Raw genomic sequence first — 57,671 nt, 5'->3', positions numbered from 1 at the left:
GTTCTAGGGCGCTGCGCTGCGAGTTAAAAGCCTTAAGAAAAGAGAAATGTCTACGGAACGCGTTGCTCACGGAATAGCCTGCGGCTACAGGAACGCGTTGCTTACAGTAAAAGCAAAACTGAGCATTTGTCATTGCTGTCATCCCGAGCTTGTTCCGGGATCCACTGATTAAACATGAGAACTTTAACTGTGGTTTCCTTACCTAATTATTATGTTATGGATTTATTTTTATGGGGTGGATAGATAGCAAGTTGCACCCAGTCAATTTTGCAAGTGAAGTTAGTTAGGAGGAATTTGGATCATGAAGAAAGAGCAAGATTTTACCGAGGCTGAACTTATCGAGATGGCTGAAATTCTGGAACGATATCAGGGGCAGATGTTGAAGGAAATTGAGTCAGTGATAGGGAAGCATGTTCAAGCCGCCAGCTCCGAGTTGGTGAGCACTGACCCAGAACTGGCTAATTACGACTATTTTTCGGCAGTAGTTTTGGGAGAGCTATTCTCTAAACTGCACGGAGGGAACAAAGATACAGCTGGAATAATCATATACAACCTTCAAGGGCAGGCTGGCTTAAACAGTTGATAAAGACAGGACAGCCTATTTTTTTGACCTTCCGAGGCCAAACGAAGGCGAACGCACAATGGCAGATGTACTGCTGAGTACACAATATAGAGAAACTACAAAGCTGGTTGTATTAAGGCTGATAGCCTTTTTACCATCAGAATCAGCCGCGATAACCATGTAACAGGCATATAAAAGTCATTCAGGCTTACCTAAACTGAAATCTCCGCTAAAAACTCTTCAAAGAATAAACCCAAGTGAAAAAATTGAATAGCCATATGAACTTCGGTACTGTCATTGTGTGGGTTAAAAATTAATCAAAAGTGAGTCGTTCTACAGGCTCGTTATCTGCCAATTTAAATGCTGTTAGTTAATAACCACTATTAATAACTTTATAAATATTTAACAAGGAAAAGTTAATGAAAAAATTGATCGTATTATTCATATTCTCTATTGGGTTTTGTATGTCGTTATCAGCCAGTGAGAAAGAGGGGGATAGAGGTATAACTAAAGAACGCCTCGTCGGTTCGAAAGCCATATCTGCTGATGGACTAGTTGCATCTTATGACTTTGAAACCTATACCAGTGATGGACTATTACATGATTTTAGTCCTCTTGAGAATCACGGTAAGCTGATAGGAAAGCCAAGCATTGGAAAAACATTAACTTTTTCCAAAAAAGAAGATGTCGTTATTCTTCCTGATAATTCAAACTTAAATTTGACCGGCCCGATAACGGTTGCAGCCCGACTTAAGATCACGACACCAAATTTACACCAACATGTCTTTGCTTGTAATGACTTGTTTGTTCTTTGGCTAACAAACAGTAATAAATATCGATTTGCCGATACGCTAGGGCAAGGCTTTACAACAGAAAAAGGTGTTGATGTTGTGAGTGAAGGCAAATGGCATACAGTTGTCGCTGTACTATCCGCGAATAAGGGAGATTCGCTCAACAAAGAAAACATTAAAATTTTTATTGATGGTGTTCAAATGGACGGAAATCATGAAAAAACATGGGCACCAACAGAATTAGCAGCTACTAATGCATGTGTTATCGGTGGAACTCGCAATGGAGTGCAAGGCCATCAAGACCTTCCATTTAAAGGCTCTATTGATGAACTTCAGATTTATTCCAGAGCTTTTACGGATGAAGAAGTAAAAATTTATGCAAATTATGGCCTGTAAAAGTGCAGGTTCTATTTGCTAACCAAAGAAAAGACAGGACAGTCATATCTTTCTTGAGTACAGAACGCGCTGCTCACGGAATAGCCTGAGCCTACAGGAATCACAGTAAAAGCAAAACTGAGAATTTGGCACTGCCGTCATCCCGGGCTTGTTCCGGGATCCATTATCTCTTGTAAAAACAAAGATATTCTCTTTTGATCCTCTCCGTGGCTCTCCGTGTTCTCTGTGGTGAATCGCTTTTATCTTGGAAAGCTGAGAAGGGCGGGCTTCGCCCTGCTAGGACGGCACTGCGTGCCTACGAGGTCGTTCGCAGGCTCACTGCTAGATCGCTACGCTTCGAGCAAAAGACTCAAGGCAAGAGCAAAAGATATTCTCACCACGGAGGCTTCGCTACACGGAGTTCACGGAGGAAAAGATGGAGGTAAAACAAAGACAGTTCATGGTGTAAAAAGAAAATGAAAAAGATACTGATGCCCTGTCTTTTAGCTAGAAAGCTGCGTTGGGATAAGTTCAAAAGAAAAAAGTTTAAGACTCAGGCTGTTGCACTTCTCCGTGGTCCTCCGTGTTCTCTGTGGTGAATCGCTTTTATCTTGGAAAGCTGAGAAGGGCGGGCTTCGCCCTGCTAGGACGGCACTGCGTGCCTACGAGGTCGTTCGCAGGCTCACTGCTAGATCGCTGCGCTTCGAGTGTCGATCAAGGCAAGAGCAAAAGATATTCTCACCACGGTGAATATGGCGAAGCCATAAGCTTATGAACGAGATACAGGGACTGTAGAACTGGCTGTTAAACAGGGACGTTATTGTGCTTCGCTTCACGGAGATCACGAAGGAAGAGATGGAGGCAAGGAAAAGTGAGGAGGTAGTAAATTCTACCTTTTGGCTATAAATGGCGGTTAACGACTCTGCTTAACTCTCTTTTAAGGTGGCTAACACCGCTAGCCCTTCCTAAGTTGAAGTTAATAGCTAGTTTAGGTGGTTCTTAACTACATGGTTTTAATCATAAAAATAGACCGTCTCGTTCGACATCTTGTATACGGAACTGTATATTACTTTTCAACATAACAAGGATGAACCCTAATGTGGCTAGTGGTTAATATCACACAAACAAACTGTTAGTTTTTACAAGGAGTATTGGCATTGTCAGCAGAGAACTTTTTAAATGCAGAAACGGACACTTTTGGTGGAATAATTAAGGGTGATAATAAGTTTAAAGTTCCATTGTACCAAAGGGATTATTCATGGAACAAAACACATTGGAATGATCTGTGGTTAGATATTGAAACTAATAGAAAAAATGACTCTAAACATTACATGGGATCAGTAGTTTTAGTATCTAAAAATAAAAAACAATACGATATTATTGATGGTCAACAACGATTAACAACTCTTACTATATTAGTATTAGCTGTCGTTGACGCATTGAAAAACTTAGTTAAACGTGAAATTGATGTTGATAATAATGAAAAGAGAATAGAACTGTTAATTACAGATTTTATTGGAAAGAAATCATTATCATCCTTAAATTATGAAAATAAAATTGAATTAAATGAAAGTAATAATCCTTTCTTTTCTACTTACCTCACTAATTTTAGAAAACCAATAAACATTAAATCAACAATAAAAAGTAACAAATTACTTTTTGACTGTTTTAACTATTACAAAGAATTAATCAAAGAAGAAATATTTAAGGATGAAGATGTTTCGTCATTAATTTCGTTTGTGGAGTATATTTCTGATAGCTTGTTGTTTATTCAAATTACTGCAACAGATGATTTAAGTGCTTATCTTATTTTTGAAACATTAAATGATAGAGGGTTAGATTTATCAGTTACGGATCTACTGAAAAACTATTTATTTTCAATTGTGGATGATTCGGATAAAAGTCATGTTAAAAATATCTGGGATGTAACTATTAATCATGTTTCATACTCGGGTTTTCCCAAGTTCCTACGTCATTACTGGATGATGCAAAATGGTTTGATTCAAGAGAAAGAACTATTTAAAACTGTAAAAAGGCATATCAACACACCTAAAACAGCGTTTAACTTGCTAAATAGTATGAGTGAAGTTTCAGAGGTTTATGCCGCTCTGAGTGAATCAAATCACCAATTATGGGAAGGTGATGAAAAAGTTAAAAAGCATATTAGGGAATTAAGCTTGTTTAACGTTACCCAATGTTACCCTCTCTTGATTAATTCATATTTATACTTAGAACATGATGACTGGGTTGCTACATTAAGAATATGTTCAGTAATATCATTTAGATATATGGTTGTGTCCGGTTTGAATCCAAATGCTTTAGAGTCAAAATATAATGATGCTTGTAAAGCAATAAATGCAGGGACTGCAAAATCTGCAAGAGATATATTTTTAATATTGCAGCCACTTTATGTTAGCGATGAAGATTTTGAGCGTAATTTTGAATCAAAGTCTATTAGAACGAAAAGATCTGCTAAATTGGCCAGATATATAGTTTATAGCATCGAAAATCACCTGTCAGAACACGTATTTGATTTTGAGTTTGATAATGGTTCTCTTGAACACGTCCTGCCAGAAAACCCATCTGCGGAGTGGAATGACAATTTCCCTAAAGATATCGAGGAAAGCTTTATTTATAGGCTTGGTAATTTCACATTATTAGAACCTGACAAAAATCGTGTTATTGGTAACAAAAACTTTGAAAATAAATCAGATGTTTATAAAACAAGTAGATATGAACTAACAAAAAGATTTGGTTTTCAAAAATGGAATCAAGATAACATTAAAGCTAGACAAAAGTATTTAGCAAAACAAGCTAAAGCTATTTGGCATCTACCTTACGCGTAAAAAAACAATAGAGAGGGCATATATGGACGCTCGCGGTGTGTCAAGACAACACTCTCATAGCTAAGGCTATTTGGTCTTAGCTTTTCTACATTTTGCGTCTCTTCGCATACTGCTAATTGATAGACTCTTTTCGCTTTAAGCGATAGTGCTGACCTTTTTGTTAATGGGAGAGACGGGCTTAACGAGCTTTAGCTTGCGCCTCTGATGAATTCCGCGAGAAAAGTAGGATAGGCATAACTCTTATCTATTCCAAAAATAAAAGACAGGGCAGTCATACCTTTTGTTTTTGAGCTATTTCTTACTAGGTTTTAACTTATCTGACTTGGGCCTTTATTATGAAGAATGATACGGGGTAGCTTGCTTGTCAGAATCCAGTGTAGATACAGCTGTAGACGTTGGTGGCATGGATGCCACCGTCGAGCTTACAGGGATTGTACTTGTAGCGTTCTACTGAAGTGTCTGCACATTCCTCGCCGGGGAGGCGTTAGATAACAATGTAGCTTTGGTATCTAGCAAACTCAATAAATACCAAACCAGTCAAATTAAGCTGCAAAAGCTTTAATTGCCTTAGCTAAGGCAAACAACCCATTAGTGCGTGAGGGGCTTAACTGTCCCGTTAGCCCTAACATATCGAAATAACCCTCAATATCAAATCCGGCAATCTCTGCTGAGGTCTTGCCGTGACAAGCGGTCAATAACAGGCCGATGAGCCCTTTCACGATGCGTGCATCGCTGTCGGCAATAAAATAGTGTTTACCTTCGATTGCACTATGATAAAGCCAAGCATTGCTTTCACAGCCTCTAACCTGAGCTGATTCAACGCGATAGGCTTCATCAAGTTTTGGCAGGGTTTTGCCCAATAACATGATTTGACGATAGCGCTCTTGCCAATTGTTGGCATTTTCAAATAGAGGCAATATGTCAGAGCTGTTAAGCTCAAGCGCTAAAAAACTCTCTGTAGTGGGTTGTGGTACTTGACTCATATTCGACCTAATTTGAATGTTTACTATATTAAAATAAAACCGCGTTTGGCTTCTTATATTGATTGGTATTAGCTTTGCCGTCTTAGCCTTTCCTAGCACCTAGAACCTAGAACCTTCTCTTCCTCGAACCTTCTTTTACAACAACATATCTTTTACTGATTTCAGCGCGTCGATAAAACGGTCGATATCCTCTTTACTGCTATATATTCCCAGTGATGCGCGGCAACAGCCCTTGATCCCTAAGCTTTGCATTAACGGCATAGCGCAGTGATGACCACATCGTACTGCAATACCTTGTTGATCGAGAAGAATGCCGACATCTTGATGATGTTCATCGGCAAGGTTAAATGCCACGGCGCCGATATTGTTGTCATTGGCGCCATAAAGGGTGATGTCACCTAACTGTTTGAGCTGGGTTTGCAAGTAGTGAAGAAGTTCAGCTTCTTGCTTGGCAATGTCGGCTCTTGGGAGGGCGTTGATAAAATCAATCGCCGCACCTAATCCGATAACCTCTGCAATTGGCGGCGTACCGGCTTCGAGTCGATTGGGAAGCAGATTAAATTGAGTTGCCTCAAAGCTCACTGTTTTAATCATCTCTCCGCCAGTGATAAGCGGTGCGAGGGTGTCCAATATGTCAAAGCGTCCGTAGAGAACCCCAACACCAGTGGGGCCATACATTTTGTGGGCGGAGAAGACATAAAAATCACAATCCAACGCTTGTACATTTACCTCGAGATGCGCGATAGCCTGTGCGCCGTCGACTAAGGTCAGTGCGCCAGCGCGTTTAGCGCGAGCGACCAGATCGCTGACAGGATTGAGTGTACCTAGCGCGTTGGAAACATGACTGAGTGCCACAATCGCTGGCTTTTCTAGTAAAAGGGCATCGAAAGCGGCTTCATCAAGTCGACATTCCTCGGTTAGCGGGATGGGCTTGATGATGGCTCCCGTGCGTTTGGCGAGTTCTTGCCAAGGCACGATATTGGCATGATGGGCTGCGGTGTCGATCAATATGAGATCACCGGCTTTAATCTGCCCGGTTAAGCCGTGCGCGACCATGTTGATTGATTCTGTGGTGCCGTGGGTAAAGATGATCTCTTCACGCTGCTTAGCATGGATAAAATAGGTCAGGCTGTCACGCACTGCTTCATATTGGCTGGTGGCTCTTGATGAAAGCTGGTGTGCAGCTCGATGAACATTGGCATTATCTGTTTCATAATATCGGGTCATGGCTGCGATGACTTGCTTAGGCTTTTGGCTGGTGGCCGCAGTGTCTAAGTAGCACAGTGGGTAGCCTGCTAAAGTCTGCTCTAGTGTGGGGAATTGAGCGCGCAGCTGGGAAAAGTCCATGATTAGGGTCCGATTGTTTATGACAAAAAAATAAGGCGATAAGATCTTGGGAGATCTTATCGCCTATTGCAAGCGGCTTTTACTGCTAAAGCACGTTTATGCGCTTATGAGTCTATTAGCTTATGGGCAAGGCAGGCGGTAAATCAGTGCCAGCTCGTCGAGACGCTTTATCAACTCTGGTGAGATAGTGACGTTAATGCTGTCAATATTCTCTTTGAGTTGCTCAAGGTTGGTTGCCCCTATGATATTTGAAACCACGAACTTACGTGAATTGACGAAAGCGAGTGACATCTGCGTTGGGCTAAGTTTGAACTCACGGGCTAAGTCAACATAAGCCTTAGTGGCATCAAGGGCGAGTTGAGTCCCGGTATAACGGGCAAAACGTTTAAAAAGTGTGAGACGCGCGCCTTCAGGCCATTGGTCGTCTAAGTACTTGCCTGTGAGTGCACCAAAGGCCAATGGAGAGTACGCAAGTAGCGGCGTTTCTTCACGGTGGCTTATCTCTGCCATGCCGACTTCAAAACTGCGATTAAGCAGGTTATAGGGATTTTGAACGCTAATGACTCGAGGCAGGCCATGTTTTTCGGCAAGCTGCAGGTATTTCATCAATCCCCAAGGGGTTTCATTGGAGACGCCGATGTAGCGGATTTTGCCCTCTTTTTGCAGTGAAGCAAGGGCTTCAAGGGTATCGATAATCGGGGTGAGTGTTTCGTTGTCATCGATCTGCTGATAGGAGAGTTCACCGAAGAAGTTGGTGTTTCTGTCAGGCCAATGAAGCTGGTAAAGATCGATGGTTTCTATCTGTAATCGTTCCAGTGAGGCATCGACAGCTTCATGTATATTGCACCAGTCCAAGGCCATATTGGGGCGGATGTAATCGCCTTTACCGCCAGGCGCTGAAACCTTAGTGGCGATGACCAAGTTGTCACGATGACCAGTCTTCTTTAAATAATTACCTAAAATGCGTTCTGTGGCGCCCTGAGTTTCAGCTTTGGGAGGCACAGGGTACATCTCGGCAGTGTCAATAAAATTGACGCCTTGATCGATGGCGTAATCAAGTTGGGCAAAGGCTTCTGACTGCGTATTCTGTTCACCCCAAGTCATGGTGCCTAAACAGAGTTCACTTACTTCAAGGTTGGAATGTGGTATTCGGCGATATTCCATAAAATCTCCACTGTAATGTCATTGCTTTGAGGCTAGCAAGCTTTTAGAAAAAAGACTAGGGGGAAATGATCTATATAAAACAAGGCACTGTGATCGAGAGGATTATAGGGTAACTATTTCAGTTTTAACAACATAGGTAACTCACAGGCGTCGTGGCCTGTATCACCTAAGTGCTTTGAAATATGTTCGAAACCGATAGCTTCATATAAGCTAATCGCCTCTTTCAGGCAGGCCGTGGTTTCAAGGTAACAGGCTTGGTATTCCTGCTCTCGTGCATAGTTGAGGGCGAGGTACGCCATGCGCTTTGCAAATCCTTTACCTCTTAACTGTTTACTGAAGTACATTTTTTGAAGTTCACAGACACCTTGTTCACTGCCTAATGGGGCGATTCCAGCCCCGCCGAGTATTATCCCATCGAGCTCTATGATCCAATAACATGAGCCTGAGGCGTTATATTGTTTGCTGGTGGTCTCAAGACTGGGATCGGCAACACTGTAGCCTTTATCCGCAGTCAACCCATATTCAGCTGAGACCTCTCTTATGAGCTCTGCGATTGCAACATCATCTGCAGCGGTTATCTCTCTGATGGTACAGCCTTGTTGAGCTTGGGTACGACAGATGGCTTTATTGTAAGCTGAAATAGCAGATTCAATATTGGTGGCTTCTTCTGGTGAGAGTTGACATAGGATTTCATCAAACATGACGTTTTGCTGATGATGGAGTTTTTGCAGTAGCTTTTTCCCTTGGGGAGTTAAGTGGGCAAGTAAGCTTCTGGTATCTTTTGGGTTGCTTTGGGTGTACGCAAAGCCTTTTTCGACAAGATGAGTGACCGCACGGCTGGCATTTGATTTATCGATATTCAGGCTCAGTGAAAGTTGCTTTATTGAAACCGCTTCATTGCCTAGTTCGATTAGTGTATGAGCTTGAGCTGGAGATAAGGGGAGGTCGCCAAAGGCTGAGTTGAGCATGCCTAATTGTCTGACAATGTGTCGAGATACTTTTCTGAGACCATCTCTAGCGTTGGTTTTACAACAGCGTTCGCCCTGTTCACTTGTTTCAATATCATTGTTACGACCAATAAATGCCAATCTAACGCCCTCGATTATGATTGATTCTTAAAGATAAGAATTAGGTGCGACTAACATCTAAAGAGTCAGGTATAACCTAGAGCGGATTAAACTAAATTGCAAGTCACTTGGGTATATACCTAACGTCGGTATAACTCATCATTGAGTAGTGGCGCCATGGCTAAGATAAGTGCTTGCGTATAAGTACTTTCTCGGGTTGCCGCCCCTCGCGTCAAGAGTCCAATGGCTCCGCCTTGCTGTTTGATATTTTTGGTGTTGAAAAGCCTGTCCATCACATCACCTAACTCCTCACCTTCATTTAAGGCGCTATAAATAATGGGAGGAAGCGGGAGGAGTGCGCTACGGCCGACTAAACGTTGACTCTGATGCGCTATCACGACATAAGCAAAGGTGGCTGGACCATAGGCGAAGTTATCGACTCCGCCCTCAATCGCAATATAAAGGTCAGCTTTTTCAATTTCGGGCGCTGATTGACAGTACTCAACCCTGTTTATTGCACCTTGAAGTGTTTCTGGTGCTGTCATCGGTTGATCAGCGACGCCCGAGGGCGCATGACAGCCATGACAATGAATGTCAGAGTGTGGAAAAAGTTGTTCTAAAGCTGACTTTGCAGCCTGAACTTTGACTGGATTGGTTGAACCAACCACTACGTGAATTTCTTTTAGTTTAGTTAACATTGGCATAGGGGATTTTTTATTGGATTTACGATTTTATTTTAAGCAGTGTCTCCCGCTTATCTGCAATTTGCAACCTGATGCGATTAGAAGATAAACGATATTCGTTATCTTTTTGATCCCCCTAATTTTTACATGAGTAAATAGGTCATTTATGTTAACCAACCTCTAAAGATTGGTCGGCTATTGAGCTTAATAAGCGATCTTAGTTTTATTGATGACAGTTTGAATTACTAAAGATCTGAGTTCATTTAGTGGATTCGATTGTGATCTAGTTCAAATTTTTTGTTTGCTTTGTGGGTTAATGTCTCGTTACTGAGTATTTTTGTGACATTGCGCGAGTGTGCGTTTTTTGTTGTGTGATTTTGAATATCACCTTTAGGTAATTTATGTAATGGTAATGTTTGTTTTAGGTTCAATCTGGTTACTTTGATTGAGTCCTTATGAAAATTTACCACACAACAACTGTGAGCAAGATCACGTTGCTCACTTGTTCTGAAATTCAATTTCAAAACCACGCGCTAGATCAACTTTTTGATGTTCTAAATCTATATTCTGACCGCGAATTCTGCTCTTACTGTGGGGCTAACCCGTAACTACACAGTCTATGTTTGTACCATCAAAACCAAAGGTGCCATTAGCACCTCAAAGGTAAATTTATGCAAGAAGAAGTGATGAAAACCCAAGTAGAAACATCTGGCCGTCAGGGTTGGACACGTCAAGATACAACTTGGATGTTAAGTTTATTTGGTACCGCTGTTGGTGCAGGTATTCTTTTCCTACCTATCAATGCTGGTATGGGCGGATTCTGGCCACTAGTGATGATGGCGATAATTATTGGTCCTATGACCTATTTAGCGCATCGTGGTCTATCTCGTTTTGTCTGTTCTTCACAGAAGCCAGGCAGCGACATTACTCACGTAGTTGAAGAGTATTTTGGTGTTGGCGCAGGTAAAGCGATCACATTGTTGTATTTCTTTGCTATCTACCCAATCGTATTGATCTATGGTGTGGGTATTACTAACACTATCGACAGTTTCATCGTTAACCAACTTGGTATGGCATCGCCACCACGTTGGATTCTATCTGGCTTGCTAATTTTAGGCATGATGTCAGTGATGGTTTCTGGCGAAAAGATCATGTTGAAAGTGACTCAGTTCCTAGTTTACCCACTAGTGGCTATTCTTGCTTTTATGTCTTTGTACCTTATTCCAAGCTGGAAAATGGACGCCTTGTCTCAGGTGCCATCAGCAGGTGAATTCTTAGGCACTGTTTGGTTAACTATTCCAGTATTGGTCTTCGCATTTAACCATTCTCCAGCAATCTCACAGTTCTCTGTTGCATTGAAACGTGAGCATGGCGTTAATGCGTCTAAGAAAGCCGATGTGATACTACGTAACACGAGTATGATGTTAGTTGGTTTTGTTATGCTGTTTGTATTCTCTTGTGTGCTTTCATTAAGCCCAGCACAACTTGCAGAATCTAAAGCGCAAAACTTACCAATTCTGTCTTACCTTGCTAACGTGCATGCAAGTGGTTTTGTAAGCTACTTTGGTCCTATCATTGCTGTGATTGCAATCGTATCTTCTTTCTTCGGTCACTACTTAGGTGCGACAGAAGGTCTGAAGGGCATTATTACTAAGCAGTTGCGTAGCAGTAAGAAAGAAGTATCTGACAAGAAAGTAAATAGATTCATTCTTGGCTTTATGTTCTTCACCATCTGGGGTGTCGCAATTATAAACCCAAGCATCTTAGGTATGATTGAAGCACTCGGTGGTCCAATCATCGCTGCGATTCTTTACCTAATGCCTATGTATGCTGTTTACAAAGTACCAGCACTTAAAGCCTACCGTGGCCGTATCAGCAACGTTTTCGTTGTGATTGCAGGTCTATTAGCAATGACAGCCATTCTGTTTGGAATGATGTCTTAAGTAAAACTGTTTTAAGATTTACCTAGGGTCAGCACTCATTCAGTGCTGACCCTTTTCTATTGAGGTAATTAGTTATGTTTAGCGCATTTGATATTTTTAAGATAGGTGTTGGTCCATCCAGCTCACACACTGTCGGGCCGATGAAGGCCGCAAAAGAGTTTGTTGATGAATTACGTCAACGTGGAGATATGGCTAAAGTGACACGCGTCAGTGTCGATATTTATGGTTCATTGTCACTTACCGGTAAAGGTCACCATACTGATACGGCTATCCTTACGGGATTGGGTGGTAACTTACCTGCGACAGTAGATATTGAGGCCATTCCTGAGTTTATTCGTCAAATTGAGACGACAGAAACTTTACCATTAGGAAAAGAGGCGAAGATTGTTGCCTTCCCTAAAGGCTCTGTGACCTTCCATTCTTATGCGCTTCCTCTGCATGAAAATGGTATGTCTATTCATGCTTGGAATGGTGATGTAAGCGTATTCTCTAAGACTTACTACTCTACTGGTGGTGGTTTTATTGTTGATGAAGAGCATTTTGGTTTAGAAGCAGCCAATGAAGTGATGGTGCCTTATCCATTTGCTTACGCAGACGATCTATTAGCTATCTGTAAAGAAACTGGCATGAGCATCAGTGCGATAATGATGGCGAATGAGAAGGCTTTCCACAGCGAAGCGTTTATCAATGAAACCTTCGAGGCCATCTGGAATACCATGAAGGCCGGTATCGAACGTGGTTGCCAAACTGAGGGCGTACTTGCAGGACCATTACGTGTTCCTCGCCGTGCACCAGCACTCTATCGTCAGTTAGTGACCGGTGAGCGTCATACGACCGATCCTATGGCTATCCTTGATTGGGTCAATATGTTCGCATTAGCCGTCAGTGAAGAAAATGCTGCTGGTGGTCGTGTCGTGACTTCACCGACTAACGGTGCCGCGGGTATTATTCCTGCTGTTATGGCTTACTATGACAAATTTGTTCAGCCTATGACTCAGTCTGAATACACGCGTTTTTACTTAGCAGCTTCTGCTATCGGTAACCTGTATAAGCGTAATGCTTCTATTTCTGGTGCTGAAGTGGGTTGTCAGGGGGAAGTGGGTGTTGCGTGTTCTATGGCGGCTGCGGGTTTAGCTGAAATCATGGGTGCTACTGCTGTTCAGGTGTGTATTGCAGCAGAAATTGGCATGGAGCATAACTTGGGCTTAACGTGTGATCCTGTTGCTGGCCAAGTGCAAGTGCCTTGTATCGAACGTAATGCGATTGCTTCTGTTAAGGCTATCAACTCATCACGTATGGCGATGCGTCGTAGCAGCGAGCCTACAGTTAGCTTAGATAAAGTGATTGAGACCATGTACGAGACAGGCAAAGATATGAATGTTAAGTACCGTGAAACCAGCCAAGGCGGTTTAGCGATAAAGGTCACGACTATCTGCGCGTAAAGATAGTTTGGAGGGCGACCTTCGGTCTTTGAGAGCGCCTTCGAGAGCGTGATTTTGTCACTGCGAGGGCGGCCAGCGGCCTTCGAGAAAAAGATAAGTCAAAAGCGATAAGTTGTTGCTTGCTTCTTAGCTTTTTCTCGCTTTCTCGCAGCGAAGCGATCTAGTAGGGAACTTGTTCCCGTACTCGTAGTGAGCCCGCGAACGCCCTCAAAGCGTTCGCTCTCGCTACTTCTCTTCATACATCTGGTAGTAGCTTTTTTCCATTCCCAGCGCCGAGTACGTACTTTGCGCTTTAGTGTTGTCTTGCTCAACATAGAGTCTAAAGCTGGCTGCTCCACCATTTTCTTCGGCTATCTGTTTGACGGCTTGATAGAGCTTAGCGTAGATCCCTTGGCGGCGATTTTGCGGGCGAATATAAACACTTTGGATCCAGTAGTAATCCTTAGCACGCCAATCACTCCATTCGAATGTCACCATCAGTGAACCAGCGATTTCACCATCGACTTCAGCGACGAGGTAGAAGCCTTTTTCCTCATGAGACAATAGTGTTTTCACGCCTGTAGTTAACACATCTTCATCTAATGCAAGATCTTCAGTCTCTTTAGCCATCGCTAAATTAAATTGAACCAATGCGCTAAGGTCTGATATATCGCCTTTTCTAATTTTCATTATCTCTCCCACTTTTGTTGATACTTTAGCATGCTCCTCTTGGCTCAGTGGGAAATATTTATCGAATTTATCATTCGACTAAAGTCTAACCCTGCTAAGCTTTTTATTACTGAATATAAGAGTGAGAGGTGTCTATGGCGAGGGTTAACCATACATTCCGCGTACACAGAAATGTTGCTGGAAAAAGCATAAATAAAGAAGGGGTGGAGCGCTATAAATGCCTGCATTTCATGTTAACCATACTGACTTTTGGTGCTTGGGGCCTAGTGTGGTGGTGGCTTATTTTGAAATCAGAGGGTAAGACAGAGCAGTTATTTAGAGGATTCGATGACGCCTACTGGAGTTATTTAATTGAGCGTGAACAACCCCCTGCAGCCCTGCATAAAATGAAGATAGGGGAGCGTGATTGTAAGGGGCACTTTGATGCTTAGCTTTAAGATATATGTGCTTAAACAAAAAAACCGCCAACAGGCGGTTTTTTATTATCTAGCAAAAGCAGTGTTCTTAAATATTAGAGCCTGCTCAACACCAGTTGAGTATTTCCCTTTGCATCTTTTAAAAGCAGCTTGCCTTTGGCAAGACTGGCATTTGTCACTTCAGGCATGGCAGCCATGACTCTTTGCTCTTGATCCATTAATGCATCAACACAGGCCTTCATTGTATTACCAGCAGGAATAAGGCGAACATTGTCACCGTCAATGGTGTAACTGCCGAAGAAATTATTGCAGCTGTTGTTACCTGAAAGATTTCCTTCTTCAGCAAAAATCAATTGTGCCGGACTGTAATCGATAACAGGTTTATCGGCGACAACCTCGATGTTCCATGTTCCTTGAAGCTCAATATCTTGCACTTGAGCGACATCTGAACTTTGACAAGCTGTTAGGCCGATTAAGGCAGCGGAGATAACGAAAGATTTGATAGACATGACAGAGCCCTAAATTAATGTACTTGTCATATTGTGACAATTATAGTGCAAGATAAACAGCATTAAATCTGCCAAATAGAGGGAAAAGGCGATGAAAGCGTTAAAAGTAATGCATTGGATGGGCCTAGTGCTATTAATTACCGGAGTTGCTACATACCTGTTTACAGATATGAGTCAAGTCGTTAGCGGTATGGTAACAGTGTCAACGTTAATTGGGCTTGGGGCCGTGATGATGTCTCCTTTTCCCGTAGTGCTTTTTATTCAATGGGCGAGGAGGCAGGAGTAAAATTGGATTGGAGTTGTACGCAATATTGCTTGAGTTCTATATTAAAGGGCTGCTTGCTTCAATCTTGTTCTCTATTTCTTTTTCCTGCACTTGCTTGTCCAATTTTTTCTGCTCAGATCTGAGACCATTTTTTGTTTTCTCTAACATAGGGCTCAATTTCATTGATGATTCAGGGCTGAAATAGCTGCAACTGAAATCGATTTTGAGGTGCTCATTTTGTCGATGGAGCAGTTTTTCAATACGTTGAGTGATATGTTGTAAATCACGCTCCGAATCGACAAAAACCAGTACCGTAAATTGCCTCTCGCCGTAATGAGCTGCAATATCAGCCGTGCGTATTGTGTCTTGAATGATATTACCCAGTAATCGATTGTGTTTCTCCACGAGTTCTCGATTTGTAGATTCAGGTAATAACTCAATAAATATAATGCCAGCATGGGCGCCAAAACGTCTGCCTAAGCTCAATTGTCTGGGCGCCATCATAGTGAAGCCATACTCATTTAACATCCCTGTGTCCTTGTCTCTCATTGATAGGGATTCAATGCGTTGTGTCTGGCTGTATAAAGAAAGCTCCTGCTGTAGGAGCACTTGAAATGGCTCAAGCATAAAGGCATTGGCTTCGATCTTTGAGGATTTGGAATTTAATACACAGATACAGCCGAAGTGAGTGCCGTCCGGCCATAATATTGGCCGTGTCAGCATGCTGTTCGCTTCGTTGAAATCTTTAGGTAAGTCTTGTGATTTTTGGCTGGTTAAGTCGATATTGAGCCCTTCTGGTGGGCAGTGCACTAAACGTTGAAAAATGGGAGTCTCTTTTATGAATAGAGTGCCAGTTGTGAAACAACGAGTTTGACTGATTGAGCTGACAATAATTTCAAACCCTTGCCCAGTCTCCTGAATAACAAATACGACGTCAGAATCATAATAGCGCTTCATTAGTTCGCATTGGTGCATCCACCGCACGATATTGAGCTGAGTGTTGTCACTTTCAAGTAAGCTGATTTTGGTATCAATATTCTGCGGAAGCATAGGAACCTAGATTAGTCTTGTTTTATAGTTGTTAATTGTGGTCGTGATATCGGCTTTTAGCAAATAAATGCCTAGGTTTGAGCTATCTTTGCTAAGACGATTTAATGGATTTGACTATCGCTGTATAATGGCCTCATCAGATATAAATGCGATACGAGTAGAGTAATGGAAATTAGAGTAGCTCACCTTAATGATATTGAGCAATTACAGAGGCTTGAACGTCAGAATGTTAATGATGAGTTGGGAGGTGAATCTCAGACTCATGGCCTTGATGGCCAGACGTTTGGTGCTAATGAGCTTACTCATTTAATTGAGCAGGGTTGTATCGTCATTGCTGAAGATAGAACAGAGATTGTGGGTTATGTAATTGCAGGTCCTTGGGCATTTTTTCAATCTTGGCCTGTATATCGCCACATCCTTAAGCAATTAGGTCAATTTAGCGTAAATGGGGTGAAGTTAACCCAAACTAACTCCTGCCAATATGGCCCAATTTGGATTAAAAAAACGTACCGTGGCCAGGGCATCTTTGAACAGTTAGTCACAATGCTTAAAGGGCGTGTCAGTACTCAATTCCCTTTTATGCTGACCTTTATTGCGGAAGATAACATGGCTTCCTTTTCAGCCCATACCAATAAAGCGTCGATGCAAGTATTAGATTTCTTTACCTTTGATGATAGAGATTATTACCTGCTTGTCCTTAATAATAAGGGATTGTGATATGACTGAATCTTTGCTTAAGCTGCTTGCGCCTTACCTTCATCTGTCTTTATCTGCGTTCGATAACACCAAGCTTGTGGTGGCGGTGATCAACTCTGCTCTTGAAATCGGTGACGTTGACACCTTGCCCCCTTCGGCTTATGAAGCTAGTTTGATATCGGCGAGCCAGTCTACAACTGAGCGTTATTACCTTGTTAAATGGCAAGAAGAGTGGGTAGTTTGCGGAAAAACGAATAGCTATGCGGCAAATATCGGTGCTTTGGAAAAGGGTATTAGTGTCGACATTGACTCTTTACGAGCGTTAACGATACCTGTGATGTCGATGCAACAAGTATCGTTTATGTGCATGGAAAATGCTCATTTCGACCACTGTTAAAGTGGACATCAGTCTACAAGGATGAGTTTACTAAACTTGTCGACATTGAGTGGTTGGCTAAAGAGGTAGCCTTGATAAAGATGGCATTCCTGCTTTTTGAGAAAATCTAACTGTATCGTGTTTTCTACACCTTCAGCGACAACGGTTAATCCTAAGTGATGTGCCATCACCATTGTTGTTTCAACGATGGCGGCATCGTAGCCATCATGGGGAAGCCCCTGAACAAAAGATTGGTCAATTTTTAGTGTGTTAATTGGCAGATGTTTTAGGTACGAAAGAGAGGAGTAGCCGGTACCAAAATCATCGAGCGCGATACGAATGCCAAGTTCTTGTAGTTTATTCATCTTCTTGATTGTTGAAGGGATGTCATGAATCGCTACACTTTCAGTTAACTCTAACTCTATGTATTTTCCAAGCACTTGATGTTCAATAAGACACTGTTCAACAAATGGAATAAAGTCAGGATGTGAAAATTGATTCGCACTGACATTTATCGAGAGACACAGTTGGCTTCTCCCTGCTAATTGCCAGACTCTGAGCTGGCGACAGCTCTCCTTCAAAACCCATTTTCCAACTGGGATGATTAAGCCATATTCTTCAAGATGAGGCACAAACTCGTCAGGATTGACGACGCCATGTTTCGGGTGTTGCCAACGCAGTAGCACTTCGGCTTGAAGGATATTGGTGCCGCTCGAATCTACTTGAGGTTGGTAATATAATAAGAACTCTTCATTTTTAATGGCTTGACTGAGTTCTTCTTCGAGTTGTTGGCGTCGTCTTTCGGTTTGTTCTAGTTCGTCATCATAGAAGCGAACCTGATTTTTCCCTGTATTCTTTGAATGGTAGAGTGCAGCATCGGCGTATTTGAAAATATCGTTGTGACTCATAGTGGCACGATCTAAGATCACGACGCCGATGCTACTGGTTACTCGAATTTGTAATTTTCCGAGAGGAAAAGGAGTACTCAGTTGAGCTCGGAGCTCTTCGGTGACCATCGCGAGCTTTTCTGTTGCCTGGGTTTGATTTGTCCCTAGGTCAGAAAAGTAAATAATGAATTCGTCACCGCCCATTCGAGCAACAAGGTCTTCCTCATCATGGATATATTCACTGAGAGTATCACTGACTTCACATAAAAGAAGGTCCCCGATAGTATGCCCAAAATGGTCATTGACCTGTTTAAAGTTATCTAAGTCTATATAGAGTAATGAGGATAAGCTTTGAAAGGGTTTGGTTAACTCTTTTGCAAGATGCTCAGTGAGTAAGCGTCTATTTGCGATGCCAGTTAAGGCATCATGATATGCCATAAAGGTAATTTTATTTTCGGCAGTGATCCGCTCTGTAATATCGGAGAGGATGCCAGCAAAACCAGCAAACTGTCCTGTTTCATCTTTGACTGCTCTGCATGACAGCTCAAAAATTCGTTGTTCACCATCAGCGGTGATAAAGGTGATCTCCTCACTCATCTCCATGATCTGCTTTGTGAGTAAGTCATCAAAACCTTTGGTGCACCTCAAAGTATCTTCTGGTGAAAAGTTATCAGCAAAGTCACAGCCTAAAGAGTCAGCAATGCAGTAGCCTGACATTCCATGCCAAGCTTGGTTGAGAAAAGTCCATTTCAGCTCCAGATTAAGATGAAATACCACATCACGAAGGTGTCCCACTAAATCTTGATAGCGTTTCTCTGATGCTTGCAGGTGCTCAATGAGTTTATTTTGCGCCTGAGAGAGTAGTTCACTGGAACTGGGACCTTTTAAACCGTCAGGCATTTAGAGTCCTAAAGATTGCGCAATGTCTTTTGAGGACATGACATTTGCATACAAAGGCATTATCTCATTGAGATAATACTCCTGCTCAAAAGTGGTTCTTGCGACAGTGCAGTCAGAGATGATAGTGACACGATAACCGAGATCTGCGGCTTCTCTTCCTGCTGTATCGATACAAAGGGAGGTGACCGCGCCAGCAATAATTACATTGGTAATTTCGTGTTCTTGCAACACTCGATGTAATTCCGTATTTGAGAAACAGCTTAGTCCGCGCTTACCGGGTAAAGTCACAATGTTACCTGATAGCGCCTCAACCTCTGCTATCGTTGCAGCCCCTACGGTGTTTGATCTGAAAGCGCCATTATCTTTGATGATTTTTAAAATCCCGATGGGATCACTGAGCTCGGAATAGTCGGGGGTAAAGATTATAGGAGTTGCTGCAATCACGGCTTCGGTTGGCAGCAAGGTTTTTATCAAGTTGAGCGAGTTGGCCAAGATTGTCCCCACCTGCTCTGAATTTTCCAGTGCACTGTGTAGGATGCCATCTTTGGCAAAATAATCATTTTGAAAACCAATTAAGAGTAGAGCTGTGTTTTGAATGTTCATTACAATTCTCACTTATTATGCAGTCTAATTCGTCTCGTATGTGGGAACTGATGAGCGCTCACACTCGAGTATTAATTAGTATAGACAATCCTGACTAACTATAAGGGAGCGTAAGCGGTAACCTTCTTTTGTGGGCAAGTATGACGCTGGATAGGGTATCGGGAAAAGTGGCTTTAATTTTAAGGAAACGCCTATTCAGTAACCGAATGAATATGAGGGCGCGGTCAAAATTAAGGCATAAAAAAACCGCCGAAGGGCGGTTTTTTCTATCTATCAGCCTAAGCAGGCTGATAGATTATTATAAGCTAGCGGCAGCACGTAGTGCTTCAACTTTATCAGTACGTTCCCATGGGAACTCATTGCGTCCGAAGTGACCATATGCAGCTGTAGACTTATAGATTGGGCGAGCCAAATCTAACATCTCAGTTAATCCGTATGGACGTAGGTCGAAATGCTGGCGAACCAATTGAATTAATAGCTCTTCAGACACCTTGCTAGTACCGAATGTTTCGATACTGATTGATGTTGGCTCTGCAACACCAATTGCATAAGACACTTGAAGCTCACAACGGTCAGCAAGACCTGCTGCAACGATGTTTTTAGCAACGTAACGGGCAGCATATGCCGCACTACGGTCAACCTTTGATGGATCTTTACCTGAGAATGCACCACCGCCGTGACGAGCCATGCCGCCGTATGTATCAACGATAATTTTACGACCAGTTAGACCACAATCACCTACTGGACCACCGATAACAAAACGGCCAGTTGGGTTGATGAAATACTTAGTGTCTTTGTTTAACCACTGCTCTGGTAGCACTGGCTTGATGATGGTTTCCATCACGCCTTCGATAAGGTCTTTTTGATTAATACTTTCGCAATGCTGAGTCGACAGAACAATTGCATCGATACCAACAATTTTATTGTCTTCGTATGCAAAGGTCACCTGGCTCTTGGCATCTGGGCGTAACCAAGGCAAGATTTTGTTCTTACGTACTTCAGACTGACGCTTAACGAGTGCGTGAGCATAAGTAATCGGTGCAGGCATGAATACATCAGTTTCATTGCTAGCATAACCAAACATAAGACCCTGATCACCGGCACCCTGTTCTTTAGGGTCTGCGCGATCAACACCTTGGTTAATGTCTGGAGACTGCTTACCAATCACGTTTAATACAGCACAAGAATCGGCATCGAAACCCATGTCTGAATTGATGTAACCAATGTCACGAACGGTCTTGCGGGTGATCTCTTCTATATCTACCCAAGCTGAAGTAGTGACTTCACCACCAACCATGACCATACCAGTCTTCACGTATGTTTCACACGCAACACGAGCTTTTGGATCTTGCTCTAGTATTGCGTCTAATACCGCATCAGAAATCTGATCGGCGATTTTATCAGGATGACCTTCTGAGACTGACTCAGAGGTGAACAAGTGCTTTGCCATGGTGGGGATCTCGTCGTTAAGCAATTTGAATGTATACCCAAGCTATCAAGCCACAATTTGCGGCGAATACACCTTCTGCTTAGGCTGAACCTTGCATCATGAAGCCGTTTGGGTATAGAAGTATCTACATCTAGACGGCTATTTTAATCCATTATGGCAGCCTTATCACCCCCGATGACGAATTATTCCTCGAAATTGTGACATTAGGTATATTTTTGGAAGTCTATTTTTGTTAATAATTCATATTTATCAAATAATTACTAGCTATGCTGTTCGAGGTGTTTTATTTGATATATTTTTAATACGCGAGTATGCAGTTTAAGATGTAGGGGGATTTATTAACAAAAATGTGTGTTTAAGTGAAGAAAATGACCATAACCGCAATAAACATTTGCGTCGGCATGTTATGTAGGCGAAAATATGGCTCCCAAATTTGCCGTAGAGCATCGATGTTTTCATAAGTGCTGAACGATATAGTGCTCGTTGCTCTAGACCTCAAAAAAACAAGCAGGAGAGAGCATGTCATCTCGTAAAGAACTCGCAAACGCTATCCGCGCATTAACCATGGATGCCGTTCAAAAAGCCAATTCAGGTCACCCAGGTGCACCAATGGGGATGGCTGACATCGCTGAAGTGCTTTGGAACGATTTCCTTAAGCACAACCCAAATAACCCTGAGTGGGTTGATCGTGATCGTTTTGTTTTGTCAAACGGTCATGGCTCTATGCTTATATACTCTTTGCTTCATCTGACAGGCTATGCACTGCCTATCGAAGAGATTAAGAATTTCCGCCAGTTACATTCAAAGACGCCTGGTCATCCTGAATACGGTTACACTCCAGGTGTTGAAACGACTACCGGTCCGCTAGGTGCTGGTATCAGTAACGCTGTCGGTATGGCGATTGCTGAAAAGACGTTGGCTGCTCAATTCAACCAACCAGGTCACGACATTGTTGATCACTTCACATACTGTTTCTTAGGCGATGGCTGTCTAATGGAAGGTATCTCACACGAAGCGTGTTCACTTGCTGGTACGTTAGGCCTAGGTAAGTTAGTGGCATTTTGGGATGACAACGGTATCTCTATCGATGGTCATGTTGAAGGTTGGTTCACTGACGATACGCCTAAGCGTTTCGAATCATACGGCTGGCATGTGATTGCTAACGTCGATGGCCACGATAGCGATGCGATTCGTGCGGCAATCGAAGCAGCTAAATCAGTGACTGATAAACCAACAATGATCTGTTGTAAAACCACGATTGGTTTTGGTTCGCCAAACAAATCTGGTAGCCACGATTGCCACGGTGCACCACTGGGTGATGCTGAAATCGCTGCTGCTCGTGAGTTCCTTGGTTGGGATCACGCTGCTTTTGAAATTCCAGAAAATGTTTACGCAGGTTGGGATGCCAAAGAAGTTGGTCAAACTAACGAAGCTAACTGGAACGACAAGTTTGCTGCCTATGAAGCTGCTTTCCCTGAGCTTGCTGCAGAATACAAACGTCGTGTGATCACTGGTGACTTACCTGCTGATTTTGAAGAGAAGGCACAAGCTTTCGTTCAAGAATGTCAGGATAAAGCTGAAGGGATCGCAAGCCGTAAAGCATCACAAAATGCCATTGGTTTCTTTGGTAACATGTTACCTGAACTACTTGGCGGCTCTGCTGACCTTGCAGGTTCTAACCTGACACTTTGGTCTGGTTCTAAAGGTATTCAAGAGGATCCAGCTGGTAACTATATCTACTACGGTGTACGTGAATTTGGTATGAGCGGTATCATGAATGGTGCATCACTTCACGGTGGTTTCATCAACTACGGCGCGACCTTCATGATGTTTATGGAGTATGCTCGTAATGCGGTACGTATGTCAGCATTGATGGGAATTCAAAACGTTTTCGTTTATACCCATGACTCAATTGGTCAAGGTGAAGATGGTCCAACTCACCAGCCAGTAGAGCAACTTGCTAACCTACGTATGACACCAAACATGACTGTTTGGCGTCCATGTGATGCGGCTGAAACTGCTGTGTCTTGGAAGTCTGCTATTGAGCGTCGTGATGCACCAACATCATTGATCTTCAGTCGTCAGGGTCTTAAGGCTCAAGCACGTACAGCTGAGCAGTTAGCAAACGTAGCAAAAGGTGGTTATGTACTGAGTGATTGCGCTGGTACTCCAGATCTAATCCTTATTGCAACGGGCTCAGAAGTTCAACTTGCGATTGATTCTGCTGCTGCATTGACAGAGCAAGGTCAGAAGGTTCGTGTGGTTTCTATGCCTTCAACTAACGAATTCGATAAGCAAGATGCTGCGTATAAAGAATCTGTACTTCCACGTGCAGTGACTAAGCGTGTTGCTATCGAAGCGGCTCACGTTGATTTCTGGCATAAGTATGTTGGTTTTGACGGTGCTGTTGTTGGTATGTCAACGTTTGGTGAGTCAGCACCAGGTGGCGACTTGTTGAAGTACTTTGGCTTTACCGTTGAAAACGTTGTTGCAACAGTTAACGGTCTATAAGCACTTTGTACTAAAGCTGCAGATGATCCATTGGTTATTCAATTAATGGATCAACTTCGTTATCACATCGATTGATTTTTTATGATGTGAAATAAATACTAAGGTTTTACTTTACGTATTTATGGTACAACGGCTTATCTATGATACAACGGCTTACCTATGATGGTAGGCCGTTATTGTATTAAAAATTGAGCTTAATAGGGATAGAGATAGGTCTATGATTAGAGTCGCAATCAATGGATATGGCCGTATCGGTCGCTCAATTCTTCGTGCTGTTTACGAAACTGGTAAACGTGCTCAAATTCAAATCGTTGCTATCAACGAACTCGCTAAACCCGAAGCTATGCTTCATCTCACCCAATACGATACCACTCATGGTCGTTTTCAATCTCAGGTGCAGTTAGATGCTGATGGGAAAAAAATGTTGATCGGTGATGACGCCATTACACTTTTACATGAAAGTGATCCTAACAAGCTGCCATGGGCTGAGATGGATATCGATATTGTTTATGAAGCGACAGGTGTGTTGTCTGATAGAGAAAGCTGTGAGGCCCATATTCATGCTGGCGCAAAGCAAGTGCTTATTAGTCACCCATCATCGAGTGATGTCGACGCCACCATTGTTTACGGTGTGAATCACCACCTTCTTAGGCCTGAGCATACTGTAGTATCAAATGCTTCATGTACCACTAACTGTATTGTGCCTGTTATCGAAGTCTTGGATAAACACTTTACGGTCAAAAGTGGCGCTATCACCACCATTCACTCTGCGATGAATGATCAGCAAGTCATCGATGCTTACCATGACGATCTGCGCCGAACGCGTGCGGCGGGTCAGTCTATTATTCCGGTGGATACTAAATTGGCGCGGGGAATCGAGCGCATACTCCCGCACATGAAAGATAAGTTTGAAGCTATCTCAGTGCGCGTGCCAACCATTAATGTAACGGCTATCGATGTCTCGGTTACTATTGATTCAAAAGTAGATATAGCGCTGGTAAATCAAGTGCTTTGTGATGCTTCTAAGGGCCTATATAAAGGTGTTTTAGGGTATACTAACGAGCCGCTTGTATCTTGTGATTTTAACCATGATCCCAGATCCAGTATCGTCGACGGAACTCAAACACGAGTCAGTGACGGTCATCTCGTGAAGCTACTTTTATGGTGTGATAACGAGTGGGGTTTTGCCAATCGTATGCTGGACACCAGTTTAGAGATGATAAAGGCAAAAAGAGCTTCATAAGCTTTGAACTCAATTTTTAATCTGATGGCTTGGTGTAGTGTCCCGGCGGTCAGATAACCCGTTTAATTTTTAACTTTAACTTTAACTTTAACTTTTAAGCATTTAAGGAAACATACAATGGCTATTATCAATATGTCAGAATTAGATCTACAAGGTAAGCGTGTGCTTATTCGTGAAGATCTAAACGTGCCAGTCAGCGACGGTGTTGTGACCAGTGATGCACGTCTACGTGCTGCACTGCCAACCATTAAATTGGCGCTAGAGAAAGGGGCGGCTGTGATGGTTATGTCGCACCTTGGACGTCCAACTGAAGGTGAGTTTAATTCAGAGTTTTCTCTTCAGCCAGTTGTCGATTACCTGACTAAAGCCCTCTCTTGCCCTGTGCGTTTAGCAGGAGATTACCTTGACGGTGTTGAGGCTAATGTCGGTGAAGTCGTGGTGTTCGAAAACGTACGTTTTAATGTTGGCGAAAAGAAAAACGATGAAGCTCTCGCTAAAAAGCTAGCTGCACTGTGTGATGTGTATGTGATGGATGCTTTTGGCACCGCACACCGTGCACAAGCATCGACTCATGGCGTAGGTCTTCATGCACCAATCGCGTGTGCGGGTCCTTTGCTTGCAGGTGAGCTTGAAGCTTTAGGTAAGGCGATGGACAATCCAGCTCGTCCGCTTGTAGCGATAGTGGGTGGCTCTAAAGTATCGACTAAACTGACGGTACTAGAGAGTCTATCGACGATTGTTGATCAGCTTGTTGTGGGTGGTGGCATCGCTAACACCTTTATTGCAGCAGCGGGTCATGAAGTCGGTAAGTCACTTTATGAAGCAGACCTTATCGAAGAAGCTAAGCGTTTGGTTGCCAATGCTAAGAGCCGTGGTGCTGATATTCCGGTACCGACTGATGTCGTGGTTGCTGGTGAGTTTAGTCCTACAGCAAGTGCTACGCTAAAAGGTGTTAGTGAGGTTTCTGCTGATGAGATGATCTTTGATATCGGACCTGATAGCTCGCAAGCTTTAGCTGAAATCTTAAAGAATGCTGGCACGATTGTATGGAATGGCCCAGTGGGTGTATTTGAATTTGATCAGTTTGGTGAAGGTACCAAGCGTATCGCACAAGCGATTGCCGATTCAAATGCATTTTCTATTGCCGGTGGTGGCGATACGCTAGCTGCAGTAGACAAATATGGTATTGCAGATAAAATTTCATATATCTCTACTGGTGGTGGCGCTTTCCTTGAATTTTTAGAAGGTAAGGAACTTCCTGCGGTAGCTATGTTAGAATCTCGCGGAAAATAGTGAACATCAGTCGATTTATCATCAAAAAATAGCAAAAATAATGATAAATAGATGTTAAATCGACATATAAAAAGAAACCGTGTTTTGGCTCTGATTTACTGCTACTAAGGTAAGCGGAGTCAAAACATAAAATTCAATCCAAACGATAGCGACCTCGGTGGTGTAATACTAATCAGTATAAAGATTTGATCGCTCAGCGAGGGTATAGCGGTCCTGAGGCAAGGCAACGAGTGAAGATCATAGTTATTCTACGGTTAAGCTCGTTAACACAGCATCAGAACCGCTAAAACTCGTCTGTAAGGAGTATTTTGGGCTGCCTACTTCTGCGTTGAATGAACTCATAAGGGAACAACCATTATGTCATCCATTCGCCTTGAATTAGTTTGCCAAAAAATACTCTGAGTAGATCAACTTCTTATATTGATTGGTATCAATACCCTATTATTGGAGTAAAAAATGGCTTTAATTTCCCTACGTCAAATGCTTGATCATGCTGCAGAACATAATTATGGTGTTCCAGCTTTTAACGTTAACAACCTTGAGCAGATGCGCGCAATTATGCAAGCTGCTGAAGCGACTGATAGCCCTGTGATTGTTCAGGCATCTGCGGGTGCTCGTAAATATGCACGTCCTCAGTTTCTGAAATACCTGATGGCTGCGGCGCTCGAGCAATATCCAGATATTCCAGTATGTATCCACCAAGATCACGGCACAGATCCTGATATCTGTCAGCGTTCTATTCAGCTTGGCATGTCATCAGTGATGATGGATGGCTCTTTGATGGCTGATGGTAAAACGCCAGCATCTTATGATTACAACGTTGATGTTACGCGAAAGACAGTGGCATTTGCTCACGCTTGTGGTGTGTCTGTTGAAGGCGAAATTGGTTGCTTAGGCAGTCTAGAAACCGGTGAAGCGGGTGAAGAAGATGGTATCGGTGCTGCTGGTATCCTTACTATGGATCAAATGCTAACGACGCCTGAAGAAGCGGCGCGTTTTGTTGCTGATACCCACGTCGATGCTCTTGCTATCGCAATTGGTACTAGCCACGGTGCTTATAAGTTTAGCCGTAAACCTACCGGTGATGTACTGCGTATCGATCGTATCAAAGAGATCCACGCACGTATTCCTAACACTCACTTAGTGATGCACGGCTCCTCTTCAGTGCCACAAGAGTGGTTAGAGATTATCAATAAGTACGGCGGTGCGATTCCTGAAACATACGGTGTTCCTTTAGAGGAGATTGTTGAAGGTATTAAGCATGGCGTCCGCAAAGTGAACATCGATACCGATCTTCGTTTGGCTTCTACTGGTGCAGTACGTAAATTCTTAGCTGAAAACCCAACTGAGTTTGATCCACGTAAATTCCTTAAAGCGTCAATGGAAGCGATGGCAGACATCTGTACTACGCGCTATGAAGCGTTTGGTTGTGCTGGAATGGGCTCTAAAATTAAGCCTAAATCACTACAAGCTATGTACAAGGCATACCAATCAGGTGAGCTAGATCCTGAAGTGAGATAAAGCTTTTAAATAGATATGGTTACGCTTTTTTATTAGATGCCCGCTTTTGCGGGCATTTTTGTATTTATCTCTTTATTTGTTACTTTCTGTGCCCAAAGAGCTAGAACTTAGTGTCTTTATCATTTTATTGAGTCTTTATCAGAATATATTAATCTGCATCACTATTTTCAATTATGTTTTTTGAGTGTTAAAATTGCAGTAATTTTAAGAGAAATGATCTTTCGGAGTGTTATAAAAATGAAAACAATGCTTATTGCATCAGCTATTCTAATGGCGGCACCTTTTGCTGCTCAAGCCGGTGCCGACTTTGTTGAAGGCGATAAGACCTTTGGCGGTGATGCAGAATTGGGTGCTACAATAACAACGGGTAATACTGACACTACCTCAGTTAAAGCGCGTCTTGATATGAAGCAAGAATTAGGAAATTGGGAAAACCAGTACCTATTGGAAGCTTTATATACTGAAGACACCGGTGAAGTGACTGGTAAACGATATTTAGGTTTAGTGCAGGCTGATTATAAATTAGACGAGATCAGTTATCTGTTCATTAATGCGAACCATGAAGTTGATCCTTTTACTGGTTTCGATTCAAAATCAACGATCTCTTCAGGTTATGGCCACAAGTTTGTTGACACCGGAAAGACATTGTTCAGTGTGGAAGTCGGTCCTGGTTACCAATATAAACGACTTGATGATGAGAGTGCACTTGCGGCAGGTTATGATACTGAAGATAGCTGGGTTGCTCACGGTGTTGCAAATTTTGAAACTGAAATCACTGACAGCTCTAAGTTTAAGCAGATGTTTGTTGCCGATTTTGGTGAGAGCTTAGAAGGTCGTTCAGAGACCTCTATTACTGCAAACATTATCGGTGCTCTTGCGATGAAATTTGCTGTGATCATTCGTTATAATGATAAGCCATTAGACGATAAGAAAAGCACAGATACAGAAACGAATATGACCTTGTTGTACGCATTCTAACGTCTATTCGGCTAAAGACTTCAATTAGATGAAAGCACCTTTTTGGTGCTTTCATTTTTTATACGTATAACACCGTCTATAAATACAAATTTTAAACAATCACTTTTATTGCATCTTATTGGTTTGTAATAATAATGAGCCCTCAGTCACGATTTTAATTATTGGGTTCGAATAATGACTTGTGATCACAGAACAGCATGCTAGGAGTGGCTACAATCGTTTGCCCTTAGGTCGAGTTGAGATTGATATGCAAATTGGCTCATGCTGGTTCGATATAGAGAATAAAACATTATCCAATCTCGCTAATGAAACGAGTTGGAAAATGCCGGCTGCAGAGTTTTCTGTTATAGAAATCTTAGTACAGCACCGTGGTCAGGTGTTATCGAGAGAGGAGCTGTTAGTTGCTATACCAGCAGAACTTCGAGCTCTCTCTTTATTAACTGAGGCTATTGAGCGCATTCGTTTTTATCTTGGACTTGATTATGCCGGATTAATCGAGACTGTGGATAATCAAGGTTATGTATTGCACAGTGCCCCTAAATCAAAGACAAACAATATCTCTTCAATTCCCTTTGGCAGTATTTCAGCTAAGCATTACTTCATCTTAATTGGGCTGCTATTAGGGTTGCTGTGGATGATCAATTTAGTTTTTGTTCCTGCAATGGAAATCAATCCAATGAAAAAGCAGGTGATCACTAGTCAATCGTCCAATATCTCTTTTTATCCGATATTTACCTCTATGAAATTAAAGGAAAAATATCAACCTCAGATTCAATCATTCATCAAAAGTATAGAGACATGTTCCAAGGTGCCTTGGCAGAATATATACCTCTCTTTTTCTACAGAAGATGATCTCATCAGTTTTGTACTTAAACGAGAAAGATTAGGCCGTATCGAGATTAGAAACCTAAAACAGGTTCCTTTAGATGATGATTGGCATTTTATCGATAAGTCTTGGTTAACTAAGGTAGGTATTTGTGGTTAATCAACATTTGAAATCCATGAACTATGCCAAGAAAGTGTGGTTATTGGTCTGCAGTTTATTCGTCATCATAGGCATCTGTATTGGGTTACACTTCTTTTTCGGTCCTGAAGATAATATGAGCTTATCATGCCGGGCAGATCTCCACGGTAAAGGTGTCAAACGCGATGTGAAAGTGGCCATTGATATTAAAATTGTGGGGGAAGAGGTGACACTCAAATATCGCTCTTTCGAGTCAGGGACAGATAATCACTCTATGATTATGAAAGGCAAGCTTGAAAAACTTGATTTGACCTCGATGACGTTTAAATTGAAGTTGGAGAAAGGCCAAGTAGTTTCTAATTTATTACAACACAGCTTTTCAAATCATATGAAATCGGTTATCGATTCAAGTCGGCTAGCGATGGCTAACCGTGGTCCTTTGTCGCTCGATATTCATCTGCTCGAAATTGATGAAAAACAGCACTATGCCATTGTGCAATTCTCTCCTGACGATGGACTGTGGGGATGCGATATAAAGGATAATAAACTCACTTTCTAGGAGTTTACTTCCTATAAGGTTATTGTCATTTGAGCTGATGTTATTGAGGTAAAAATGGAGAGGTAAGTAAACCTCTCCAAGATGGTTAAAGCGGTGGGAGGAGATCGATTTCATTTGAGCTTAACGCCCCTTTGATCTCGATTGCGACCTTGTATTTTTGGACTAACTTTGCCGAATCTCCCTGACTCCAGTCTAAGTCTGGTGCTTCAAACGTGTAACTCCCCTTTATGTCAGATTCAGACAGTAAACCCTCGCATTCATTTTCCTGAGTATTACAGCTGTAGCTGTTGGTTAGATGCCAGCGTTGCCATGATTTTGGGTTGTTAATACCGCTGCTCTCTTCAGGGAACCCAAAGTAGATGATGTTGTAATCTTTGGCTTGGGTGATCGCTTGCTGCGCGTTATCGCTGAGCATAAAACTCAATGCACCAGACACACCGTCGAAACTTGTTAACTCAAGTTCAATGTTGGCGGCTTTGTCGATATGTATGGTGGGGACGACAGGAGGTGGCGTGACTTCGCCTCCACCGTCATGACTATCACTGCCGCATGCCGAGACGAAAAGCGCACAAGCTATGAACGAGCTGAGTCGTGTGTAATTCATTGCGCGATCCTTTAATTAAAGTGGCCGGTATGACACGTTGTGCATTCCATGTCTGTCTTTACGCTAGCAGCTGTGCCCATAGTATCGCTGACGCCGTGACAGCTCTGACAACTCTGTGCATCGCTTGATGGTTTAGACTCAGGTAAAGCACCAATATCTTCACCGTGATAGGCACGATTTAGTAGCTCGACTAAATGGAAGGCGATAGAGGCTGATAGTCGGTAGCAACGCTCACCTTTTTGGCTGAATGTCTTGCCGGATGCTTTAGACCAGTTACTGATTGAGGAGTGACATAGAATACTGTTCGCGGTTGATGAACTGCCTACAAGTGCTGTTTTCTCATCGGTAGAACCGATACCTGACACAAATTCTGCTGATGAAAATGGTAGCTCGGTATTTTCGTAGTAACGGAATGCGGCACCGATAACCGCAGAGTTTTGCTTGTTAATGTCGTCCAGAATATTGATCAGCATTCCAGCCGCGTTCAAATTGCCGCAAATCGTCCCCTGTCCAACAACACCTGCAAACCCGTAGCCGGCAAGTGCTGTGGGGATGGTTTTAAATTTTGCTGCATCTTGACTGGATGAGTTCGCTAGCATGGTGACAAGTGAGTGAAACACCTGATGCATACACCCCCCGCCTGTTTCATAAGCAAGCTTTGCCGTGGCCATAGGATCAAGGGGTACATATTTTAGTTTATCACCTAGCTCAAGGTGGAAATTCCCTTGTTCATCTGTTCCGGCGAAGGCTGAGGTGCCAACTAAGGTCATTCCGGCTGCTGCGGTGCTGATGCCTATGATTTTTGTTAGTGCCTGGCGTCTGTTAATCGTCATCATGTTCCCTTATTTTTTATATGGCTGATTCAGTAGTCAGGATTTTCTGACCTGAGATTTGGAACTAGTGTCTATGGTGAAGGCGATAAATAGTGTGAGCTGAGGCGGATGAATATTGAGGCTGAAATTTGTTTTAGCGTTAAATGAAAATGAATAATTCTAATGCTTTTTCCCGATGAATTACTCGAATATCAACCTGAATATCAGGCTGAGAAGTGATGGATAACCGCTTATTTGTAATCTTCATGTAAATTTATCGACTTTGAATCTCAAATTGCCGATAGATTTACATATTTACTGATGTGATCCTGTTCGCAAACTAATAAGTTACTGACTTTTAACTCTATCTTTTGGCGTAGGTTTTTAGAGGAGGTAGCCGTGATCACAGAAATAGGGGGTTAACTTACCTATTATTCCAGTGAAAATGGTGATGGGGCATATTATGATCTTAGGTGTTTGTCAGTTTGATGCTCATCGAGCTCAACTAAAGAATCTTGCAAGTGGAGAGCAATGGCAGCTGCCAAGAGCTGAGTTGCAAGTGCTAAAACTCCTGCTAGCGCATCGAGGATGCGTGGTTGCAAAGCATAAGTTAGGGGCGGCTGACGAAGAGCATCCATTACTAAGTGATTCATCGGTCACACGTGCTGTATTTATGTTGCGTTCATTCCTCGGGACTGAACATGAGCATCTTATTGAGACGGTCAAAGGACGAGGTTATCGGTTACGGGAAGATACTAAAACATTCAAACCAAAGTGGCTTGTCATGCCTAAGCTCAAGGCTGTACTGGCCGTTTTAATGCTAGGTTTTACTGTGCTGATTATGATGGTGTCTCTGGACCAATATAAAGGTGCAGATGAGAGTACAGAAGCGTTAAACAGTGTCAGCTTACAGCTCTCTTCAGGGCAAACATTGAATCTGATGAGTTTCAGTAAATCTAAGACTAATAATGAGCCCTTGTTAGTTTTAGTTGAACAACTTAAAGCGGGTTTTAAGCAATGTCATTCGACACCTTGGCAGCAGGTGTATCTATCTTTATCCCATGACAAGCAAGTGTTTAATATCACCATGAAGGGGGAAAAGTTAGGCCAGTCAAAAATCAGAAATTTGAAGTTAACCGATTATCGTCAGCAAAAACAATTCATCTCGCAAGCTTGGTTAGATGAGGTCGACATTTGTGAATAGAAAATTACTCTGGGGGATCAACACATTCGTCTTGATTATATTAATCGTCAGCGTGACAATCAGCTATCGTCACCTTAATCCCTCACAAGCATTAATGATGAGTTGCAGTTCAGAGCTGTTCGATCGTAACGAGCTGGGAGGGAGTATCAGCCGCCATTATCTTTTAGTTGATGTATTTGCTAAAGGAAAGTTAGCACAGTTAAATTATCGATATTTTAACCATGATGGCAGTTCTGCTGGTAATATCATGATGAAAGGAAATGTATCGGGTGTGAATGCCGATCCACACAAGTATTCATTTTCAGTCAAGACCAAGGAGGAATCGGGTCTTGATAGCGAGGTTAAATCACCAGAACATATGCGTTACCTCTCCTATGTCAGCTCCTTTAACTTGGACAACAAAGGGATGCATAATTTGAGTGTTGAGATGCTCGATTTCAATGAGCTGCATGATTATGCGGTGGTGATTTTTCAACCGAGTAATACCGTATGTGGCTGCCGTTTGGTTCAATAGGTGACTTTTGAACTACAATTAATCTAAACATAAAATAAGTATTTGATTTTATTTCGCAAATATTCAGGGGCTCAGTGTCTATAATTCGCGTTAAGCAGGAAGAAACACTTTCAATAAAGTTTATCCATCAGATGAAGGTGGGCGATAACCGTCGCCTAGATCTGTATTTTTTCCTGCCCAAAGAGATGGGTATTGGTCCTCACAGCCTTGATGAGGAAGAGTATTACCACTCATCTATCACAGGACGACGCTCCTATTACTCGACTGGCTTGCATCTGCCTTTAGTGCAAAGTCGTTTCATCAGTCAAAAAAAGCGAACAGTGGAGGAGTTTAGGCTCTATCAAAACCTGTTTGCTTATCAGTTTGCAGTGGCTATCGAAACGGATGTTAAGGAGTTAGCGCAGATTGAAGATCCTGCGGTTTTCTATGCAGACCTCAAGGATTTAAGCGAATTAGTGACGCAACTGTTGAAAAAGTTTCGTCGTAATGAGCCGAGTGATCCGAAATGGAAGTCATATTTCGAAAATGCCGATAACTATCTCTCTTGGTTCTGTGAGCAGCAGTTGCTCAAGCTACTATCACGTGCACCCAGAAGCAGCAGTTACAATGAAACGGTAGAAGGGGTTGTTGAGCTTTGCCGTGGTGAGCGACAACATCGTGATAAACGGCGTTACAACTCACAGCAGACTCAAGATGATCCTAACCGTATCTCGAATAAAATGTTGCTGTTAAGGCGGTTAATTCAACAAGGTGTTGTATTAAAAGATGAGCTTAAAACCTTAGGCACTGGTCTTAAAAAGATGACCACAGGTGTGGCAACTGCGGTGGTGATGCTAGTTGTCTCAGCTTTGATTATAAAGGCGCAAGGCGTGTTTAGTGGCTTAACCATCGCCTTAGTGCTGACATTAGCCGTTATCTATGGGTTTCGTGAGATATTTAAAGAGGATATTCGCAATGCATTATGGCGTTTTATCCAGAAAGGGCGCCCTAAGTGGAGTCGGATATTAAGGGACACCACGAGTCAAACTGCCATCGCTAAGCAGTTAGTGTGGCTTGATTTTATGAAGACGACTGAACTACCCGATACCGTGTCTAATATTTTAAAGCGACGCCATAGTCAGAATAAGATCGATGCTGAAGTGCTTCATTATGGGATCCATACTCGGGTAACTCAGAAAGAGTTTTTAACTGGATATAGCACAATTCAGGAGCAAGTTAACATCAGCTTGGCACCGTTTGCTCGTTATTTAGAGCGAGGTAAAGCGAAGATTTATAAAGAGCAAGATGGCAAGATAAGCAATGACTCAGTTGAGCGTCGTTATCAGATCAATATGATCCTCGCTATCAAAAATGGCAAAGAGGAAACCAAATACGCCAGATACAAGGTCACAATGAATCGTTCAACGATTGTTGATGTGAGTCAAAGCGACCTGCCTGATGGTGTCCCTGTGATGGATTAATACCAATAAACTTTGCGTGTCGAGCGGACTTAATTACCCTATGTTTTGTCGCGTAAACGCCTGACAGATCATCTGTTCACCGGTTTGCTTTGCACGCTTAAGGGCAACCTCGGCGTGACTTAAATACTGCTCTAATGTTAATCCTGTTTGATAGGTCGCAATGCCCATACAGATCCCTTCACTTAGGCCAATATCACTTAAGTTACTCATGGATTTTATCGCAAAATGGTGTGCTTCATCGGCATCTGTGGTTGGCAATATGATGATGAGTTTACCTAACTGCCAATGGGACATCTGATAACCAGTGGGGAGATCTCGCAGGATTTTTAGCTCGACCTCTTTCTGTCTATTTTCCAGTTGACCAATATCACTCATATGGCTCAACATACTTTCTGCTGTGATATCGATAAGTATTAAGCTTGAGGTTTCCCTACTGTGAGAGTCGAGTGAGGTAAAGTAGCTTTCTAAATCCCTGATATTGACCAGCACAGTGGTGCGGTGAGGTACCAACTCGCCACGCTCTACAAGTGACTGTTTTTTAACTGCCTGCTCAAAGGTACAGACAATATACTCAAGCTCACCGGAGGAGTCTAAGTGTCCTTTTAGGGTCGCTTGAAGGCAGTCATTTACAATATGATTTTGTGAGCAAATAACCTGACCTTTCCAGCTTCCTTGAAGGGTTATCTGTTGCAAAATTTGAGACCATTTATTGCCCAAATCACGGTTTAACAGTTCGGTGAGATTATCTGTTGGGTTCTGTTGGATTTGCAGCTGTTCATCAAAGGCTTGATTGGTGCGCACTAAGTTTCCATCAGCCTGAATAAGGGCTGCTGGTACCGCGCTATCGTTAAGCATCTGACTAATATAAGCATCGTTTTTGGTGTTATTGAGTTCACTCACATCTTCAAAAGTGATCAATAAATACTGCTTGCTTTTTATCGACTCTTGCTGGGTTTTGATATGAGCGACAAGCTGTGACTGACTCTCAACCCCAGAGTCAAATTCACCAATCCACTCTCCACCGCGTTGAACTTGAAGCATTATTTTAGTGTATTCATGGTCTTCAAGGTGCAAAATCCTCTGCAAACTGCGATCAAGTAGCTCATCATTTGGGAGGCCTAATTGTGTTGCAGCTCGCTCGTTTGCAGAAATAACGCGGCTATTATCATTGACGATAATACAACCAAAATCACGGTGGAATAATCGGTTAGATAGTTCGATGCAGTACCTGCGTGATCCTTGCTCAAGTCTGTAAAGATGGCTGAGGAATATGAGTAAAGATGCCAAAATAGTTAGTATCGAAGCACCAATAATCAGCAAGCTACGCCATTCAGTGAACTTAGCCGCAATATCGTCATTAAGCACGTACGATACTAGGAAATATTCTCTGCGAGTTTCATATTGAGTGGTTAATTCAACCTTTAAATAGACAAAGGTTGCATTGTCACCGTGAAATTGACCAAAGTTGCTGGTTGCCATCTTACGCCACAGGGCCGGGTAACTCTGTCTAAGGCTGCCACCCATGGTGTCAGGTACCCTTTGTAAAGAAGGGGCTGCTTCAACTCCGGCATAGAGAAGTCCTTGGGTATCGAGCATAAGCAAAGGTGACTGACTACTTGAGTAGGCAGGCTTGATGCTTTTTAGTATTTGAGCCATTGAGGTATAAGTGACGAGGTAACCTCGGATACTCTGATCTGGATTTTCAAGCCAGGCAAGTTGATACATATAAGGCTCTAACTTGCCATTGATCGGGTTAAACTCAAGCGGAGAAGTGTAGATTTCACTGCCTCCCATATTACGGGAAGCACCGAGTAGTGCCGAGGGCAGAGGTTCATTGCCAAAATCATCACTGGTGGCGAATTTGAAATTACCTTGAGGATCAAATAGTGCTAAATCTAGCAATTCTGGAATATTATCTCGGATAATATTCCAGTTTTGTTTTAACTTTTCTTCTCTTTCACTACTGGGGAGATCGATGTAGAGTTTAAGCAATTCAGACTTGGCAAACATCTGGGTGCGGAACTGCTGGAATGCGACCTTATCAGCGATAACGGTACCGACAGCTTGCAGTTCACTGTAGCGCTGGATGGCCCAATCTTCTTGAAGTCGACGCTCACCTAGGGTGATGATGACATTACCGAGAAGTGTTACGCTGAGAATTAATAAACAGATCTGAGCTGCAATGGCCAGCAAGCGTTGATGAGACCAATGGATCCCTTGAGCAGCTATGAGAAGAGGTTGATTTCGCGTCAGCATTTATGTTTTTTAGTTGTTTGTTTTATGGAAAGAGATATTAACACAAATCCCTCGCCCAAACAGCGGGAGTTATCTTGTTCTAATGCCATAATGGTGGGTATTATTCTGGGGATTACACCAATCAGTATAAGAAGTTGATCTACTCAGAGTGTTTTTTGGCAAACTAATTCAAGGCGAATGGATGACATAATGGTTGTTCCCTTATGAGTTCATTCGACGCAGAAGTAGGCAGCCAAAAACACTCCTTACAGGCGAGTTTTAGCGGTTCTGATGCTGTGTTAACGAGCTTAACCGTAGAATAACTATGCTCTTCACTCGTTGCAAACCACATGGATGTGGTGAATGTCATTAATGCAGGAGCAATTAATTACCTTGCCTCAGGACCGTTAAACTCTCGCTGAGCGATCAAATCTTTATACTGATTGGTATTAGCCCACAACACCTAACATTCTGTGTTTAAATTCGGCGCCACAACTGTTTACAAACTGTCGGCATGCTTCAATATCGACTCCTTCGAGCCCATCAATGGCAGAGACCTGTACTGAATCAATATAGTGAGGAGCGAGTGTGATAAATGTCCTCACAGCTTGATAACTGTTCTTCAATTTTGGTTGGCAATGGAGCTGATAGGCTTGCTCTGTGTCGGCATTGAGAGAGATTGACAGGCTGTCTACCCACTGAGCCAGTTCAGGCAGTATATTTCGTCGATGGACTAGGTTGCCTAAACCATCGGTATTGACTCTAACCCTTCCACCTTTTTGTTTAATTACTTGTGCAACAGTAAGTAAAGTTGGCAAGTTGAGTGTGGGTTCTCCATAGCCGCAGAAAACATACTCATCAAACTGCTCCACATTACCGAGTAAGGCGATAATAACTTCAGCTTTTGGCTGACAACTTAAGTCCAGTTGATACTCATGTACTTGCTTACTGCCGTTATGTTTAGGGCAAAATTGACAGCGCAGTGTACAGCGACCTGTAATGTTTAGGTAACGGCTGTTGCGAATATCGTAAACGAGTGTTGAGTTGCTCATGAGAGAAGGTTTAAAGTGATTTCTCTAGGCAGCTTATCGTAAATGGAGCGTTGAAAATGTTGTTCAGATCGAAAAAGGGAAGCTTAGCTTCCCTTTTTCCTATATTTCATCGTTTATTAAGCCATATCATCTTGGCTAGGCTTTGGTTGCCACCACCAAACATAGAAACGTCTCAACACTTTCCCAAGCCGTGATAAGAGATGTTTGATGTCATCGAGAATGATATAAAGCAGAGGGATCAAAATTAGCGTTACCACAGTAGAGAACAAGATACCAAAAGCAAGTGAGGTGGCCATGGGGATAACGATCAGTGCTTGCAAACTTGTCTCCAGAAGAATGGGAACAAGTCCAACAAAGGTCGTTAATGAGGTTAAGATAATCGCGCGGAAACGATAACATCCTGAGTCTACGGCTGCTTCGGTTATCGATAACCCTTTTGCTCGCGCCTTGTTGACAAAGTCGACCAAAATCAGTGAATCATTAACGACAACGCCAGCGAGCGCCACAATGCCACACAAACTGAGAATATTGAGCGTTAAGCCTAATAGTAGGTGACCAAATAGTGCTCCTATGATACCAAAAGGGATCACAGCCATAATGATAAGTGGCTGTGTATAGGATTTCAATGGTATTGCCATCAAGGCATAAATGGCAAAGAGGGCGAATAAGAAGCCCTGTACCAAACTAATTAATGCGCTTTGTTCGTCAGCACTACCACCATCTAACGTTGTCGATATTTGCGGATATTTAGCCTCTAAATAGGGCAGGAAATCCTCTTGGATCTCTGCAACGACCTTCGAAGGCTCCACTTTATCTTTATCAGCATTAGCGATAATGGAGATGGCGCGGCGTCCATCGACTCGAGTGATGGATGAGTAGGAGTCGCCCAGTTCAATTTCGGCCACAGTCGAGAAGGGGACAGAGGTGCCATTTGAGGTACGGATCATCATGTTTTCAAGGTGACCAATAGAGCGGCGCTGATCAAGGGGATAGCGCACCATCACCTTCACCTCTTCTTTATTTCGTAATATTCTCTGTGCTTCGAAACCGTAGAAACCGTAGCGAACTTGACTGGCAAGATCTGATAAGGTTAAACCTTGAGCCTCCGCTTCGGGTTTAATACTAAGACGGATCTCATGACTCCCTGATGAATTATTATCGGAAATGTCATAGATGCCTTCATAGGTTTTCAGTTTCTCCTTCAGTTCAGCTGAGGCTCCAGCGAGTTGCTCTAAATTACTGGAGGTGAGCCTGAACGAGATAGCTGCGCCTGAATCACCGGTGCTGGCATTGATGTTCAGCTTTTTGACTGCAATGAGTTCAGGTAAATTATCACGCCAAACATTAGCGATTCTATCCCCGTCGACTTCACGATCTTCTCCTTTGGTGAGCTCAGCAAAGATAAAGGCTGAGGTACGTGAGCTCATGTCAATAAAGCTGTGTTGAACAACAGGGTAACCTACTTCATCTTCTATCTGCTGATTCATGGCATAAAGAGCGTCTTCAACCTCTTTCAGCACCTCTAATGTGTTCTCTTCAGAGCTACCAGCTTCCATCTCAAGTTGAACCTGAATAAAATCAGAAGGCAGATCGGGAAAGAAAACCCAACGTACTGTCCCACTAACAACTAACGCAACAGATAAAATAAGCACACCGACAAACACGGCGACAACGGTATATCTCTTCTTAATACAGGTTTCTAAAAAGTAGCGGTATTGATGGTGAATAAAGTATCGCAGTTTGTCATTAAGCGCGATTTTAAAGCGCACAAATACATTTGGATTTGGGTTAGGTTTTTTTGGCTTCATTTGAGCTAAGTGAGCCGGTAAAATCAGTTTAGACTCTACTAAAGAGAAGGCTAAACAGAGGATGACAATCATGCCAATGGATTTCCAGATAATGCCTTGAGGCCCAGATACCATCAACATGGGGATGAAGGCGGCAATGGTGGTGAGTACACCGAAAGTTGCCGGCATCGCGACTTTTTTGGCGCCTATAATGACGTTATCAAGCGAGTGTCCATGGAGCTCTGTTTCGGTGTAGGCACTCTCTCCTATGACAATGGCATCATCGACGACGATGCCGAGCACCAGTATAAAGGCGAATAGGGTTAATAAGTTAATCGACATAGAAAAGGGCTCGATGGGCATGAGTAATGCGGCACCTAAGAAACACACTGGTAGCCCCATCATGACCCAGAAGGCGAGCTTGATTTCAAGGAAAAGGGCAAGAATGAGAAACACCAGTAAGGCCCCGTAGAACATGTTAGATAACATCATGTTCAAACGACCTTTAAGGTAGTGAGTCAAATCCCCCCAAGTATCGAGTTTGACCGAGTCGGGCAGTGTTTTGCTGCGTTCGGCTATATACTCTTTTACTTGTGCTGAGATCTCCAGTGCATTTTGATCATCGATACTGGACACTTCAATAATGGCTGCAGGTTTACCGTTAAAACGTGTGTACGCGAGTCGCTCTTCAAAGTCATCCCTAATAGTGGCGACTTGTGACAGCATGACTCGGCTACCATCAGCTCGGGTTGATACCAGAATATTTGCAAAATCTTCGCCAGTATAAGCCTGACCTTTGGTTCTCAAGAGGATGTCGCCATCCTTTGCTCGAATAGAACCACCAGGAAGATCGATAGAAGAACTTTGAACTGCTTTCGCCACTTGAGCGAAGCTAAGTCCATACTCTCTTAGCTTATTTTCTGAGACTTCAATGCCTATCTCATAATCACGAACGCCGTTTACTTTTGCGCGAGTGACCGAAGGTAGCAGGGTGATATCTTCTCGAATATTTTTGGCGAGTTCCTTCATTTCGTGTTGATCGAGATCGCCATAAACAGATACCCAGATAACACTGGTTTCTGGCTTAATGCGGAAGATATTAGGTTTTTCGATATTATCGGGGAAGGTCGATATGGCATCGAGTCTTACTTTTGCTTCATCCAAAACGTCCTGAGGATCATAGCTATCTTGTACCTCGATGTTGACGGAGCCAACGCCTTCACTGGCGACTGAAGTTACCTTTTTAATGCCATTGATATCCTGAATCGCTTCCTCAATTTTTATATTGATCCCCTCTTCAATCTCTTGGGGGGCAGCGCCTGGATAGGCAACGGTAATTTGCAGATAGTTCAGTTCGAAGGCGGGAAATATCTCTTTATTAATGACAAAGAAGCTGCTGAATATCCCACCAAGTATAAGGAAAACCATGAGCAAATTGGCGGCAACGATATTTCTTGCAAACCAAGCCATTATGCCTGTTTGCGGCGCCATTATTGTTCACCTACTGCAGCTAAGCGCTCTTTCGCTATCTCAGTTTCGGGCAGCTTGGTGGCGTCCTTACTGCTATCTCCTAAAATTTTGACCTGTTGACCCGAACGCATGCTGGCCAACTTAGTGATGGAGATACGTTCACCATCTTTCAGGCTGTCTTTGATATACACACTGTCAGTATCGGTTCGCACGATATTGACGTCGCGAACCTCGACGATATTATCGGCAGATATGATGGCAACTTGCCCATTGCGGACAAAATGGCGAGGAAGTTCAACAATGCCTTCGACAGTACGCCCTTTTATCACTGCTGTGACAAAACTGCCATATTTAAGAGGTAGCAGTCCCACCTCATGAGATTCTCGTAGGTAGGGGTCTTTCACTTCAGCGACCAGATAAACCATGCGATTGTCAGCATCAATCACCCCTTCGCTACGGACAATATGACCAGTCCAATTGACATCTCTACCCGCAAGTGATGCGCTAAGGGTAACTTGTGTATCAGGATTATCTACTGACTCAAGGTAAGCAAGGTCGTTATTGGCAAGTGGCAGTCGCACCTCTGCAATACGGGTGTCATAAAGTTCACCTAAATTAGTCCCCAAGGTCACGTACTGGCCCAAATCGACATTTCTGACTTTGATGATCCCCTCAAAAGGAGCACGAATAATGGTTCTTTCTAGGTTACGTTGAGCGCGAGCCATGGCTGCTTGGGCAAATTTAACATTAGCTTGCTCTTTTTTTAGTTGAGGAACACGTAATCCCAGTTCTGGTGGTAGCCCACCGTCATAACCTTTCCAATCGTTTTTGGCCACTTCACCTCGAGCGACCTCTTCCTCTAAAGCAGCTTGTGCTTGAGCAAGGCTAGCCTGAGCTTGACTCAGATCGGCTTCATAGTCAGAGGGTTCAATCACTGCAAGCTGTTCGCCTTTTTTGACGACTCCACCAGCAACAAAGTTAGGAGAGATCGTCAGTAAGCGACCTTTTACTTCAGTGACTAATTGAGTTTTATTCTTTGGGGTAACGACACCATATGAAGGCAGGTTTAAGGAGACGGTTTTCTGTTCGACGTTAACCACATCAATGATTGGAACGGCTTTCTCTTCCTCTTTTTGCTCCGGGGCTTCTTTGGAGTTAATGAGAAGCCAAGCTGCCACACTAAAAAAAATTAGAATAAAAAGGGGGGTCAATCTCCGGAGTATTGTTTTTATCATTATTATCCCGCTGTTCCATGCTGAAATTCCTATACCGAATTAAATTTAACAGACTCGGGAGGCTTGATAAAACGTTTTTGTAAATAAAATGAGCGAAATGTAATAAAGCAGAATCTTTTAGAGGGGGTGCTAGTTATTGGTTGGTTTAAATTTGTACAATTAAGGCAAAAAAAGAGCCGCTAATAGCGGCTCCAAGAATAATATAAGACTTATTTCTTCTTCTTTTTATTTTTCTTGCTAAAGACTTTCTCACCTGGCTTTACTTTATTCTTTCCTGGTGGCTTAGCTTCCTTGTTTTTAGGTCTAAGATCTTTAATGAATCGACGTTTAAGCGGCTGATCCAAGTAGCGTTCAATCTTACCGACAACACGAATATCATGGGCTTCAACTAGTGAGATTGCAGTCCCTTTAGCGCCTGCACGACCAGTACGACCGATACGGTGGACATAAGTATCAGCAGATCTTGGCATATCGAAGTTGATCACATGAGTGACATCTTCGACATCAATACCACGTGCGGCGACATCGGTTGCAAGCAATACGTTCACTTCACCTTTGGTGAAACGTCCCAGTGCTTGGAAGCGTTGTTTCTGCTCCATGTCACCACGCATAAAGCTACAAGTGATGCCTACTTTTTGCAGTAAACCTTCAAGACTGGCGACTGATTCGCGGGTCTTAACAAAAACGATAGCTCGCTTAGTATCTTCTTGTTGAAGAATGCTGCATAACAACTTAAATTTGTGCTCTTTATCATCAGCGATATGGATCCACTGGTGAATTTTAGCTTTTTCACTACGAGGGGCTTCTGCTTCAACTTTTGCTGGGTTAGTCAGCAGTTGATGCGAGAAACGTCCTACATCGCTACCTTCTAACGTGGCAGAGAATAGCATGGTCTGTTTACGACCCACTGATTCGATTGCTAAGGTTTCAACCGCGGCAGAAAATCCCATGTCGAGCATTCTGTCGGCTTCATCGATGACTAGAATTTCAACTTCTTCAGCGTTGAATAATCCCTTATCCATGTATTCCATTAGACGACCAGGGGTTGCCACTAGAATATCTACATTGCCTTTTAATGCTTCCTCTTGAGGACCATAAGGCACACCACCAGTGACGATAACAGTGTTCAGGTCTAACTCGTAAGCCAAGTGAGAGGCATAACGGTGGATCTGACTTGCTAGCTCACGAGTTGGCGTAAGAATAAGCACTCGAGCTTGGCCTGAAAATCGACGTGGGAAGTCAATAATGTGTTGCAGAGCCGGCAGTAGGAAACTGGCGGTTTTACCCGTTCCTGTCGGTGCACGCGCAAGAATGTCCCGCTGATCCATGGCCAATGGGATCGCTTGTTGCTGTATGGTTGTAGGCTTAATATGGCCCATGGCTTTCAATGACTCTAATAAGATAGGGTCAAGCAGGAAGTCTTCAAATTGCATGTGCAGGTCTCAATAAATAATAGCGGCACATTATAAAGGTTAATCGAACTAACTTAAATCATTAGTATTGAAAATCGCCATTAAAGGGATAACAAAGAGATTAATTTTTTTTAGTTTGCTGATATGTGAGCAAATTATCCCTTTAAATGTCCAACTCATCACACGCTAATATTTTAGATAGAAGTCAGTGATCAGTGCGATCATCTCTTGTGTGTAGCTCCCGTCCGGTTCTTTGATACAGAAATCAGCCTTTATTAGCGGCTGACTTTGTTCTGTATCATCATCTCGACGCTTGAGAGTAAACAGATGGCGGTGCGGGGCTTTTTGCTCTGAATCTCGAATATCGGTTATCTGACTCATGCATAAAAGAGAGCGGTTTAGCTCTTCATTGAATGGCTCCATACTTTGAGCTGGTAAGATTAAACTGGCTGTGCCATTCAATGCCAAAAGCTGAGTGATTGCTTGTAAGAGCGAGTGAAAATCTAACGTGTCGGTATGACGGGCTTGTGCCCTGAGTCGATTACTGGATTGAGTGCCTCCCTTAAAATAGGGAGGGTTGCAGATGATGTGGTCGAACTTAGCTGCATTGCTTGTTTGATGAGTCAAACTAAACTCTTGCACGCTAGTGTGAACCAGCTCCAATCTACTTTGCCATTTAGAGGCGCTGAAATTCTTATCACATGCACCGACAGCTGTATCATCGAGTTCGATAGCGGTAAGCGTAGCATCACTGCGTTGTGCTGCCATCAAACTGAGTAAGCCGCTACCTGCGCCTATGTCTAAAATACGTTTAGCCTGAGTCAGAGGCGCCCATGATCCGAGCAAGACCGCATCAGTGCTGACAGGCATGCCGCAACCATGGTCGTCGATATGAAATTGCTTAAAAGTAAAGGCCATTTAGAGTGTTTTGACTGATTGAAATTGGCGCGGATTGTACGCTAACTGATTCCATATCGCGAGTTTATCCCCTGGCTACTTCGAAGCTACGCACTTGGAAATACTGATCGAGAAAAGAGTGTTATTTGCAATGAGCCGTCATCAATGGGAAATACACTCTTATCGTTTTAATATCTGTCTAAAAGAACAAAAACCTAATGAGCGAAAACCATACATTTACCGTTGCATTTTTGTTGCTAGCGTCTTCTGGTAGCAGTTTATGCTTGCGTTAAGTAACTCGTGTTAATTTTAGGTTTTCAGCCTGTTGCGCTCTGGGTGTTAATTGCGCACTTAGTGATGCGCGTCCTTGTCATGCATTGGTCATTTTGATAATAGTATGCTCCCGAAAATTGATATTTACAGTCTTTTGGGAGAGATAAGCCAGTTTTAAACAAATTTAGCACTAGTGTTTTATGCTGTTGTTTAATAACTCACCAAGTACCGAACGAATTGACTAGGAGCTTGTGTAATCAAAAATTTACACATGGTGCTAGTTTTCTATAAAAGGTTACTTGTAATTGGTGTGATGACTTAAGAACGATAAAAATAATATGAAAGATGGGGAAAAAATTGCAAAATAAACAACTGACTATCGCTGATACCCTTGGCTTAGGTTTCATGACCTTCGCTTTTTTTCTTGGTGCAGGCAACTTAATTTTCCCACCGCTTGCTGGATTCTTATCTGGCGAGAATATGGGCTTGGCCATGACTGGCTTTCTAATCACTGCGGTGACTTTACCTTTGATCACACTCATTGCCGTCGCTAAGGCGAATGGAAAGATCATGGGCTTGTTACCTCCATTGGCGGCAACAGCATTTGCTGTCGCCATCTATATCGTTATAGGTCCTGCTTTCGCTGCACCACGTGCTGGGCTCGTTGCCTATGAGATGGGATTCAAGCCTTTTCTTACCGATAGCAGTGCGACCTTTATGATTGCGGGAATTACCCTTAATGTCTCTCAGCTTATCTATTCATTAATTTTCTTCGGTGGCTCAATGCTACTGTCACTCTATCCGGGCAAACTGCTCGATAGTGTCGGTAAGATATTAACGCCTATCATGTTGATGCTATTAGTTGCTCTTGCTGCTTCAGTATTCATGGTGCCGGGTTCAGACGTGGGTCAGGCGGTGGGAGAGTATCAAACGAATCCATTGACTAAAGGTATTCTGGAAGGTTACAACACCATGGATACGTTAGCGTCGCTCATCTTTGGTATGTTGATCATCGATATTCTACGCCGTAAAGGGGTGAGTGATAGTCAACAACAGACTAAGTACCTGATAAGAGCTGCGATGATTGCTGCTGCAGGTTTAGCCTTTGTTTATATTTCACTTTTTTATCTAGGTGCTACAGGTGGTGCTATTGCTGCCGGTGCTGATAATGGTGGCGTGATCTTAACTAACTATGTGAACCAAGAGTTCGGTGAGTTTGGTCAAATTCTCCTAGCTTCTGTAGTAACTTTAGCGTGCTTAACTACGGTTATCGGTTTGGTGACGGCTTGTTCTGAGTTCTTTAGTGAGCTTATTTCTAGCATCTCATACCGTACATTTGTTGTGATTATCAGCCTTATCTGTGCAACCGTTGCTAACGTAGGTCTATCAGAACTTATTAGCATAAGTGTTCCAGTGTTGTATACCATCTACCCAGTAGCTATCGCGTTAGTTGCGGTGACTTTCCTGACGGACAAGTTCTCTATGCCTGAGTTCTCACACCGTATCGTGTTGAGTGTCGCTCTTGTGTTTGGTGTGATTGACGGGCTTAAAGCCGCAGGCTTTGATATGAGCTTTGTTGATTTTATGCCGTTACACAACGAAGGCATGGCGTGGTTATTACCGACAGGCATGACGATTGTGGCGTGTTTACTTATCAAGAAGAGTAAACCTGAGGCAGTGTTGGGGTAGATTGATAGATACTCTTTGTTAGGCATGTAACTTTAGCTGACATAGAATAGGGCGTAGACATCTAAAGTCTGCGCCTTTTTTATTTTAGGGGAATCCTTTGAGTCAATCTGATAATCATACCGCGCCAGAGCAGTATAAGTGTGATCCCTTGATTGAGCTTTTTCTTGATGACCTTTGGTCTAGCCGTGGGTTAAGCAATAACACCTTAAGCGCTTATCGCACTGATCTGTGTCACTTTGAACAATACCTCATTAAAACTGAACTCTCTTTATTAGATGCGACACAAGAAACCGTTCGGGTTTATCTCAATGTGCGTTTAGACGCTGGATTTGCTCGGACGAGCAGTGCACGGTTAATGAGTAGTTTAAGACGATTCTATGGCTATCTGCTAGTGCAGAAAAAGATCGAGATTGATCCCATTAGCCAGATGAAGTCCCCAAAACTTGCACGCACACTGCCGAGCTCTCTGAGCGAAGCGGATGTAGACAGTTTGCTGAGTGAGCCTAATGTTGACGATCCCATAGAGTGCCGAGATAAAGCCATGTTGGAGTTATTGTACGCAACGGGTTTGCGAGTGACTGAGCTTGTGAGTTTAACCATGGAACAGATCAGCTTGCGCCAAGGCGTGGTTAGAGTGGTAGGTAAAGGGGGAAAAGAGCGATTGGTTCCCTTAGGTGAGTTGGCCATTAATGAAGTGGAGAACTATCTGGTTGCAGCTAGAGGCGAGCTGTTAAAGCAGAAAATGAGTGATGTGTTGTTTCCCTCTCGACGTGGAAATATGATGACTCGACAGACGTTCTGGCATCGGATTAAATTGTATGCATTAAGAGCTGGGATCAGCACTACTTTGTCTCCCCATACCCTCAGGCATGCTTTTGCCACTCACTTGTTAAATCACGGCGCGGATCTGCGTGTGGTGCAACTTCTATTAGGCCATAGCGATCTGTCAACAACCCAAATATATACCCATGTTGCTAAAGCGCGACTGAGTCAGCTACACAGTGAGCACCATCCGAGAGGATAATCTGAGCTAAATTTGTCGAGTTGACATAAATTCGTGTAGTGCGCTACATTTGACGGATCTACTTACAGTTTATATTTGCTTTAATCTCACTGAAACTGTAACTTTTCACTGCTAATTGGGGTCTACTCTCTTATGACTCATTAGTTCACTCTTTATTGATTATGTTTGACGTATATTAAGAACAGGATAACCCATGATTTTGACCCGAGTATGCTCTTTGTTTTTAGCGGCTGTGTTCGCGCAATCAGCTATGGCTGGACCAAACACACCGGCTGATAACAGTGATGTTTTAAAAGAAAAGCTGGCTGAAACATTGAGTGTTGAAGTTCACTCGCTGCAAGAGTCGCCAATTCCTGGATTATATGAAGCCTTGACTGACCGCGGTGTGCTTTATATTTCACAAGATGGTTCTAAATTGTTCCATGGTAATCTTTATGACCTCGACAAAGGAATGAAGAACCTGACCGAGGCGGCACTGGCTGGCCCGCGTATTGAGATGATGAAACCACTTGAAGAGAACATGCTGGTCTACAAGGCTAAAAACGAGAAACATGTGGTGACAGTGTTTACTGATACGACTTGTGGTTATTGCCGTAAATTGCATAACGAGATGCAGGAATATAACGATCTAGGCATTACCGTTCGTTACTTAGCTTTCCCGCGTAGTGGCGTACCTTCAGCTAATGCTGATGAGATGGAATCAGTATGGTGTGCAGCGGATCCACTACAAGCGATGACTGATGTTAAAGGTGGAAAGCGCCTTAAACTGAGTAAGTGTGATGCGAAAATTGCAGAGCAGTACAATCTAGGTCAAAGCTTTGGTGTTAATGGTACGCCAGCAATAGTCCTTGAAGATGGCAGCATGATCCCAGGTTACCAACCACCTGCAGCATTACTTAAAGTGCTAGAGTCAACTAACTAATATTTTTATACGCTAGCGATTAAAGGTGAGCTTAGGCTCACCTTTTTTGTGTTATCGCCTAGCGCCTTTGATAAACTGTGCTCAGATGTAATTGGTATAACCTTGAATAAGGTAGTAATAACGTGATCCATAAGATTGTTCGCCGCGATAAAGTCGATGATAGTCACCTCCCACACACGCTTTCGCCACTGCTAAGACAGATCTACGCCAGTCGTGGTAGTACAGCCCTAGATTGTGACCTAAGTCTGAAGCGATTACTCAGACCCGATACCATGCATGGGATCGTACGTGCGGCAGAGATTATTGCTGACGGGATCCGCGATCAACGCTCAATTCTTATTATGGGTGACTTTGATGCCGATGGCGCCACATCGACGTGTGTGTGCTTGCTTGCACTTAAGATGATGGGGGCAACTCGGGTGGATTACCTTATCCCTAACCGGTTCGATTTTGGTTATGGCTTAAGTCCTGAGATCGTCGCCGTTGCTGGCCAAAAGGGCGCTGAGTTGTTGATCACCGTCGACAATGGCATCTCTTCCATTGAGGGAGTGGCAGCAGCAAAAGCAATGGGCATGCAAGTGGTTATTACCGATCACCATCTTCCAGGCAAAACCATTCCTGACGCCGATGCTATTGTTAATCCGAATCAGAACGATTGCAGTTTTGCCAGTAAATCGATTGCCGGTGTTGGCGTTGCCTTCTATTTAATGTCGGCATTGAGAGCAGAGCTGAGAACCCGTAATTGGTATGAGGAGAAGGGCATTGCTGAGCCTAACTTAGCTCAATTATTGGATATCGTCGCGTTAGGTACGGTGGCGGATGTGGTCGCGTTAGATGGTAATAACCGTATTTTGGTTGAAGCGGGATTACAACGTGTGCGCGCTGGACGTTGTCGACCAGGGATCACCGCATTGTTAGAAGTGGCTAAACGTAATCCTTCCCGGATTGTCGCCTCTGATTTTGGTTTCGCGGTCGGGCCTAGGCTGAATGCCGCAGGTCGACTTGATGAGATGGCGCTCGGGGTCGAAACCTTGCTCTGTGATGACATGATGACGGCAAGACGTATGGCATCTGAGCTCGATGGACTCAACGCTGAGAGGCGCGATCTTGAAGCTGACATGCAGCAGGAAGCGTTAAAAAGTCTGGAGAAGTTAGAGCTTGATGAAGATAAGCTTCCATGGGGAATCGCCCTGTTTAAGGAAGATTGGCATCAAGGGGTGATAGGCATTTTAGCCTCGCGGATTAAAGACCGATATCACCGACCTGTTATCGCTTTTGCTGATGCTGGTAATGGTGAGATAAAAGGGTCAGCTCGTTCGATTAAAGGTCTGCATATGCGGGATCTGCTTGAGCTTATCAATAGTCGACACCCAGGTATGATCCTCAAGTTTGGTGGTCACGCCATGGCTGCTGGCCTATCGTTACTTGAGAAAGACTTTTTCACGTTTGAGCAAGCCTATGATGAAGCGGTAAGAGAGCTATTAAAGCCTGAGCAGCTAACCGGTGTGATGGTGACCGACGGTGAACTCACTCCCGGTGAGATGACCTTGCCTATGGCATGGGAGCTGCGAAATGCTGGCCCTTGGGGGCAGGAATTTCCAGAACCTCTGTTTGATGGTTACTTCAAAGTTGTTCAGCAGCGAATTGTTGGCGAAAAGCATCTTAAACTTGTGTTGGAAACGAACTGTGGCCAACTGATGCTCGATGCTATCGCGTTTAATGTTGATATGAAAACTTGGCCCGATGCCACCATTCAACATGCAAGAGTGGTCTATAAGCTTGATGTAAATGAGTTCAGGGGCAATCAGACGTTGCAGCTGATGGTTGATCAAATCGAACCCATGTAAATAACTCCCTCTAAATATTGAACAGCTTTACCCGAGATATAGACTTTGTCAGCTTCCACGCGGCACAAGAGTAAACCTCCTCGCGTTGAAGCTTGATAGGCAATTAACTCACTTTTAGCTAGCTTTTGTGACCAGTAAGGGGCTAATCCCGCATGAATGGATCCCGTGACTGGATCTTCGCCCCCACCATTAGCTGGCCAAAAATAGCGCGAGACAAAATCATACTCCCGTTTTCCACTATCGGTGCTGGCTGTCACAGCAACATCAAAAGGGGCTAACCGTTTAAGGTGCTCATCACTTTTCTGAACACTCAACACTTCCGCTTCATCTCGATAAACCACAATGTAGGCTTGTTGATTAAGAAGCACTTCTACAGGTTTAATTGACAAACCATCGAGTAAGTCTTGGGGAACATCTGTAACCGCTTTGGGTACTAAGTTAGGGAAGCACATCTGAATATAACCATCGTGGCCTTTAGTCACGGTTAATTCACCCACAGCCTTTGCCATAAAGCTGATCTCTTCTACCGTTTGATTCTCTTTAAAAATGACAAAAGAGGCTGCAAGTGTGGCATGGCCGCAAAAATCAATTTCGGTGAGTGGAGAAAACCACCTTATCTGGTACTGCTTGGGAGTCAGCTGCTTCAAAAATGCCGTTTCCGACAGGTTATTCTCGACAGCAATCGACTGCATCAGTTCATCAGACAGCCAAGAGTCGGTAATGATCACCGCCGCTGAATTACCTTTAAATCGCACATCGGTAAAAGCATCGATAATATGTATTTTCAAATTCATTCTCACTCCTTAGTGTTATACCAATCTCACTAATAATTGGATTGGTATTCGTTCTCGTCATCTAACGATTAACGGTATCGTAAACAATAATAAAAATCCCATTGTCCAATTAAAGTAACTGCGTCGCTTTGCAGAATTTAATAGATTACGAATAGCCGAGCCAAGACACACCCACGTAAATGATGCTGGAAATCCCACTAGGTTATAAACTAGCACGCCCAATAAGCCACTAAGCCAATAAGCATCGCCGCTAATAGTGAAGGCGCTACATAGGGTGATCGTCGCCATCCAAGATTTAGGGTTGATGAGTTGAAAAAAAGTCGCCTCTTTAAAGGTCATCGGCTTGCTCTCCTCTTCACTGACTTGCTCGCCTACCGACGAGGTTGAGATCCGATACGCTAAATAGATTAAGTAACCGATCGAAAGGACTCTAAGTACTTGGTGCAGCAAAGGCCAACTCTCAAATAAACTGCCTAGGCCAAGCAACATGGCGATATGCAAGCTAGTTTGCCCTGCTCTAATTCCCAAGACATGGGGTAAGGTGCGTTTAACTCCGTAATTAGCTCCCGATTGAGTCAATAGAATGTTATTCGGTCCTGGCGTCATTGTCATCGTGGTGCAGAAAAATGCCGCCGATAGCATCAAAGTCCATAGTGTTTCTTGCATCATCTCTCCCCCATCGTTGTGTTTACTTCTACTTGCTGCTAATTATTGTATGCATACAATAATTGACATTAAGTCTTGTTTTATGCATATTAGCGACTATATAAAATGGATCAATGAGTTTATTGTTATGGGTACAATTTGGCGTTTAGATTTAAATGACTTCACTGGCCCCAAGTATCAACGGGTTGTTGACGCGATAGAGCAGGCGATTCAGTCGGGTGAATTACCTGCAAACAGTAAGCTGCCTCCCCAGAGACGACTAGCAGATACAATCGGTGTAACAATAGGGACAATTACTCGAGCCTACGCATTGGCAGAACAGAGAGGCTATATTGAGGCGCGCATTGGTGACGGTACTTATGTCAAAGCCGCCACACATTCTCAGCAAACAGATAAAGTGAATTTCGCCACTTGTCAGCCGCCTTTGACTAACCAGACGACTGCGCTCAGTGATACGCTCTCAGCTATAGCCAAAGATCCACATACGCTAAATCAGATCATGGGTTATCAGGCCGATCCACTTCCTCATCAGCTACAGGCTTTTCATCGCTGGCTTTTAGGCCGTGGCATTGAGCAACAGGCTAAACAATTGATTTTCTGTCATGGTGCCCAGCAAGGGCTCTTCTCGGTATTAAATGGCTTACTCGGTAAGAATGACCTACTGATGTATGAAGAGAATTGTTACCCAGGCATTAGAGTTGCAGCAAACCAACTTGGGCTTAACTCAATGTCGATCCCGCTGACGGACTCAGGCGTAGATTTAGAGGCATTAACCACTTTGGTTGAACTGAATCAGCCCAAATTACTCTACCTGACGCTGAACAACCAAAACCCAACCTGCATTCAGTACTGCATGGCACAGCGCCAAGCCCTACTGTCTATGGCCATAGAGCATGATTTTTACATTCTTGAGGATGATGTTAACTACTGCCTACCCGAAGAGTGGCATCTGCCGTTATGGCAACAAGCTCAAGAGCATTCACCTCAGGCGCAGTCCAGAGTCATCTACCTTTCCAGCTTGTCTAAAACATTTTCCGGCGGTTTACGCCAAGGTTTCATTTTGTTGCCGGAGGCATTAATTGGTCCAGTTAAACTGGCATTGCACAGTCAATGTTGGATGGTATCGCCATTGAACATGGAGATAGCGGCGCGCTTGATTAATACCCCTGCGCTTTACGGCGACAGAGACCAGCTGATCCGCGAACGACAAGTGTTAGCCATTGCCATGGGTGAGCGCTTAGGCTTACAACACCGCTGGCGCGGACTCAATGGTTGGCTGAAACTCAAACCGCCTTTAAAAGCTCATCACGTTGTCACTGCGCTGGCGGCAAAAGGGATCATGGTGCGTAATGGTGATGATTTTGATAACCACGATAATCATATTCGCATCAGCATAGGTGCAGCACAAAGTATGGATCAGTTTATGAAGAGTTTGCACGAGGTCGAGACCACCATCACAACACTCAGTCAAAGTGCCTATTCGGTGGTTTAATCACTTGTGGGATTACAAATTCTATTAACTTGTCGGATAGCAAGTTTCAAATATCTTCTTAGTTAGGTTCATTTGGCTGGTTCTGTGTTTGGTTGGTTAGCTGTAAGCCATTACTTCAATTCTATTAATTGCTTGCAGCATGCCCAATGTGTAAACACCTCTGTGACACGGTGAATAGAAACTTTAAGTTTCTGAGCTTATGAACGAGAGACAAGGATGTCGAACTGGCCTTTAGATAGGATATCATTCAAGCACAATCACTATAGCCTCTACGACAGCGTCTGACCTATATGGATATAGGAAATGCCTGAAAATGTAGGAAACATTTTTGGCCATGCTGTCAAAGGTCATAGCCGAATTCACACCTGATTGTTTATATCTTCGATTGAGGTTTTCTAGTAGCTAGCTCATTTTTGGACAAAAGCTCGTTAGTGCTTAAGCTCTAAAATTTACGGCTCACATTATCATTACTAATGATTATCTTAAGAAAGCGGGTTTATGTTCACTAAGATATGGATGGATCGCAGTTCATTACCCTAACCAGAAAGTTTAGGCTAGGCGTTCTAAATGAACCGCCCTGTGCGGAGCCGCATGCAGGGTGGTGTGGGGGCAGGAGGTTAGATACCTCCGGCTACCCGATTAGTTTTAAATATCATCTGATGTAAGAGTATTTTCTTCACCATAAGAATTTTCCATAGCAAGAATTAGCCTAGATTTAATTTCATTATAAAGTGCTGTATGTCGATATTCTTGAAACTTAGCATTTCCATTAATCCCAGTCGTTACAATTAAGCCTGAACGTTCCAATCGCTTCATCAAACCAAAAATTATAACTGGTTTAATTTCCATTTTTTCACTGACAAAATAATAGAATGAATCAGATTTATCCCCACCTTCCCCAAACCCTTCATCCGTTATTTCTAAGAAATATTTGGAATATTTTTCATCATCTTTTTTATTCTGTATATCTTCATTATAAAATAGTTCTAGGAGATAAATAATTCGAATTTCACGTTCAGAAAGTTCGCCAAGTATTGATAATATCTCATAAAACAAATCATCAGATTCATCTGTTTTATCTTCTCCCTCGAAGGATAGATATAGATCTTTTAATACATTAGCTTTTTTAAGTGTTGATGCCTTATTCAATGAATCTATTAACATTCTAAATCTATAAATATCACTATGATTATTACAAATTTCGTTAATATTCTTTTTTCCCTGAGCCAGTTCAACCAAAGCACTTTCTACTTTACAATTTGTAAAAGTATTCTTTATAAGGTTTATTACTGGGTTTGCTATTTTCAGTGCTATTAATGCGTCCAAAAAATTACTCCTTAAAACTAACAATGTATTAGGCTGAATTCCGAATAAGAACAGTCATTTACTTATTTGTGACGTGATTTAATTTAACTATTGGATGTAAATGTTTTTAAACAGCCACTTAGCAGTTATTAACTCTAAATCGCCTTCCTTCTTACACCAAAATAATGCTAAAAATTCACAATGCTTATTATAACTGTTTATATGAACAGTTCTTGTGAAGAGGCGTTATGTCATCAAAATATAGGACCGGCATAACTTATGGACTATGCAAAAACAGGCCGCATTAGCTTTTCTAAAGCCAAAGCTTTGTTTGGCCTATTTACCTTTTGAACTGCGAAACTGATTTTGGGGCAGAAATATCTTAGAGTGATAGCTCTAAGACGTAACTGGATAAAACTAGCTAGTGCTTAAGCTCTAAACTTTACAATAGTCATTATCATTACTAATGGTTATATTAAGAAAGCAGGTTTATGCTCACTAAGAGATAGATGGTTCGCAGTTCATTACCCTAACCAGAAAGCTTAGCTAGGCGTTCTAAATGAACCGCCATGTGCGGAGTCGCATGCAGAGTGGTGTGGGGGCTGGAGGCTAGACACCTCTGGCTACCCGATTACATCTCTTACCACTTGTTTGGATCAGCATTAAACTTTTGCTCTATTACCTTTCTTAACTCTTGAAATGTACCAGGTAATTCTTTGAATACCTCTGCCGAAACGCTTGCGAATATTGGTAGAGAAAAATTGGTATGCATACCTTCTTGCCAATTGTTCCAAGTATTTTTTCTGACTCTACCTGATTGACGAAGAAATATTTGCTCGTTGCAAAAGTCCATGTAGTTAAATATCTCATTATAAGCTTGACTCTTTTCATCATCATTAAGTTTTTTACCGATCAAAGCATTATATGGAATGTTTTTAGAAATATCTCGATACTCTTTTGACAGAGAATCTTCAAAGGTTGTTTTAGACTGCTCTGTATTTTTCCAAACTTGATATAAGGCAACCATAATACCTAGTGTTGTTGCGTACGGAGCTAAAAATACATAGCATTTTAGAAACTCAATGATGACTTTATACTCCTAGATATATAATGCCCTAATAATGGGCAAAAAATTGTTGGCTAAAATATTAAGGAACGAAAACAGCCAACACCCTTGAACATACACTTCGAAAAGTGGTCTCATCAAAGTCCAGGCAGAGCTATATATCTCCCCTCGACTAACAAAATGATACTTCTATGGTGTTCTATTACAGTCGAATGGAAAAGAGATGGTATAAATAACTCTTAGTAATTAGGTATCTCTAACCCTTCGTGATTCTTATTTATATCAACAGATAATTGATACGCTTCATCATTCATTTAACTTAACATCCCGCCCTGAATATGCAGGACGCAAGCACACTTTGTATGCTTTTGAATCAGTATACGTCGATATGTAAAACTGGAACTATTTACATTAAAATGTATGATGAAAACCAAGTTTTGCAGTTCAACTAGTGATTGAGCTGCACGTAAAACAAGCAAAAAGGTTAGTGTGCTCTCACCCTGCTAAATATGTAATTAGCTTAACGCCTGTGCGATGGTATTTAAACACAACAGGTGCATATACTACTTCATTCAACTTAGAGATTATGATGTCATGACGCATTCCAAACCGAGTAGATTTATTTGTAGAACTTAAACTTACAAACTCTCCTTCTACTCTTCTTTTTCTTATGCGGTCAATCAAAACAACTTTGATATCATTTACTCCTTTCAAGTCACTTAACTGAGTATCGTTAAATATATATCCAGTAGCTATTCCTGTAGCCAAAGCTTCATCTACGTCTTTTTTAACATCCCCATTTCCATTTTCTTTTTTATAAGGAACACTTAGATAGATTGTTGTCATTGGCATAACTCCGAGGCAAAAAAACTGACATGATGATTCGAGTCTTTATCCACCACAATTTTACTAAGTCTGTTTCACTCAAGTCTACTTAGCTGCGTCTCACAAAGCTTAATAATACTGGTCATTAGTGCTTTCAAGCTGATGAAATAAAGGAATGCAAATTGGTCAAGACTGCATTTAACAAAGTGATACATCTAACCAGCAATGGGGCATAAATGCTTTATAGCTTAAGCTCTAATGTGTCATTACCATTTCCAATTCCTGCCAATTACACACATGTGTATACCAATGTAAATCAGAGTGTGAATTTGTTTTTACTAACTGAGACTCAGCATCTGATAAATAGAGCTGCAACGGATAAGAAAAAATAGGGGAAATGGATAGGGTATGCGCATAGCTAAAAATGGCTTCTAGATGATTTAGGGGCAGGAATTAGTCAGAAATTCGGATATTAAGTTACTGACGAAGCCAAATCGAAGAGATAAATAACCAAGTGTGGATGCGGCTGCGAGCTTCCAAAACAGGGATGTTTTGGTAGAGCCCACATGGATGTGCTTGTGGCGTCTCGCAGAAGTAGCTACACATACCACGCTGGAGGCGATAAATAACCATGAAGGTACGACCTCCAATCATCAAACTCAATACCAACTCAGCCAGAAGGTAAAACAGCTTTTCACCACGGAGGACACAGAGGGCCACGGAGAAGAGCAAAAACAAAGTACAACATCACAAGCCAAACCGAAGCGATAGTTATCAATGAAGGATCGCCCCTCAAACACGCCACCCAATACCAACTCAGCCGAAAGCCAAACCATAAAATGTAATCAACCTTCATTTGAAGGCTGGCTAACTTTGGTCGGATAAGCGGCACCTGTTACCAAGTGCCGCTCTCCTAAGAACCGTACGTGCAACTTTCACTGCATACGGCTCAAGCCTCCACTAAGGCGTACTATGTTACCCGGTAACCATACG

At 42.7% G+C, this 57,671-nt stretch carries 48 protein-coding genes; 24 read left to right on the top strand and 24 right to left on the bottom strand.

What is annotated here, in order from left to right; translation table 11 throughout:
* Positions 1 to 301 precede the first annotated feature (301 nt).
* The 3 genes from FN961_RS17495 to FN961_RS17485 all read left to right on the top strand — a co-directional run bounded on the left by FN961_RS17495 (position 302) and on the right by FN961_RS17485 (position 4,574).
* Entirely contained in the window at positions 302 to 583 is a 282-nt protein-coding gene (locus FN961_RS17495; RefSeq protein ID WP_144041468.1) for a hypothetical protein, read from the top strand.
* Between the two features lie 398 nt (positions 584 to 981).
* Positions 982 to 1,749, top strand: coding sequence for a LamG domain-containing protein (locus tag FN961_RS17490; protein WP_144041467.1), 768 nt, complete (start codon positions 982 to 984; stop codon positions 1,747 to 1,749).
* 1,136 nt (positions 1,750 to 2,885) lie between these two features.
* Positions 2,886 to 4,574, top strand: coding sequence for a DUF262 domain-containing protein (locus tag FN961_RS17485; RefSeq protein WP_185972826.1), 1,689 nt, complete (start codon positions 2,886 to 2,888; stop codon positions 4,572 to 4,574).
* 542 nt (positions 4,575 to 5,116) lie between these two features.
* Here the strand turns inward: FN961_RS17485 and FN961_RS17480 are convergent.
* The 5 genes from FN961_RS17480 to yjjX form a co-directional block, all read right to left on the bottom strand.
* Positions 5,117 to 5,557 (bottom strand): SufE family protein, encoded by a 441-nt coding sequence (locus FN961_RS17480; protein ID WP_144041465.1) that lies wholly within the window; start codon positions 5,555 to 5,557, stop codon positions 5,117 to 5,119.
* Positions 5,558 to 5,692: 135 nt separating this feature from the next.
* A complete protein-coding gene (locus FN961_RS17475; protein ID WP_144041464.1) occupies positions 5,693 to 6,904 on the bottom strand; it encodes a cysteine desulfurase in 1,212 nt (403 codons plus the stop codon).
* A gap of 120 nt (positions 6,905 to 7,024) precedes the next feature.
* Positions 7,025 to 8,068 (bottom strand): NADP(H)-dependent aldo-keto reductase, encoded by a 1,044-nt coding sequence (locus FN961_RS17470; protein ID WP_144041463.1) that lies wholly within the window; start codon positions 8,066 to 8,068, stop codon positions 7,025 to 7,027.
* A gap of 113 nt (positions 8,069 to 8,181) precedes the next feature.
* Positions 8,182 to 9,129, bottom strand: a complete 948-nt coding sequence (locus tag FN961_RS17465) for a bifunctional helix-turn-helix transcriptional regulator/GNAT family N-acetyltransferase (RefSeq protein WP_229814777.1) — start codon at positions 9,127 to 9,129, stop codon at positions 8,182 to 8,184.
* A 146-nt stretch (positions 9,130 to 9,275) separates the two neighbouring features.
* A complete protein-coding gene (yjjX, locus tag FN961_RS17460) occupies positions 9,276 to 9,839 on the bottom strand; it encodes an inosine/xanthosine triphosphatase (protein WP_144041462.1) in 564 nt (187 codons plus the stop codon).
* A gap of 650 nt (positions 9,840 to 10,489) precedes the next feature.
* Here yjjX and FN961_RS17455 point away from each other — a divergent pair.
* Together FN961_RS17455 and FN961_RS17450 are read left to right on the top strand one after the other, a co-directional pair.
* On the top strand, positions 10,490 to 11,761 hold the full coding sequence (locus FN961_RS17455; protein ID WP_144041461.1) for a serine/threonine transporter: 1,272 nt from the start codon (positions 10,490 to 10,492) through the stop codon (positions 11,759 to 11,761).
* 74 nt (positions 11,762 to 11,835) lie between these two features.
* Complete coding sequence (locus FN961_RS17450) at positions 11,836 to 13,203, top strand: L-serine ammonia-lyase (RefSeq protein ID WP_144041460.1); 1,368 nt, start codon at positions 11,836 to 11,838, stop codon at positions 13,201 to 13,203.
* 225 nt (positions 13,204 to 13,428) lie between these two features.
* On the opposite strand, the gene FN961_RS17445 is transcribed toward FN961_RS17450, so the two are convergent.
* On the bottom strand, positions 13,429 to 13,872 hold the full coding sequence (locus FN961_RS17445) for a GNAT family N-acetyltransferase (RefSeq protein WP_144041459.1): 444 nt from the start codon (positions 13,870 to 13,872) through the stop codon (positions 13,429 to 13,431).
* A gap of 134 nt (positions 13,873 to 14,006) precedes the next feature.
* On the opposite strand from FN961_RS17445, the gene FN961_RS17440 reads away from it, so the two are divergent.
* Positions 14,007 to 14,303 carry a hypothetical protein gene (locus FN961_RS17440; RefSeq protein WP_144041458.1) on the top strand — a complete coding sequence of 99 codons (297 nt, stop codon included), beginning with the start codon at positions 14,007 to 14,009 and terminating at the stop codon, positions 14,301 to 14,303.
* Positions 14,304 to 14,383: 80 nt separating this feature from the next.
* Here FN961_RS17440 and FN961_RS17435 read toward each other — a convergent pair whose 3' ends face one another.
* A complete protein-coding gene (locus FN961_RS17435) occupies positions 14,384 to 14,797 on the bottom strand; it encodes an META domain-containing protein (protein ID WP_144041457.1) in 414 nt (137 codons plus the stop codon).
* Positions 14,798 to 14,888: 91 nt separating this feature from the next.
* Between FN961_RS17435 and FN961_RS17430 the strand changes: the two genes are divergently transcribed.
* Entirely contained in the window at positions 14,889 to 15,083 is a 195-nt protein-coding gene (locus FN961_RS17430) for a hypothetical protein (RefSeq protein WP_144041456.1), read from the top strand.
* Positions 15,084 to 15,119: 36 nt separating this feature from the next.
* On the opposite strand, the gene FN961_RS17425 is transcribed toward FN961_RS17430, so the two are convergent.
* Positions 15,120 to 16,112 carry a nucleotidyl cyclase domain-containing protein gene (locus FN961_RS17425; protein WP_144041455.1) on the bottom strand — a complete coding sequence of 331 codons (993 nt, stop codon included), beginning with the start codon at positions 16,110 to 16,112 and terminating at the stop codon, positions 15,120 to 15,122.
* 165 nt (positions 16,113 to 16,277) lie between these two features.
* On the opposite strand from FN961_RS17425, the gene FN961_RS17420 reads away from it, so the two are divergent.
* A complete protein-coding gene (locus FN961_RS17420) occupies positions 16,278 to 16,829 on the top strand; it encodes a GNAT family N-acetyltransferase (protein WP_144041454.1) in 552 nt (183 codons plus the stop codon).
* Between the two features lies 1 nt (position 16,830).
* Positions 16,831 to 17,205 (top strand): hypothetical protein, encoded by a 375-nt coding sequence (locus tag FN961_RS17415; protein ID WP_144041453.1) that lies wholly within the window; start codon positions 16,831 to 16,833, stop codon positions 17,203 to 17,205.
* Between the two features lie 8 nt (positions 17,206 to 17,213).
* Here the strand turns inward: FN961_RS17415 and FN961_RS17410 are convergent, their stop codons facing one another.
* The 3 genes from FN961_RS17410 to metK form a co-directional block, all read right to left on the bottom strand.
* Positions 17,214 to 18,971, bottom strand: a complete 1,758-nt coding sequence (locus FN961_RS17410; RefSeq protein ID WP_144041452.1) for a sensor domain-containing protein — start codon at positions 18,969 to 18,971, stop codon at positions 17,214 to 17,216.
* On the bottom strand, positions 18,972 to 19,574 hold the full coding sequence (locus FN961_RS17405) for a cysteine hydrolase family protein (RefSeq protein ID WP_144041451.1): 603 nt from the start codon (positions 19,572 to 19,574) through the stop codon (positions 18,972 to 18,974). It abuts the gene before it with no gap.
* 298 nt (positions 19,575 to 19,872) lie between these two features.
* Positions 19,873 to 21,024, bottom strand: coding sequence for a methionine adenosyltransferase (metK, locus tag FN961_RS17400; RefSeq protein WP_144041450.1), 1,152 nt, complete (start codon positions 21,022 to 21,024; stop codon positions 19,873 to 19,875).
* A 519-nt stretch (positions 21,025 to 21,543) separates the two neighbouring features.
* On the opposite strand from metK, the gene tkt reads away from it, so the two are divergent.
* The 7 genes from tkt (at position 21,544) to FN961_RS17360 (ending at position 30,093) form a co-directional block, all read left to right on the top strand.
* Entirely contained in the window at positions 21,544 to 23,535 is a 1,992-nt protein-coding gene (tkt, locus tag FN961_RS17395; RefSeq protein ID WP_144041449.1) for a transketolase, read from the top strand.
* Positions 23,536 to 23,752: 217 nt separating this feature from the next.
* Positions 23,753 to 24,778, top strand: coding sequence for an erythrose-4-phosphate dehydrogenase (gene epd, locus FN961_RS17390; protein ID WP_144041448.1), 1,026 nt, complete (start codon positions 23,753 to 23,755; stop codon positions 24,776 to 24,778).
* Positions 24,779 to 24,895: 117 nt separating this feature from the next.
* Positions 24,896 to 26,071, top strand: a complete 1,176-nt coding sequence (locus tag FN961_RS17385) for a phosphoglycerate kinase (RefSeq protein WP_144041447.1) — start codon at positions 24,896 to 24,898, stop codon at positions 26,069 to 26,071.
* 456 nt (positions 26,072 to 26,527) lie between these two features.
* Complete coding sequence (gene fba, locus FN961_RS17375) at positions 26,528 to 27,592, top strand: class II fructose-bisphosphate aldolase (protein WP_144041446.1); 1,065 nt, start codon at positions 26,528 to 26,530, stop codon at positions 27,590 to 27,592.
* 237 nt (positions 27,593 to 27,829) lie between these two features.
* Positions 27,830 to 28,570, top strand: a complete 741-nt coding sequence (locus tag FN961_RS17370) for a DUF481 domain-containing protein (RefSeq protein WP_144041445.1) — start codon at positions 27,830 to 27,832, stop codon at positions 28,568 to 28,570.
* Positions 28,571 to 28,817: 247 nt separating this feature from the next.
* Positions 28,818 to 29,555, top strand: coding sequence for a winged helix-turn-helix domain-containing protein (locus tag FN961_RS17365; RefSeq protein ID WP_185972825.1), 738 nt, complete (start codon positions 28,818 to 28,820; stop codon positions 29,553 to 29,555).
* Positions 29,548 to 30,093, top strand: coding sequence for a hypothetical protein (locus tag FN961_RS17360; protein ID WP_144041443.1), 546 nt, complete (start codon positions 29,548 to 29,550; stop codon positions 30,091 to 30,093). Before FN961_RS17365 ends, FN961_RS17360 begins: the two co-directional genes overlap by 8 nt.
* An 85-nt stretch (positions 30,094 to 30,178) precedes the next feature.
* Here the strand turns inward: FN961_RS17360 and FN961_RS17355 are convergent, their stop codons facing one another.
* A complete protein-coding gene (locus FN961_RS17355) occupies positions 30,179 to 30,697 on the bottom strand; it encodes a hypothetical protein (RefSeq protein WP_144041442.1) in 519 nt (172 codons plus the stop codon).
* Between the two features lie 11 nt (positions 30,698 to 30,708).
* Entirely contained in the window at positions 30,709 to 31,530 is an 822-nt protein-coding gene (locus tag FN961_RS17350) for a cytochrome c3 family protein (protein WP_185972824.1), read from the bottom strand.
* A gap of 442 nt (positions 31,531 to 31,972) precedes the next feature.
* Here FN961_RS17350 and FN961_RS17345 point away from each other — a divergent pair, with 442 nt between their 5' ends.
* The 3 genes from FN961_RS17345 to FN961_RS17335 all read left to right on the top strand — a co-directional run bounded on the left by FN961_RS17345 (position 31,973) and on the right by FN961_RS17335 (position 34,687).
* Positions 31,973 to 32,713, top strand: a complete 741-nt coding sequence (locus FN961_RS17345; protein WP_144041440.1) for a winged helix-turn-helix domain-containing protein — start codon at positions 31,973 to 31,975, stop codon at positions 32,711 to 32,713.
* A complete protein-coding gene (locus tag FN961_RS17340; protein WP_144041439.1) occupies positions 32,706 to 33,227 on the top strand; it encodes a hypothetical protein in 522 nt (173 codons plus the stop codon). Before FN961_RS17345 ends, FN961_RS17340 begins: the two co-directional genes overlap by 8 nt.
* Before the next feature lie 74 nt (positions 33,228 to 33,301).
* On the top strand, positions 33,302 to 34,687 hold the full coding sequence (locus tag FN961_RS17335; protein ID WP_144041438.1) for a hypothetical protein: 1,386 nt from the start codon (positions 33,302 to 33,304) through the stop codon (positions 34,685 to 34,687).
* 33 nt (positions 34,688 to 34,720) lie between these two features.
* Here the strand turns inward: FN961_RS17335 and FN961_RS17330 are convergent, their stop codons facing one another.
* The 6 genes from FN961_RS17330 to FN961_RS17300 form a co-directional block, all read right to left on the bottom strand.
* Complete coding sequence (locus tag FN961_RS17330; protein WP_144041437.1) at positions 34,721 to 36,943, bottom strand: PAS domain-containing protein; 2,223 nt, start codon at positions 36,941 to 36,943, stop codon at positions 34,721 to 34,723.
* 428 nt (positions 36,944 to 37,371) lie between these two features.
* A complete protein-coding gene (locus tag FN961_RS17320; RefSeq protein WP_144041436.1) occupies positions 37,372 to 37,974 on the bottom strand; it encodes a TatD family nuclease-associated radical SAM protein in 603 nt (200 codons plus the stop codon).
* A gap of 116 nt (positions 37,975 to 38,090) precedes the next feature.
* On the bottom strand, positions 38,091 to 41,252 hold the full coding sequence (locus FN961_RS17315) for an efflux RND transporter permease subunit (protein WP_144041435.1): 3,162 nt from the start codon (positions 41,250 to 41,252) through the stop codon (positions 38,091 to 38,093).
* Entirely contained in the window at positions 41,252 to 42,466 is a 1,215-nt protein-coding gene (locus FN961_RS17310) for an efflux RND transporter periplasmic adaptor subunit (RefSeq protein ID WP_144041434.1), read from the bottom strand. Before FN961_RS17310 ends, FN961_RS17315 begins: the two co-directional genes overlap by 1 nt.
* 209 nt (positions 42,467 to 42,675) lie before the next feature.
* Positions 42,676 to 43,899: an ATP-dependent RNA helicase SrmB gene (srmB, locus tag FN961_RS17305; RefSeq protein WP_144041433.1), complete on the bottom strand. Its 1,224-nt coding sequence runs from the start codon at positions 43,897 to 43,899 to the stop codon at positions 42,676 to 42,678.
* Between the two features lie 165 nt (positions 43,900 to 44,064).
* Positions 44,065 to 44,796: a tRNA1(Val) (adenine(37)-N6)-methyltransferase gene (locus FN961_RS17300; RefSeq protein WP_144041432.1), complete on the bottom strand. Its 732-nt coding sequence runs from the start codon at positions 44,794 to 44,796 to the stop codon at positions 44,065 to 44,067.
* Positions 44,797 to 45,393: 597 nt separating this feature from the next.
* Here FN961_RS17300 and brnQ point away from each other — a divergent pair.
* The 4 genes from brnQ (at position 45,394) to recJ (ending at position 50,530) form a co-directional block, all read left to right on the top strand.
* Positions 45,394 to 46,737 carry a branched-chain amino acid transport system II carrier protein gene (brnQ, locus tag FN961_RS17295; RefSeq protein ID WP_144041431.1) on the top strand — a complete coding sequence of 448 codons (1,344 nt, stop codon included), beginning with the start codon at positions 45,394 to 45,396 and terminating at the stop codon, positions 46,735 to 46,737.
* 97 nt (positions 46,738 to 46,834) lie between these two features.
* Complete coding sequence (gene xerD, locus FN961_RS17290; protein ID WP_144041430.1) at positions 46,835 to 47,761, top strand: site-specific tyrosine recombinase XerD; 927 nt, start codon at positions 46,835 to 46,837, stop codon at positions 47,759 to 47,761.
* A 193-nt stretch (positions 47,762 to 47,954) separates the two neighbouring features.
* Positions 47,955 to 48,683, top strand: coding sequence for a bifunctional protein-disulfide isomerase/oxidoreductase DsbC (gene dsbC, locus FN961_RS17285; protein WP_185972823.1), 729 nt, complete (start codon positions 47,955 to 47,957; stop codon positions 48,681 to 48,683).
* A 122-nt stretch (positions 48,684 to 48,805) separates the two neighbouring features.
* Positions 48,806 to 50,530 carry a single-stranded-DNA-specific exonuclease RecJ gene (gene recJ, locus FN961_RS17280; protein WP_144041429.1) on the top strand — a complete coding sequence of 575 codons (1,725 nt, stop codon included), beginning with the start codon at positions 48,806 to 48,808 and terminating at the stop codon, positions 50,528 to 50,530.
* Here the strand turns inward: recJ and FN961_RS17275 are convergent.
* Both FN961_RS17275 and FN961_RS17270 read right to left on the bottom strand, forming a co-directional pair.
* Positions 50,512 to 51,324 carry a PhzF family phenazine biosynthesis protein gene (locus tag FN961_RS17275; protein WP_144041428.1) on the bottom strand — a complete coding sequence of 271 codons (813 nt, stop codon included), beginning with the start codon at positions 51,322 to 51,324 and terminating at the stop codon, positions 50,512 to 50,514. The two genes, recJ and FN961_RS17275, sit on opposite strands and share 19 nt — an antisense overlap.
* 57 nt (positions 51,325 to 51,381) lie before the next feature.
* A complete protein-coding gene (locus tag FN961_RS17270) occupies positions 51,382 to 51,990 on the bottom strand; it encodes a LysE family translocator (protein ID WP_144041509.1) in 609 nt (202 codons plus the stop codon).
* A 127-nt stretch (positions 51,991 to 52,117) separates the two neighbouring features.
* Here FN961_RS17270 and FN961_RS17265 point away from each other — a divergent pair, with 127 nt between their 5' ends.
* Positions 52,118 to 53,482 carry an aminotransferase-like domain-containing protein gene (locus FN961_RS17265; protein WP_144041427.1) on the top strand — a complete coding sequence of 455 codons (1,365 nt, stop codon included), beginning with the start codon at positions 52,118 to 52,120 and terminating at the stop codon, positions 53,480 to 53,482.
* A gap of 645 nt (positions 53,483 to 54,127) precedes the next feature.
* On the opposite strand, the gene FN961_RS17255 is transcribed toward FN961_RS17265, so the two are convergent.
* From FN961_RS17255 to FN961_RS17235, 3 genes are all read right to left on the bottom strand, one after another.
* The gene (locus tag FN961_RS17255; protein WP_144041426.1) at positions 54,128 to 54,808 is read right to left on the bottom strand and encodes a hypothetical protein; all 681 of its coding nucleotides are present in this window, start codon (positions 54,806 to 54,808) and stop codon (positions 54,128 to 54,130) included.
* A 619-nt stretch (positions 54,809 to 55,427) separates the two neighbouring features.
* Entirely contained in the window at positions 55,428 to 55,814 is a 387-nt protein-coding gene (locus tag FN961_RS17245; RefSeq protein WP_144041425.1) for a hypothetical protein, read from the bottom strand.
* A 534-nt stretch (positions 55,815 to 56,348) separates the two neighbouring features.
* Positions 56,349 to 56,699 carry a hypothetical protein gene (locus tag FN961_RS17235; RefSeq protein ID WP_144041424.1) on the bottom strand — a complete coding sequence of 117 codons (351 nt, stop codon included), beginning with the start codon at positions 56,697 to 56,699 and terminating at the stop codon, positions 56,349 to 56,351.
* Positions 56,700 to 57,671 lie beyond the last annotated feature (972 nt).

Source organism: Shewanella hanedai, from assembly GCF_007197645.1.
Taxonomy (GTDB): Bacteria; Pseudomonadota; Gammaproteobacteria; order Enterobacterales; family Shewanellaceae; genus Shewanella; species Shewanella hanedai.
This window is presented reverse-complemented; position numbering and strand designations above follow the sequence as displayed.

What these genes read in the sequence shown, in the direction of transcription:
- FN961_RS17495 (WP_144041468.1), top strand. Translation starts at nt 302, where the DNA reads ATGAAGAAAGAGCAAGATTTTACCGAGGCTGAACTTATCGAGATGGCT.
- FN961_RS17490 (WP_144041467.1), top strand. Translation starts at nt 982, where the DNA reads ATGAAAAAATTGATCGTATTATTCATATTCTCTATTGGGTTTTGTATG.
- FN961_RS17480 (WP_144041465.1), bottom strand. Translation starts at nt 5,557, where the DNA reads ATGAGTCAAGTACCACAACCCACTACAGAGAGTTTTTTAGCGCTTGAG.
- FN961_RS17475 (WP_144041464.1), bottom strand. Translation starts at nt 6,904, where the DNA reads ATGGACTTTTCCCAGCTGCGCGCTCAATTCCCCACACTAGAGCAGACT.
- FN961_RS17470 (WP_144041463.1), bottom strand. Translation starts at nt 8,068, where the DNA reads ATGGAATATCGCCGAATACCACATTCCAACCTTGAAGTAAGTGAACTC.
- yjjX (WP_144041462.1), bottom strand. Translation starts at nt 9,839, where the DNA reads ATGCCAATGTTAACTAAACTAAAAGAAATTCACGTAGTGGTTGGTTCA.
- FN961_RS17455 (WP_144041461.1), top strand. Translation starts at nt 10,490, where the DNA reads ATGCAAGAAGAAGTGATGAAAACCCAAGTAGAAACATCTGGCCGTCAG.
- FN961_RS17450 (WP_144041460.1), top strand. Translation starts at nt 11,836, where the DNA reads ATGTTTAGCGCATTTGATATTTTTAAGATAGGTGTTGGTCCATCCAGC.
- FN961_RS17445 (WP_144041459.1), bottom strand. Translation starts at nt 13,872, where the DNA reads ATGAAAATTAGAAAAGGCGATATATCAGACCTTAGCGCATTGGTTCAA.
- FN961_RS17440 (WP_144041458.1), top strand. Translation starts at nt 14,007, where the DNA reads ATGGCGAGGGTTAACCATACATTCCGCGTACACAGAAATGTTGCTGGA.
- FN961_RS17435 (WP_144041457.1), bottom strand. Translation starts at nt 14,797, where the DNA reads ATGTCTATCAAATCTTTCGTTATCTCCGCTGCCTTAATCGGCCTAACA.
- FN961_RS17430 (WP_144041456.1), top strand. Translation starts at nt 14,889, where the DNA reads ATGAAAGCGTTAAAAGTAATGCATTGGATGGGCCTAGTGCTATTAATT.
- FN961_RS17425 (WP_144041455.1), bottom strand. Translation starts at nt 16,112, where the DNA reads ATGCTTCCGCAGAATATTGATACCAAAATCAGCTTACTTGAAAGTGAC.
- FN961_RS17420 (WP_144041454.1), top strand. Translation starts at nt 16,278, where the DNA reads ATGGAAATTAGAGTAGCTCACCTTAATGATATTGAGCAATTACAGAGG.
- FN961_RS17415 (WP_144041453.1), top strand. Translation starts at nt 16,831, where the DNA reads ATGACTGAATCTTTGCTTAAGCTGCTTGCGCCTTACCTTCATCTGTCT.
- FN961_RS17410 (WP_144041452.1), bottom strand. Translation starts at nt 18,971, where the DNA reads ATGCCTGACGGTTTAAAAGGTCCCAGTTCCAGTGAACTACTCTCTCAG.
- FN961_RS17405 (WP_144041451.1), bottom strand. Translation starts at nt 19,574, where the DNA reads ATGAACATTCAAAACACAGCTCTACTCTTAATTGGTTTTCAAAATGAT.
- metK (WP_144041450.1), bottom strand. Translation starts at nt 21,024, where the DNA reads ATGGCAAAGCACTTGTTCACCTCTGAGTCAGTCTCAGAAGGTCATCCT.
- tkt (WP_144041449.1), top strand. Translation starts at nt 21,544, where the DNA reads ATGTCATCTCGTAAAGAACTCGCAAACGCTATCCGCGCATTAACCATG.
- epd (WP_144041448.1), top strand. Translation starts at nt 23,753, where the DNA reads ATGATTAGAGTCGCAATCAATGGATATGGCCGTATCGGTCGCTCAATT.
- FN961_RS17385 (WP_144041447.1), top strand. Translation starts at nt 24,896, where the DNA reads ATGGCTATTATCAATATGTCAGAATTAGATCTACAAGGTAAGCGTGTG.
- fba (WP_144041446.1), top strand. Translation starts at nt 26,528, where the DNA reads ATGGCTTTAATTTCCCTACGTCAAATGCTTGATCATGCTGCAGAACAT.
- FN961_RS17370 (WP_144041445.1), top strand. Translation starts at nt 27,830, where the DNA reads ATGAAAACAATGCTTATTGCATCAGCTATTCTAATGGCGGCACCTTTT.
- FN961_RS17365 (WP_185972825.1), top strand. Translation starts at nt 28,818, where the DNA reads ATGCAAATTGGCTCATGCTGGTTCGATATAGAGAATAAAACATTATCC.
- FN961_RS17355 (WP_144041442.1), bottom strand. Translation starts at nt 30,697, where the DNA reads ATGAATTACACACGACTCAGCTCGTTCATAGCTTGTGCGCTTTTCGTC.
- FN961_RS17350 (WP_185972824.1), bottom strand. Translation starts at nt 31,530, where the DNA reads ATGACGATTAACAGACGCCAGGCACTAACAAAAATCATAGGCATCAGC.
- FN961_RS17345 (WP_144041440.1), top strand. Translation starts at nt 31,973, where the DNA reads ATGATCTTAGGTGTTTGTCAGTTTGATGCTCATCGAGCTCAACTAAAG.
- FN961_RS17330 (WP_144041437.1), bottom strand. Translation starts at nt 36,943, where the DNA reads ATGCTGACGCGAAATCAACCTCTTCTCATAGCTGCTCAAGGGATCCAT.
- FN961_RS17320 (WP_144041436.1), bottom strand. Translation starts at nt 37,974, where the DNA reads ATGAGCAACTCAACACTCGTTTACGATATTCGCAACAGCCGTTACCTA.
- FN961_RS17315 (WP_144041435.1), bottom strand. Translation starts at nt 41,252, where the DNA reads ATGGCGCCGCAAACAGGCATAATGGCTTGGTTTGCAAGAAATATCGTT.
- FN961_RS17310 (WP_144041434.1), bottom strand. Translation starts at nt 42,466, where the DNA reads ATGATAAAAACAATACTCCGGAGATTGACCCCCCTTTTTATTCTAATT.
- srmB (WP_144041433.1), bottom strand. Translation starts at nt 43,899, where the DNA reads ATGCAATTTGAAGACTTCCTGCTTGACCCTATCTTATTAGAGTCATTG.
- FN961_RS17300 (WP_144041432.1), bottom strand. Translation starts at nt 44,796, where the DNA reads ATGGCCTTTACTTTTAAGCAATTTCATATCGACGACCATGGTTGCGGC.
- brnQ (WP_144041431.1), top strand. Translation starts at nt 45,394, where the DNA reads ATGGGGAAAAAATTGCAAAATAAACAACTGACTATCGCTGATACCCTT.
- dsbC (WP_185972823.1), top strand. Translation starts at nt 47,955, where the DNA reads ATGATTTTGACCCGAGTATGCTCTTTGTTTTTAGCGGCTGTGTTCGCG.
- FN961_RS17275 (WP_144041428.1), bottom strand. Translation starts at nt 51,324, where the DNA reads ATGAATTTGAAAATACATATTATCGATGCTTTTACCGATGTGCGATTT.
- FN961_RS17270 (WP_144041509.1), bottom strand. Translation starts at nt 51,990, where the DNA reads ATGCAAGAAACACTATGGACTTTGATGCTATCGGCGGCATTTTTCTGC.
- FN961_RS17265 (WP_144041427.1), top strand. Translation starts at nt 52,118, where the DNA reads ATGGGTACAATTTGGCGTTTAGATTTAAATGACTTCACTGGCCCCAAG.
- FN961_RS17245 (WP_144041425.1), bottom strand. Translation starts at nt 55,814, where the DNA reads ATGGTTGCCTTATATCAAGTTTGGAAAAATACAGAGCAGTCTAAAACA.
- FN961_RS17235 (WP_144041424.1), bottom strand. Translation starts at nt 56,699, where the DNA reads ATGACAACAATCTATCTAAGTGTTCCTTATAAAAAAGAAAATGGAAAT.